This window comes from Plesiocystis pacifica SIR-1 (assembly GCF_000170895.1).
Taxonomy (GTDB): Bacteria; Myxococcota_A; Polyangia; order Nannocystales; family Nannocystaceae; genus Plesiocystis; species Plesiocystis pacifica.
In genome coordinates, this window is the sequence record NZ_ABCS01000010.1 from 56,422 (window position 1) to 114,092 (window position 57,671).

The following is a 57,671-nucleotide window of genomic DNA, read 5'->3' on the forward strand; positions in this document are numbered from 1 at the left end:
AGCCGCGCGCCTGGTCGCCCTCGCCCAGCGCCACGACTTCGTCATCCTCGCCGACGAGCCCTACGGCATGCTCTACCACGGCGAGGCCCCGCCGCCGTGCATGGTCAGCCACGAGCGGGGCGAGGGCCGGGTGCTCTCGCTCGGCTCCTTCTCGAAGATCCTCGGCCCGGGCCTGCGCCTGGGTTGGGCCCACGGCCACCCCGACCTCATCGCGCGCATGGCCAGCCACGGCAGCGTGCGCAGCGGGGGCGGGCTCAACCCGGTGATCTCGGCCCTGGTCCACGACACCATCGACGGCGGCTTCTTGGCCGAGCACGTCGCGGGCCTGCGCGCGACCTTTGCCAGCCGGGCCGCCGCCCTGACCCGGGCCCTGCGCGAGCACCTGCCGCGGGCCCGCTTCCTCGCGCCCACGGGCGGCTACTTCGTGTGGCTGGACCTCGAGCCCGAGCTGCGCGAGGTCGAGGCGAGCGTCGGCGTGGGCACGGCGGCCTGGGCCGCGGCCCTGAGCGCGGCGCGGGTCCAGTGCACCCAGGGCTCGCGCTGCGCGGTCACCCGCGCCCTCGACCGGCACGTGCGGCTGTGCTTCGCTTTTTACGAGGAAGACGAGCTCGAAGAGGGCGTGCGTCGGCTGGCGCGTGCCCTCGAGGATCTACGCTGAGCCGTGGACGTGGGCCGAGCTGGCCGCGGTCATCGAGCGCGGCGCGACCATCGACATTGCGATGGTGTCGGTGGGGAAGCTGCGGACCTCGGCCACCGGGGTGTCCTCGGAGCAGCTCGAGGGGGACTGCGCGGGCGCGACCCACATCGTCCGCTCGGCGCTCGCCGGGGCCTTCGCCATGGGCACCGGGACCCGAGGCTCGGTGAGCACGACCGCCGAGCTGTTCGAGCTGGCGGACGTGGGCGGATCGAGCACGGCCGAGCGCAGCGCCCTCGACTGGTCCGGCGACGTGCAGGCCTGCACGTCCTCGGACCCCCGGGCCCCGAACCCTCCCGCGGACTGCCTGGCCATCTTGCGGGTGGAGCTCCAGGCGCTGACGAGCGCGCCCATGAACCCCGCGCAGCTCGAGGCCTGCGGAAAGTTTCCGGCCCCCGACGCCGAGCGAGGCGAGCGGGCGCTCGCGCGTGCGTGCGCGACCGGCCGCGGGTTGACGTGCGGCTAGCGGGGCGCGGGGTGACGCGCGGCCTAGCCGTACTTTTGCTTCCCCGGGATGACCCCGCGGACGCCCCCGCGAGGGTCCTCCATGTCGCCGTGAAAGCGCGGGATGACGTGGATGTGCGCGTGCATGATCGTCTGGCCTGCGACGGCCCCGACGTTGAACCCGACGTTGAAGCCCCCCGGCAATAGGCGGCGGCTGAGCTCGCGCTGGACGGTGGCGACGGCGGCCCACATCTCGCGCTGCTCGGCCTCGTCGAGCTCGAAGTAGCTGGGGACGTGGCGCTTGCTGATCACCAGGGTGTGGCCGGGGGAGACCGGGAAGGCGTCGGCGATGGCGTAGACCCGGGCCGAGTCGAACACGCGCTCGCGGGTGTTGTGGCAGAACACGCAGCCGTCGACGGGGGAGTCGTCCACGGGGGGAGTCTAGCAGCAGGGAGGACGCGGCGGTCGTTGAGGGGGCCATCTTCGCGAACTGGCTGGCGAGCCGGCTGGCGATCTCGATCGCGTAGCGAAGGCGGCCTCAGCCCCCCAGGGCCAGGCCGCACTCGGCTAGATCCGCGTCGCACTCCCCGGCGAACACGTGGGGCGCGAGGCAGTCCCAGGCCGTCTCGAACTCCGCCGCGCACTGCAGCGGCAGGCAGGTGTCGGACTCGGTCGGGCACGCGTCCCCGGTCACGCACTCGACCAGCGGGACGATCGAGTCGAGGCAAAACTGAGGCGCGCAGGCGCTGATCTGCTGCAGCCCGCAGGCAAAGCAGGCCGTGCCCGAGGTCTTGATGCAGGTCAGGAAGCAGTCGATGTCGTCCTCGCTGCAGCCGTTGACGCACGCCGCCGCGGGGCCGCACAGGCCCTGCTCGCCGGGCGTCCACGGCATGGCCATCATCGCGTAGAACACACACATCTCGTCGAAGGTGCTGTCGCCGTAGCCCACGGGCGCGTCGACGGAGGTGGTGTCGTAGCTGCAGCGCGTGCGCAGGACGTCGCCGTAGTCGAGGTCGACCCACTCGGACTCGTCGAAGTAGTAGAGGTTTTGCCAGTTGAAGTCCCAGCGCGGGATGTCGACCACGCAGGCGTCGGGCTCGCTCTGGCCCGCGTCGAAGCCGGGCAGGTCGGCGCTCATGGAGGTCCCGAGGGTGTGCATGTGCGGCGCGACCCCGACCAGCGTCCCCGTCGCGGGCACGCCCATCTCGGTCTCGACTTGGTAGTCCGCCTCGCCCGGGGGGAGCTCGAAGCTCTTGTTCGAGAACAGCACGAAGTTGATGACCTCGTCGGGGACCTCGCCCGCCGGCAGGGTCCACAGGTCCACCGCGCTCGCGTCGGCGACCCCGGGCTCCGTGGCGTTGACGGTGTTGTAGTGCATCTGGAGGATCATCCGGGAGCCGGCGGGGATGCGGATCGCGGCGCCCTCGGGGGACCGGACCGCGCCAAAGCCCGGGGCCCACATGCTCACGATGTCGGGGATGCTGATGCCGGGGCCGCCGTAGCAGGCGTAGCCGGGGCCCTCCTCGGCGGCGTCGATCATCTCGAGCTCGTCGAGGGCGTTTTGCCCGGCGAGGTAGACGATGACGTGGTGGACGAGCTCGTCGCGGCCGGGGTCGACGTTGACGGCGGTCACGAACACGTCCTCCTCGAAGGGCGCGGTCACGGGGATGCAGCGGTAGTCGTCGACCAGGTCCTGGTTGACGGCGTAGGGCTCGGGCATCTCGATGTGCAGGTCGGGCTCGCCGAGGGCTGGCGGCGGCTCTTGCATGGGGGCGACGTAGTCGGCGGGGTCGCCCTCGAGCAGGCCGTCCTCCACCCACTGCTCGAAGGCGAGGAGCTGCTCGGGGCTCAGGGCGAAGGAGTCGCGCATGCTCCGGCAGGTGTTGTCGGGCAGCCACGGCGGCATGGTCCCGGCGGCGACGGACTCGGCCATGAGCTGGGCGAAGGGCTCGACCTCGGCCCAGCTGGTCAGCGCGAGGGGGCCGATGCCGCCCTCGCTGTGGCAGCCGAGGCAGTTGGTCTCGAGGATGGGGCGGATGTCGGCGTGGTAGGTGACGAGCGGCTGGGCGCTCGTGTCGGACGCCTCGTCGCCGACCTCATCGTCGCTGGCCTGGCCGTCGTCCTCGTCGTTGCCCGGGCGGCATGCGGGCAACAGGGCGAGGCTCAATACACTGACGCAGACCCATGAATTCGCCGAACCAGACCAGACCATGGGCCCATCCTAGTGGGCGCTCGGGCGTTGGGAAAGGCCGTTTCCAGGCTCAGGAGGGGTCGACGCAGGCGCCGACTTGTTCGAGGCCTGGGACCGTGGACTCGAGGGAGGAGCACGCGTTGCCGCCGGTGCAGGTGTCGACGTCGACCTCGCAGTAGGAGGTGCAGCAGCGCTCGAGGCCCTCGCAGCCGAGGACCTGCGCGGCCCCGATGCAGGTCAGCCCCGCCGCGCAGTCGCTGGGCGTGGCGCAGCTCTCGAGCTCGAGCGCGGGGCTGGGCCCGGTGGGGTGATGGCAGAAAAAGTTCGGCGCCGTGGGGCCCGATGGTTGGCAGACCCAGCCGGGGAAGCCGGCGGACTCGCAGTCTTGGGTCAGCGGGTTGCAGCGCGCCGCGCACAGCGGGACGTCGGGGGCGGCCTCGCGGGTGTCGAAGGCCACGCGGCACAGCTGCGACTCCCCGCAGGCCCCTGGATCGCTCGCGTCGCAAAAGGCCTGGCAAAAGCCCGACAGGGTCTCGGGGTCGTCGACCAGGCACATGCTCCCCGCGGGGCAGTCGTCGACGCAGCTGGTCGGGTAGTCCTGGACGGTGCAGCGCTCGCCCGCGCCCACGGGGGCGTCGCTCAGGGGGCAGCAGCGGGTCTCCGTGGGGGTCATGCCCTCGCCCCAGGGCATGCACTTGAGCGCCGGATCCATGCAGTCGTCGGCGACCTCGAGGGTGCACTCGCCCCCGCTGTAGGGCACGTCCTCGACGCCCTGGCTGCTGTCGGGGGACCACTCCTCCTGGCCCTCGTCGTTGTCGTCCGCGCCCTCGTCGAGGCCCTCGCCGTCTCGACACGCGAAGCCGGCGCAGAGCACCCACGCGATCACCCACACGGATCGGAAGCGACGGACCATGGTGGGCGATGGTAGCAGTCGGCGTATGCTCGGGGGGTGGCGAGCTCGGGCGCACGCGTCGGCCAGGTCGGGGTCGCGGGGCTGTGTCTCGCGGCGCTGGCTCTGGCGTGGGGAGCGAGCGCGAGCCGCTTCGCTCGCGTGGCGCGGGGGCGGGCTTCGGAGCGCGTCCAGGCTCGAGCGCTGCCGACGGACCGACCCGCGAGCGAGGGCTTCGTCGGCTCCAAGCGCTGCCAGGCCTGCCACCCCGACGCCTACGCGACCTGGCATCAGAGCTGGCACCGGACCATGACCCAGGCCGTCGGGGCGGGGACGGTGCTCGGAGACTTCGCGCGCGCGCCCTTGCCCCACGCCGACGGCCCGCACGCCCTCGAGCGCCGCGGCGAGGAGTTTTGGGTGCGCATGCCCGAGGCCAACTGGCTGCTCGAGCGCGGCGCCGGGGAGGTGGAGGGGGCGGCTCCTTTCGCGTGGCAGCGCGTGGTCATGAGCACCGGCGCCCACACCATGCAGCTGTACTGGGTCGCCGCCGAGCCGGGTCGTCGCCTGGTCGCCTTTCCCTTCGCGTGGTCCGTGGAAGGCCAGACCTGGGTGGCCAACGAGGCCACGCTGCTGCGGCCCCACGAGCCCGACGTGGTCTACGGCTGGAACGAGGTGTGTCTCAAGTGCCACGCCGTCGCCGGGGCCCCCGAGGTCGAGCTCGGGGCGGACCAGCGGCGCGCGGCGGTGGGCACCGAGGTCGCCGAGCTGGGCATCGCCTGCGAGGCCTGCCACGGGCCCGGGGCGGACCACGTCGAGGCGCAGACCAGCCCGCTGCGCCGCTACCTCGCGCACCTGGGCAGGGCGCCGGCCGAGGCCATCGTCCACCCCGGACGCCTCGACGCCCACCGCAGCTCGGAGATCTGCGGGCAGTGCCACTCGGCCAGCATCTTCCCCGATCACCAGGCCTGGCTCGGCCGCGGGAGCGCCTACCGGGCCGGCGACGAGCTGGCCGCGTCGACCCAGGTCGTGCGCCACCCCGTGCTCGCCGATCAGCCGTGGATCGACGGGCTCCTCGACGTCGATCCGGACTACCTCTCGGGCCGCTTTTGGGGCGACGGGACCGTGCGCATCTCGGGGCGGGACTACAACGGGCTGATCGAGTCGCCCTGCTACGCCGACGTCGAGTTTGGCTGCGCCAGCTGCCACGAGATGCACGGGGACTTTCCAGACGACCAGTTGAGCCCCTTCGCGCGGAACGACGACGATCGCCAGTGTACGCAATGCCACACGGCGCTCGGCGAGGACGAGGGCCTTGGCTCGGCGCTGGCCGAGCACACCCGCCACGCCGCGGACTCGGCCGGCTCGCGCTGCGTCAACTGCCACATGCCGCACACCGTCTACGGCCTGACCAAGGCGATCCGCTCCCACCGGATATCGACGCCGAGCGTCGAGGAGAGCGTGAGCTACGGCCGGCCCAACGCCTGCAACGCCTGCCACCTCGACCGCAGCCTGGCGTGGACGGCCCGGGCGCTCGAGCAGGGCTGGGGTCTGGGCTGGGAGGGCGAGCTCGGTGAGCTCGGGTTGGCAGAAGGGGAGCGGAGCGCGGCCGTCGACTGGCTGGTTCGCGGCGACGCGGGCCAGCGCGCCCTCGCGGCCTGGGCCTTCGGCTGGCCGTCGGCCCAGGCCACCGCAGGGACCGATTGGATGGCCCCGCTGCTCGTCGGGGCCCTCGACGACGAGTACGCGGCCGTGCGCTGGGTGGCCCTGCGGAGCCTGCGGACGCTGCCCGGCTACGGTGCGCTCGACTGGTCCCTGGCCCGGCCCCTCCACGTCGACGGCGCGCCCGAGCTCGCCGAGGAGCAGGCGCGGCTGTGGGCCGAGTGGGCGCATCCTGGCCGGGTCGAGCCGGCCCTCTACCTCGGCGCGGAGGGCTTCGAGCAGGCGCGCTGGCGCCACGACCACGAGCGCCGAGACAGGCGCCCCGTCGATCTGCGAGAGTGAGGCCCATGGCCGAGGGCAAACTCGACGGGCGGCACTACCGGTGGGGCTGGGCCAGCCTCGGCGTGTTCGCGCTCATCGGCCTGGCCCTCGAGACCCTGCACGGCTTCAAGATCGGGGCCTACCTCGACCACGAGACCCGCCGCACCATGTGGCGCCTGGCCCACGCCCACGGGGCCGTGCTGGGCTTGGTCCATCTGGCCCTCGCGGCGCAGCTGCGGGGGGCCGCCGAGCTGGGGGGCAAGACTCCACGGGCTTCGCTGGCGCTGTGCGTGGCGAGCGTGACCATGCCCCTGGGCTTTTTCCTGGGTGGCCTGTGGTTCTACGACGCGGATCCTGGGCTCGGCATCCTGCTCGTGCCCCTGGGCGCCGTGGCGTTGGTCTACGCCTGCTTGCAGATGTGGCTGGACGCACGTTGAGTGAGGGTGGTGTCGAGAGCCTCCAGGACTCGTTCGACGCACTCGTCGATGGAGTGAGTATCCGAGTCGATGACGACAAAGTTCCCGACGACGCTGAGCTCTCGTCGCTGAATGTGTAGCTCGCGCAGGCGAGCGTCTGCCTCCCGTGTCAGCGTCTCGGAGTCGGCCGGACTCGCTCCCCGTGTTTGTACTCGTTTGCGACGGATTGCGAGGGGGGCGTCGACGTAGACGGTGAGCGTCGCGGGGGTGAGGCGCCGCTCGAGAGTGTCGACGCGCAAGTTCGAGCCACGGAACTCGGCGTAGGCCTGCGTGGATAGGAAGTAGCGGTCGATGACGATGGACTCTCCGGAGGTCAAGGCGCGCTCGATCGCTCGGCTCGCCGCGAACACCGTAGATAGGTAGAACAGCTGCCGCGCTTCTTGAGAGTCCTTCAGGTCGTCGATGATGGCGGGACGGAGCTTGCGAAGCGTGGATGAGGGGGTCGTCATGTAGCGTGAGCCGCTGACTTCCGCGACGCGTCGAGAAATGGTGGTTTTGCCGGATCCGTCGAGCCCTTCAAAGGCGATGAATGTGGGGGCGGAGTGTGCTCGTCGCGTGGTGTTCATGCGGGGTGCCGATCTTGGGTGGGGTTCCAACGCGACTCGTCACATTCGAGGTCGCGGGCGAGGGCCCGGAGGCCCTCGATCGAGCGCGGGTGATTGCGCTCCGTCATTCGGAGGGCTTGAGAGAGTTGAGCCATGCGCAGCCAGTCACGCTCGTCGAAGGTCGAAGAGCCGCACACGATCGGCATTGGGGTCGTTGTCTCTCGGAGCGACCAGCGACTGCGGGTCCGCTCCAACTCGGTGCCGCGTAGCAGCATCAGAGGGAAGGCTTTGATGACTGGGACTTCCCGCTCGAGGCACCATGCTAGCGATCGCTCAAAAGATTCGACGGTCTGCTCTGGCAGACCAAAGATCAGCGAAACCTGGTGGTCGACTCCTTTGTCTCGGCAAGCCGAGAGGGTGGCGTCAACTGTCTCCAGCTTGTTGCCGCGCTGAATTGGCTTCCACTCTCGCCGCTCGGTGGTTTGCAGCCCAAATTCCAGGCAGGTGTCGAGGGCTGCGCAGGCGTCGATGAAGTCGTCATCGACGTGTTCGGGCCGGCACTGCAAGGACAGGCGGCCGCGGTACCCGACATCGGAAAAGCGACGGAGAAGGCGTGTGCTTCGTCGTGCGCCGGTAGGGCCGCCGCTGTTGAACACAGGGTCGAGAACAGCGATCTCTCGCACGCCGCGCTCTACGAAGAGCTCGATCTCTCGTCCGATGCGGCCGCTCTCGGACCGTTGCCGAGGGACGCTTTGCCCTGCCTCACGGTGTTGGCAGAAGCTGCAGCGGAATGGGCAGCCGCGCTGAGTCTCCCAGCGAACGAAGCTACCCGGCTCGATATGGAACGTCCCGTCTAGCCAGGGGGAGGGGGTCTCGTCGAAGTTGATGTTCGCTTGGCGGCCTCGGTCGAAGCCGCCACGGTACACAACTCCTTGGATGCGCTTGCGAGCGGTACTCGAGAGGACTTCGACGAGGGCGGCCTCGGCAAACCCACGCACGAACACATCGGCGTCGGGGTACAGACGCTCGACTCCCTCCGCCGCGTAGGAGATCTGTGGTCCGCCCAGGATGATACGGCCGCGAAAACCCCGCGCCCGAAGGCTCGGCAGTAGTGCGCCAACGAGCCCCTCGGACCATACGTAAACCCCAACGGCGAGGTCGATTTCGCCTCGCTCATCATCACACTGGGCTAGAATGTGGGTGGACAGGTCGTCGATGTTGATCGTGGGATCATTCGCAGCCATCACCAACGAGCGAGGCTCGATGTTTGGGGCCGCCTTGAGCGCGGAAAGAAGGCATGCGTGGCCCAGAGGAAGTCGCGGATCTTTGTCGCGAGCCCAAGGGAAATCGAGGAGTATGACGCGGCGGCTCATGGTGGGTCTCGATCGAGAAGTCCTGCGCGTCGACGGATCAGCTCACTCGACCTCAAAAAATTGAGAACTCGACTAAGGTTGTTATGAAACGCCGTTCAGGAGCGCTGGTAAGCCTCGAGTCGACCTTTGATGCGCGAATCGCTCAGGGTCGCTCGGGTTGTGGGGAGACGTTGTGGGTTGCAGATCGATTCCGAGTTGAGAAAGTGTTGGGGACCGGAGCGTTCGGCATCGTCGCTCGGGCTCGGGACACGCGACTCGGGCGGCTCGTCGCGCTCAAGTGCATCCCCGCCAGGGAGCCTCTCGCCATGCGTGACTACCTGGGGCGAGAGGCCCAGGCTCTGACTCGCGTGAGAGCGGACGAAGTCACCACGGTCTTTGATGTGCTTTGCGCGAGCGTTTCGTCGAGCCAAGGTGAACTTGGTTTTGTAGTGATCGTCATGGAATATGTGGAAGGCATGAACCTGCGCGAGTGGGGGCGACGACAGGTCTCCTCAGAGGTCAGGGTTGAGCTGTTGAGCTCCGCGGCGCGAGGCCTCGAAGCGGCTCATGCGGCGGGGATCGTGCACCGAGACTTCAAGCCCGAAAACGTTCTCGTCACCAAGGTCGGCAGCGCGCGTCTCGTCGACTTTGGGCTCGCGTACCAGGTTGGCAGCCGCGGAGGAGGGGCAGGGCTCGTTCCTCGTGGAGAGGTCGGCGTGGGAACGCCGGAGTACATGGCCCCGGAGTCGTTTGGGGGGCAAGCGAGCTTCGCCGCGGATCAGTACGCCTTTGCGCTGACCGCGTGGGAGTTGCTCACGGGTACTCGGCCATTTGAACACGCGAGAGTACAGCTCGCGCGTACGGGGCGAGCGCGGGACTACACGGGCGCTAGCAAGCTCTCCGCGCCCTTGATTCGAACACTCGGTCGCGCGCTCGACCCCAGGGCAGAGGCCCGGTTTGGGTCGATGTTGGAGCTGCGCCGAAACCTAGAACGATCGGGTCGCTGGTTCGGGCAGGTCGTAAATTTCGTAATTGGAGGCGCTGCGGTTGGAGCTCTCGCGGCGACCGCCTACCACGCGGGAAAGCAAAGTCGTGACAAGAAAAAGTGATAGGGAGTTCTTTGAGCGGAGCTGTGAGGACCTCCGTCGCTACGCGCGTAGGTGGATACCCGAGTCAGAGCTGGGGGACTTCGTGCAGGACTGCATGACGGTCTTGATCGAGAAGCGCTCGCAGGTCGAAAACGAACGCGCGTTCTTGTATGCGGTCGCGCGCAACAAGATAAAACAGTTCTACGAGAAGCGAGCGCGTGGCCTGAAACGCTTCTTCCCGAGCTTCGAGGGCTTCGAGGAGATGACGATGGAGTCGCTCAGCACCAGCTTGAGTATTCGTGTCGCACGCCACAACGACCTCGAAGTCGGGATGCAGGGGCTGAAAAGCCGCCAGTTCGCGGCGTTTCAGCTCCGCTATATCGAGGGGCTCACTGAGCCCGATGCGGCAAAAGTGCTGAGTATTTCAATGGCGACGCTCAAGCGTGACCTCGAGCGTGCGCGGAGACAGCTGCGGCGCGCGCTCGGTGACGCAGACGACGAGCAGCTGGACTCGATCTTGCGCAACTATGTGCGTGGACGTGGCTGAGCGCGGGGGCAGACTCAGGGACTGTGAAGTTTTCACAGTCCCTGTCTACTTTAGTCGTCGTGGACGACGCCACACCCTCCCTGCCCCACGTCCACGACTCAGTAGCAGCAGCGCGTGCCGGTGTTGCTCCCGCGGAAGCCCCGGGCGCGCTTGGAGTCCACGGCGCAGCGCAGCACGGTGTCCGTCGAGAAGCGCGAGCCCCCTCGACGCCGGCAGTCCTGCTCGCTCTCGTCGATGTTGGGCACGCCGGCGCAGGCCGAGGTCCACTCCCACACGTTGCCGCTCATGTCGTAGAGGTCCGGCACTCCACCTTCGCAGGTGCCCAGGCTCGCCACCGGGACGAGGCCGCCGAGCATCAGGTCGGCGCCGTTGCAGGCCATGGGGTCGTAGAGGTCGCCGTAGGGGTAGGTCAGGGCGCCGTCGTCGGAGCAGGCCCGGTACCACTCGTTGGTGACCGGGTCGTTGAGGTCGTTGAGGGCCGCGGCTCCGCCCCCGGCCTCGCCGCACAGGTGCCCGCCGGACCACTCGCAGTAGGCCCACGCGTCGCACCAGTCGATGCTCGAGACCGGCATGTCCGGGTCGTCCATCATCTGCTCGGTCCAGCTGCCTGGGATGAAGTCTTCCTTCCAGGAGCACTCGGCGGGGAGGTTGCTCAGGCTGTACTCGACGGCGGCGAACAGGGAGTACTGGACGACGGTGACCTCGGTGGCGGCGATGGAGAAGTCACCGAGGGGGATGAGCTCGGGGTCGGGGCAGGGGCCGCACTCGGCCGAGCCGCACTCGCCGTTGCACTCGCCGCCGCCCTCGGTGTCCGTGCCCTCGCCGAAGGTCTCGCCGAAGGTCTCGCCGAAGGTCTCCTCGCCGGTGTCGAAGCTGGTCTCGCCGGTGTCGAAGGTCTCCTCGCCGGTGTCGAAGGTCTCCTCGCCGGTGTCGACGCCAGTCTCACCCGTGTCGGTGCTCTCCCCAGTCTCCTCGGTCGACTCGGTGGTGCTCTCTTCTTCGTCGGTCTCGTCCTCGCCGAGGGTGTCCGTCTCGGAGGTCTGGGTCTCGCTGGACTCGGTGGTCTCGTCCGCGGACTCGGACCCGGAGTCGCTGCTCTCGGAGGACTCGCTGCCGACCTCGTCGTTGCTCTCGCCCGTGTCCGCCGTGCCGGACTCGTCGTCGCCGACGGTCGTGGTCAGGGACTCGCTCAGCCGCTCGTTGCACCCCACAGACAGCGCCACACAGCAGCTCAGGGCGGCGAGGGTGGAGATCGAGAGCGGGTTCCGAGGAGAGGGGGCAGTCGCACGCATGTTCAGGTTCCAAGGGTCCAGGGGCCTGCGCAAAGCGGGCCCGGAAGGGTTTGACAGTATGGCGCGATCCTTCGTGCTTGGCTCGTTTTGGGCGAAGTCGAGCGCGAAAATGAGAGCCGGGGATGACCGGGCTATGCTCGCCCCATGTCGGACTCCCCCCTCGATGAGCGCCTGCGCGCAGGCGAGCCCGCGGTCGTCAACCTGGTCAGCGCGGCCCCCCTTCGCCTGCGTCGGGACAACCTCGTGGAGCGGCCGTGGGCGGGGCGCCAAATGGCGCGCTACAAGGACCTGGAGCCCCGCTCGGGTGGGGACGGCCCGCGCTACGGAGAGGTCTTCGAGGTCGCGGCGGATCCCCTCGACCCGGAGGCGGCCCGCCACCCCTCGGTGGTCGAGCTCGCCGACGGGACGGCCGTGGACTTGCTCCATCTGCTCGAGTTCGCGGGCGAGTGGATCCTGGGCCCGGCGATGCTCGAGGCCTTTGGTCGGCGCATCCCCCTGCTGCCCAAGACCCTCGACGTCGGCGCGCTGCTCTCGGTCCAGACCCACCCGCCGGGGAACCCGGAGCTCTACGTGGTCATCGAGCGCGAGCCGGGGGCGACGCTGTGCCTGGGCTTCGCCGAGGGGGTCGAGGGGCAGGCCCTGGCTGAGGAGCTCGAGGCGGGTCGACGGGGGCAGGTGGCCCTGCGCGCGCTGCTGCGTCCGGAGGTGGACGAGCACGCCCTGCAGCGCGCGATCGCGGATCACCTGCGCAGCGAGGACGCTCGCGCGGGTCGACACGGAGCCCTGGTCGAGGCGTTGGCGCCTTGGGTGGCGGAGCCGAGCGAGGCAGGACGCGGGCAGCTGAGCACCCTCGTCGGGGAGCTCGTCGACCTGGTCCTGCGCACCCTGGGCCGGCTCAACGCCATCCCCGTCGAGCCCGGACAGATCCTCTACAACGCCGACCCGCCCACGCCGCGCAGCGCCGAGACCCCCTCGGCGCAGGTCCACGCCCTCGGCAACCTCGAGGGCCGCTCGCTCCTGGTCCTCGAGATCCGCCGCCCTGGGCCGACCTTCCGCGCCTGGGACCACCTGCGCTTCCCCATGCGGCCCATCGACGTTGGGGCCGCGATCGCAACCATGAACACCGAGGCCAGCGACCCGGCGAGCTTCGTGGTCGAGACCATCGTCGAGCGCCCGGGGGTGCACCGCTCCGTGGCCTGCCCGGCCTTCATCGTCGATCACCTCCGGCCCTGCGCCGAGCAGCCGGTGGTCGAGGCGGCCTTTCCGGGGCAGCTGACCACGCTGCACGCGATCCGTGGTCGAGTCGAGCTGAGCGGGCCCAACCAAGAGAGCTGGGGAGAGCTGCGCGCGGGCGAGTCGATGTTGGTGCCGGCGGGGGTGCAGGGGCTGAGCGTGCGCCAGAGCCAGGGGGACGAGGGCGGCGAGGCCTGCGAGGTGGTCCAGGTGATCCTGCCCGTGGATCCACGCGACGGGCTGCGCACCAACTTGGCCCAGCTGCGCAGCCTGGCCCCGCGCAACCTCGGCCCGCGGCAGGTCCTCGCGGTGGTCAACGGCGGCGACGGACCGGCGATGACCGAGCACTTCAGCGCGCAGGCCGAGGCGGTGTTCCGGGCCGACGGGAGCACGGAGATTTACGCCCACGAGGAGCCGCGGCGGCGCGGTCAATTCCTGGGTCTGCTCGACGCGCTGGCGAGCTTCGCGGCTCGACACCCGGGGGGCATCGACGCCGACGGGGTCGCCCTGGGCATCATGCTCCCGGGCAGGGGGACGCGCTCGAGCCCGCTGACCCAGCGCCTCCACGGCATCAAGCCGCTGCTGCCCGTGCCCGTGTCCGTGACGGGCGTGGGCGCGGGCGAGCGGCGCTGGCTCGACGCGGCGACGGCCTCGGTGTGGACCTGGACCCTCGTCGTCCGCACCCTCGAGCGCCTCGGCTTTCGGGGCATCGCGCTCAAGTGGGGGGACGAGCCGCAGATGAGCGCCAAGGCCCTCGCGGCCCTGAGCGCGGCGCGGCGCGACCTCAGCGAGGTCGACGCGGTCCGCTTTGGCTCACACACCCGCATCACCGAGGACCTGGCGCGCAACAAGGAGTGGCTGCGGGTCGACGAGCGCGGCGAGCTGGTCGTGCAGGTTCACCGTCGCCCGCGGGCCGAGCTGCTGAGCGCGCTCGGGCTGGAGGACGGCGCGGGCGAGGACGCGCTCGCGCGGGCCCACGTGCACACCGGCAGCCCGGCCTTCTCCCACGTCTTTTTGCGCCACGCCGCCGAGGCCTTCGCCGGGGTCGAAGCGTGGATCGACGTGGATGGCTACCTGTTCGAGGCCCTCACCCAAGACGCGGCGACCTGGGCCGCGGAGGTCGAGCGGGACCCGCGGCTCCAGGCCCTGGTCGCGCGCTGCCCAGACTTCTACGCCCGCGCCCGGGACCTGCGCGCGCGCGTCGAGGCCGAGCGCGGCCACCCCATGCGCGTGGCGGTCATCGACATGGGCGAGGCGCCCTACTGGGGCGACGTCGGGCAGGTGGCCAAGGCCCGCGACGCCTACCTGGCGCTGCGCGACGACCCCTTCGCCCAGGCCCTGGCGGCCCTCGATTTTGGCCAGCCCGATCGCTGGGGAAACCGCGCGGTCGGGGACTGTGAGCTGCCCCAGGACGGCAGCGTGCGCGACTGCCTCATCGTCGACAGCGCCCTGGGCTCGGGGCAGGCCGAGGGCGCGGTGATCGTCGGCTCGCGCCTCGACCACTTCGCCATCGCCGCGGGCAGCGTGGTCCTCGACGCCCGCGTTCGGGGCCTGCGGCTCGACGCCGGCGCGTTCGCGTTCCGCTCTCGGGGCGACTACTTGCGCGTCCCCGCCGAGCACGTCCACACCAGCATCCCCCGCGACCCGCTGGCCGTGGTCGACGCCGAGACCGTCGAGCTCGACAGCTGGTTCGCCGACATGCGCGTCAACCCGGGCGCGGCCGAGTTCTACGACGAGCCGCGCTGGGGCAACCCGGGGAGCTTCGCCGAGAAGTTCGCCCAGGTGCGCCAGCGGGAGGTCTCACCCGCGGCCATCGAGGCCCGGCTGCGCGCCGAGCCCTGAAGTCCAACTCAACTCGATTCAACTCAATCCAGGCCAGTTGCAGGCTTCGAACGCGGCGTAGCTGCGCGACGCGAGGGCGCAGTCGAGGGCGGCGTAGTCGAAGCCCTGCCCGAGGCACTCGAGCAGCAGGCGGTCGTGCTCGATGGTCGCCCGGTCGGCGAGGGCGCCCTCGTCGGCGGCGGCCTCGGTCTGCTCCCCGAGGCGCTGGAAGTAGAGCACGGCGACGCGGTCGGCCATGCGCTGGCAGGGGATCGTGCGCGGGTCTTCGGCGCAGCTCGCGAGGTCCTCGGCCGAGCTCGACAGCAGCGTGCAGTAGCTGTCGGCCAGGTAGGGCGCGGGGCTGTCGGCGCGCCGCTGGGTCGCGTTGGCGACGCAGGTCGAGCGCGTGGCGTCGCGCTCGCTGGCGGGGAGCCCCGGGCTCGCGGCGGTCAGCAGGCTGACGAGGTGCTCGCAGACCAGCTCGGGGGGCGGCGACTCGGGCTCGGCGTCAGCGTTGGCGGTGGCGCTCGGCTCGGGCTGGTCGGGCGCCTCGGCGGGGTCGGACGCGCGGCAAGCCAGCGTCCCCCCGACCGCAGCGACGACGAATGCGAGGGTCGAGGGCCTCAACACTCCTCCATCTCGGCCATGTTCCTCGCCGCCAGCGCGCACTCGACGGAGGCCGGGTCGAGGTCCGCGATCATGCACTGGTCGATGACCTCCTGCATGCCCGCCGCCGCGCCCTCGCGCAGGATCTCCTCGGGGTAGTCGGCGAACTCGGGCTCTTGCTTGGCCTCGATCAGGAAGAACTCGTAGAATTTGCGCCCGAGGGCCTCGCAGTCTGCCTGCTTGTCTCGGCCCGCGCTCACCGCCCCGCCGCCGCCCTTGGGCTGGGGCGCGCCCTCCTCGGCGCCGGTGCAGGTCAGCACCTGCGCGAGGGTCATGGACTCCATCACGCACTTCGAGCTCAGCGCGTAGGACTCGGGGGCGTAGGTCTGCTCGTTGGTGGCGTCGGCGATGCACTCTCCGCGGAAGCGATCGAGGTCTGCCTCGGGCAGGGCCGCGCCCTCGGCCGAGAGCTCCGACTGCATCATGACCAGCATGCGATCGCAGACCTGCGCCGGGGTCACGGAGCTGCGCTCGGGCGCGGGGGCCTCGGCCGGCGTCGGGGATTTGGAGCAGGCCGTGCTCGCCAGGGCGGCCGCAGCCAGGCCCGCGAGGGCGAGACGAGAGAGGGGTCGGGAAGTCACCCTCTCGATGCTAGCAGCCCCAGGACGCCGCTGCGCACACTCTGCGGACAGCGATGGGGTGGAGCGCCGATATGCTCGGTTCCGTGGCTCAGTTTTGGATGAAAGGTGGGGCGAGGGCTACTCGGCGTCCCAAGTCATGGCCTCGCGCGGGCGTTCAGCTCGGAGCCTTGCTGGGGCTCGGGCTGGTCCTGGGCCTGTGCGCGGCCCCGCCCAGCCCGGCGGAGGCCGAGCCCCCGAGCTGCCCGCCCGAGGCAGAGTGCAGCTCGAAGAAGCCCAACGTCATGCTCATCGTGGACTACTCGACGTCCATGAACGAGGTCTGGGATGCAGACAATCAGCTGACTCGGTGGGAGGTCACGGTCGCCGCCATGCAGGAGGCCACGGCGCCAGGGAGCTTCCTGAGCCAGCACACCCACCTGGCGCTGATGCGCTTCGCCCATGACCCCGCACCAGGGGCCTCGGGAACGATGATCGCCGTGGACGTCGATCAGACCATCGTCGACGGTCAGGCCATCGACGTCGAGTGGGACGACGCCGACGCCACCTACCTGCCCTGCAACGGCCAGGCGATCGGCGACGCCCTCGCTGCGATCTCCCCACCCGCAGGTGGAGCCGTGTTTGGCCACGGAACCTGGACCAAGGGCGCGCTCGAGCGGGCGGGCGCCGAGATTGCGGCGACCAAGGCCGACCACCCCGAGGACCTGGCCGACCCCGCCCGCGCTTACATCAACATTCTGGTCACCGACGGGGCGTGGACGGGCACCGACGGCACGACCGTGATGTCGCCCGCGAACCAAGACCCGGCGATCACGGCCAGCGAGCTGTTCGACAACCACGACGTCCCCACCTTCGTCATCGCTCTGGCTGGGAACCCCGACGCAGAGCTGGCCGCCGACGAGACGGCCGCCGCGGGCGGAACCACCGCGGCCACCGACGCCGACACGCCCGCGCTCTTCGACAAGGCCCTGAGCATGGTCGCCGACGACCTCACCGACGCCGTGCTCGGCCCCGCCTGCATCGGCGGCCAACCGCGGGTGATGGTCTTGCTCGACGCCTCGTCGTCGATGCTCAACGTCGACGGCGGCCAGACTTGGGGGCCGCAAGGGCAGACCCCCTGGGACCAGGCGCGCGCGGCCCTCACGGGGGTCGGAGGCCCCTTCGACCTCGACCTGGGGGTGGGCGCGCTCGAGGATCTGTCGCTGTTTGGGCTGGCAGTGTTCGGCGACGACGAGCCCGGCGAGGAGAAGATCATGGCTCAGTACGGGCCCTGCCTTCGGGACAATTTCGAGTGGGCCCTCGACCCCGAGAGCTCCTGCGCGGAGCCGACCTGCAGCGACCCCTGGGGCGGACCGCCCATCGGCTGGAGCTTCCAAGACGGCAGCCAGACCGAGCCCCCAGGCTTCGTCCACGCGACCCTCAGCCACATGCCCCGCTGCGAGGGCTCCGGCGCTTGCTCGGGCTCGGGCTCGGCCACCCACCTCGGCCTCGAGCTCATCGCCGCGAACCGGAGCCAGTACCACCTCGACGGCCAGGCGCCGGACGCCGAGTTCCCGACCCATGCGCAGACCCCCTACGTGAACATCTTGATCACCGACGGGGCCTACGCCGCCTACTCGACCGACGCGCAGGTTCAGGCCGCACTCGAGGCGATGTTCAACGAGGGCGTGACCACCCACGTGGTCGGCTTTGGCGAGGGCGCTGATACTCCGCAGGCCCTCATCGAGCTGTCCGCCATGGCGGCGTGGGGCTCGGGCGGGGAGGGCGCTCCCTACCACGTTGATACACAGCAGGAGCTGCAGAGCGCGCTGGCACAGATCGCGGCGTCGATCGCGTTCAACCCTTGCTGCGTACTCAACGACTGCTCCGAGGAGCCCGAGCCGTCGGGGGGCGACGAGTGGTTCGAGGAGGGCTGCGAGTGGCCATGGGAGGGCGATCTGGACAGCGACTGGGACACGGAGGAGAGCGGCTCTCCGGAGGAGGAGGCTGCGTCCGACGAGTCCTCGACGGAGGAGGAGTCTTCGTCCGACGAGGAGTCTTCGTCTGGCGAGGAGTCCTCCACGGACGAGGAGTCTTCGTCTGAGGGGTCGTCTTCGTCTGGCGAGGAGTCCTCCTCCGACGAGGCCGCAGACGAGGTGGGCACCGACAGCGAGGGCGAGACGGGGGCGGGAGGCCTCGCGGACGCTGGGGTCGATGCCGAGGCGAGCTGCGCTTGCGCCAGCTCGGGTCACGGCGGAGCCCGACCGCGAGGGGGAGGCTTCGCGCTGCTCGCTGTGTTCGCCTTTGTCCGTCGACGTCGTGGCGCGACCCCTTCCCGGCCAAGCCCTTGACCGGGGCGGCCGCGCTGGGGGCTGGCAGCGAGGCGCTGGAGCCCGCCGCCGGGCTAGCGGTGCTCGAGGGAGTCGCCGCCGTCGGGCGGGTGCAGACCCAGGACCTCACCGAGGGTGTCCACGCCCAGGCCGAGCACCGTACGGTTGGCGTAGGCGAAGTAGGCCACGACCTGGTTGAGCTCGAGGATCGTCGCGTCGTCGAGGCCCTGCTCGCGCAGCGGCCGGAGGTCGCCCTCGACCATGGCCTGGGGGGAGCGGGTCAGCTTGTCGGCGTAGCCGAGCATGGCCCGAGCGCGCGCGCTCAGGCCGGGGTGGGGCGCGCCCTCGAGGGCGGCGTCGAGGAGGGCGGCGGCTTCCTCGGGGCCCGACAGGCGGCGCGCGAGGGCGGCCCGGTGGTGCTCGACGCAGTAGCGGCAGCCGTTGAGCGCGGACACGTAGGCGCCGACGAGCTCGGTCTCGACCTTGCTCAGGCTCGTGGGCGCGCTGTGCAGGGCGGCCTTGTAGAGCGCGAGGTGGCCCTCGAGGGTCCGCGGGCGCAGGGAGTGCACGCGCAGGATGTTGTCGATCTGGCCCTGGTCGTCGTCGGCCTCGCTCGATCCTGCGATGGCGCGGTAGAGCTTGGCCAGGCGCCCCGTGGCCTCGGCGCGGGTTAGCGTGCGGATCCAGGCCACCGCTCAGTCCTTCCACCCGGCGATGAACACGTTGGTCTCGCCGTCCTTGTCGTGGTGGCGGTTGCTGGCGAACACCAGCTGCTCGCCGTCGCGGGTGAACATCGGGAAGCCGTCGAACTCCTTGGTGAAGGTCACGCGCTCGGGCTCGGCCCACTGCCCCTCGGGCTGGGGGGCGGTGTCGATGATGAACAGGTCGAAGTTGCGCTTCATCGGGTCGGCGAGGTTGCTCGAGAAGATCACGCGCTCGCCGTCGGGGTGCCAAAAGGGCCCAAAGTTGGCGGCGCCGTTGTTGGTGATGACCCGCTGCTCGCTGCCGTCGGCGTTCATGACCATGAGCTCGAGGGCCGTGGGCCGGACCAGGCCCTCCTCGCGCAGCTCGGTGTACTTGGCCTGCTCGTCCGCGGTGGTCGGCCGGTTGGCGCGCCAGATGATCTTCTTGCCGTCGAAGCTGAAGAAGGCCCCGCCGTCGTAGCCGGGGGCGTTGGTCAGCCGGCGCAGGTTCTGGCCGTCGATGTCCATGACGTAGAGCTCGGGGTCGCCGTCGCGGGTCGAGGTGAACACGATCGTGTCGCCGGCGGGCGAGACCGTGGCCTCGGCGTCGTAGCCCGGGGAGGCCGCGAGCACCTTGGGGTCGCTGCCGTCGGCGTTGGCCACGTAGATGTCGAACTCGTCGTAGAGCTTCCACACGTAGCCCTTGCTGCGGTCCGGGGGCGGCAGGCAGTCGTCGGCGGCGGCGTGGGTCGAGGCGTAGACGATGCGCTCGTCCTTGGGCAGGAAGTAGGCGCAGGTCGTCCGCCCCTTGCCGGTGCTGACCATGGTCGTCCCCCGGCCCTCGAGGTCCATGGTGAAGATCTGATCGCAGCCCATGTCGCCGCGGGTGCTCTGGAAGATCAGCCGGTCCTCGGCGAAGGACAGGTAGGCCTCGGCGTTCTCGCCTCCGAAGGTCAGCTGGCGGAGGCTGGTGAAGTGGGTCTCCTCGGGCAGGGGCTCGCGCTCGACGGGGCCCTCGGCCTTCGCGGGCGCGTCGGCTTGGGCCGGCGCCTTGGCGCCGTCCGTGTCCTTGGCGGCGGTCTGCTCGGGCGCCTTGGCCGAAGGGGCCGCGCCCTGGTCCTCGGCCTGGGGCGCGGCGCCCCCCGAGCAAGCCGAGAGCAGCAGTGTCAGGGCAGCGAGGCCAGTCAGGGCGGAGGTTCGAGGCTCGACCATGGACGCGACGCTACTCCATTGCGCGGGCGCGGGCGAGGCCCGCATGGTCGGCCCTACGCGAAGTGCGTCTTGAACTGGGCGTAGGCCTGAGCGGCCTGAGTGTCATCCGCGAAGGGGTAGCTCGCCCCGAGCGCCTCGGCGACGGCCAGGCCCGAGCACAGCGCGTGCTCGTGCACGGGCAAGCCCACCGCATGGCCGCCGCAGTACCAGACCCCGCCCTGGCCCTGGATCGGCGAGAGCCTCGCCTCGAAGGTGTGGTGGTCGATGATGCGGTGTCGCCAGCGGTGCTCGGAGACGACCTTGTCCGGATCGAGCTCGGTGGCCTCCGTGATGACGGTGACGAACACCGAGGGGTCCCCCGGTCGAGGCTGCCAGTAGGTCATCTCGCCGCTGAGGTCGGCCTGCGGGTCCGCGCTCGAGACCCGGAAGTTCCCGTAGCGCCACAGCTCGCGCCGCGCGGGCATGACCCGCTCGTCTCGGTGGACGACCAGGGTGGACGGCTCGAAGCGGATCGAGCCGAGCAGGGCGCGCTCTGGTTCGCTGGGCGCGGCGAGCAGCGAGAGCGCCGTCGCGGCGTCGACGGCCAGCACGGCCCGGTCAAAGCGCGCTCGGCCGCCGCCGGCGTCCTCGACCCAGACCCCGTCCGCGGCGCGCTCGATCCGGATCACGGGCGTGGCCAGGCGAAGGCGCGCCTGCCCCTCGAGGCGCGCGGCGAGTCGTTGGATGTAGGCCCGCGCGCCCCCAGACACGGCTCGGTACTCGGTCGCGCCCGAAAACGAGATCGCGCCTTGCAAGACCCCCGCGGCCACGGCGAAGGCGGGCAGCTCGAACAGGGCCGCGCGAGACACCCACCAAAACGAGAGGATGGGGCCGAGGCACCAGCGGCGAAAGTCCGCCGAGTAGCCGCGCTGATCAAAGAACGCGCGCAGGCTGACCTGGGGGGGCAGGTGGACCATCATGGGGGCGTCGGCGATGAAGCGCGCGATGTCGCCGTCGAGGGCGGCGCTGACTCGATCGCCGCCCCCGTCGTTGGTCCACACCCGGCCCTCGAAGCTCGACGAGAGCGAGAAGGCCACCGCCTCGGTCTGGACCTCGAGCAGGTCCAAGAGGGCGCGCACGTTGGGGTTGTGGGTCGCGTGGTAGAGCTGAAAGCCGACGTCCACGGGCACGGCCTCGGAGTGTGCATTTGCGGGCACATCGACCGTGCACACGTGACCGCCCAGCTCCGCGTTGGCCTCGTAGACCGCGACCTCGCCGATGGATGACAATCGCCACGCTGCCGCCATCCCGGCGACACCCGAGCCGACCACTGCGGTCTTCCGATTCGCGACGCTCAACGTGAACCCCTGGCCACCTCCCCTTCTAACGCGAACGCCGCGGGGGCGCACCTGCGCGATCTCGCCCAAGCTCGTCCGGCCCGAGAGCCTGATACCCGCTGAAATCGATCTCCAGCGTCACCGTGGTAGGGTTTCCACGTCGGAGCACCTGGATGCAATTTCGCGGCTACGAGATCCTCAGTCTGCTGTACGACGGCCCTGGCTCCCACGTCCACCGCGCGCGCCGAGAGTCTGACGACGCGGCGGTGATCCTCAAAGTATTGCGTCCGGCACTGCCCTCACCCGAGCGTTTGGCAGCATTCAAGCGCGAATATGAGACGCTCAATAGCCTCAGTGGTTCGGGTGTCATCAAAGCCTACGGCCTGGAGAGCGATCGGCGCAGCTGGGTCCTGGTCCAGGAAGACGTCGGCGGGCGCTCCCTCGACCAGTTCATCGGCGAGGCCGAGCTGAGCCTGACGACCCGCGTCGAGCTGGCGATCGCGATCGTCGAGGCCCTCGACCAGGTCCACGCCCGCCACGTCATCCACAAGGACATCAACCCCTCCAACATCATCTGGAACCCCGCCACCCGCGAGCTCAAGATCATCGACTTCGGGATCTCGACCACGCTGACCCGCGAGCACCCGACCGTTCGTCACCCCAACCAGCTCGTCGGCACCCTCGCGTACATCGCCCCGGAGCAGACCGGGCGCATGAACCGGGAGATCGACTACCGGACGGACTTCTACACCCTCGGCGTCACGCTCTACCAGCTGTTCTCGGGCGAGCTGCCCTTCGCGGCCAGCGACCCCATGGAGCTGGTCCACTGCCACATCGCCCAGCTGCCCAAGCCCCTGAGCGAGGTCGACGCGGCGATCCCCTCGATGCTCTCGGGGGTGGTCGCCAAGCTGATGGCGAAGATGGCCGAGGAGCGCTACCAGAGCAGCTACGGCATCAAGCGCGACCTCCAGGCATGCCTGGCGCTGCTGCGCGGCGAGGCCACCGAGAGCGAGCTGACGCTCAGCCGAGACGACGTCTCGGAGGTGTTCCAGCTGCCGCAGAAGCTCTACGGCCGCGACGAGGAGATCGCGACCTTGCTCGGTCTGTTCGAGCGCATCGACGATCGCCCCCAGCTCGCGCTGATCGAGGGCTACTCGGGCATCGGCAAGAGCCGCCTGGTCAACGAGCTGCAGATCAGCATCACCGGGCGCCGCGGGGCCTTCGCGGCGGGCAAGTTCGACCAGCTCCAGCGCGGCACGCCCTACGTGGCGATCGCGGCCGCGTTCCGGGGCCTGGTCCATCAGCTGCTCGGCGAGCGGGGGGAGAGCCTCGACGAGTGGAAGCGCGCGCTGGTCGAGGCCCTCGACGGCGACGGCCAGGTGATCATCGATCTGGTCCCCGAGGTCGAGCTGATCATCGGCCCCCAGCCGGCGGTCGCCGAGCTCAACCCCTCCGAGACCCAGGGGCGGCTCAACAAGGCCTTCCAGGCCTTCGTCGGCGTGTTCGCCCAGCCGGAGCACCCGCTGGTGCTCTTCCTCGACGACCTGCAGTGGGCGGGGCCCGAGAGCCTCAACCTCATCGAGCTGCTGTTCGCCCACGAGAGCGCCGCGCACCTGCTGTTGATCGGAGCCTACCGCGACAACGAGGTCGACGAGGCCCACCCGCTGATGCTCAGCATCACCAAGCTCGAGGGGCAGGGGGCCGCGATCGAGGCGATCAAGGTCGGTCCGCTGGGCGAGGCCGAGGTCCGCGAGCTCGTCGCCGACGCCCTCCACGCCAGCGCCGAGCAGGTCGCCCCCCTGGCCGAGCTCGTCTACGCCAAGACCGAGGGCAACCCCTTTTTCGTCACCCAGCTCCTGAGCGAGGTCCACGACGAGGGCCTGGTCGTGTTCGACCGCGAGGCGGGGCGCTGGACCTGGACCCTCGCGGACATCGAGGCCACGGCGGTGACCACCAACGTGGTCGAGCTGATGATCGCCAAGCTGCGGCGCCAGCCCGAGGGCACCCAGGGGATCCTGCGCGCGGCGAGCTGCCTGGGCAACCGCTTCGCCCTCGAGACCCTCGCCGTGATCGCGGACCTGAGCCCCGACGAGGCCTACGCCGAGCTGCTGCCGGCGGTGCGCGAGGGCCTGGTGCTGCCGGCGTCCGAGCCCGAGCTGGCGCTGGCGGTCGAGCCTGGGGCGCCCCTGGCCGCCCGCGAGTACCGCTTCCTCCACGACCGGGTCCAGCAGGCCGCGTACATGCTGATGGACGTCGAGACGCGCAAGCGCGTCCACCTCCGCGCGGGGCGGCTGCTGCTGCGCAATACCAGCGAGGACCAGCGCCGCGAGGCCGTGTTCGACATCGTCGACCAGCTCAACCACGGGCGCGAGCTGGTCGAGGCCCAAGAGCGTGTCGAGGTCGCGCGGCTCAACAGCTGGGCCGGGCAGCGGGCCAAGAGCGCCGCGGCTTACCCCGCGATGCGCGAGTACCTGGCCTGCGCCCACGAGCTCCTCGGCGCGGGCTCGGGCGAGCGCGAGTACGAGCTGACCTTCGAGGTCTACCGCGACCTGTCCGAGGCCGAGTCCCTGCTGGGCAACCCCGAGCGCGCCGACGCCCTCGCCCGGGAGCTGCTCGAGCTCGCCGCCACGCCGCGAGAGCGGGCGAGCGTCTACATGATGATCATCAACCAGCGGACGATGGTCGCCGCCTACAAAGAGGCGCTGACGGCCTGCCGCGAGGGCCTCGCCGAGCTCGACATCACCATGCCCATCGAGGCCCTCGACGCGGCCCTCGACGTCGAGTCGGCGGCGATCAACGAGCGCCTCGGGGAGCGCAGCATCCCCTCGCTCTACGACCTCCACGAGGTCGAGGACCCCGGCGCCCGCCAGGCGATGCGCCTGCTGGTCAACGCCATCCCGGCGGCCTTTTATGTCGACCACGCGGCGCACGGGTGGATCGTCTACAAGATGGTCAACCTGACCCTCGAGTTCGGGCTGTCGCCGGAGGCCTCCGACCTGTTCGCCTTCTACGGCCACCGCCTGGTCTGGCCGCGCTACCGGCAGTTCGAGGCGGCGCTGCAGTGGGCGACCCTGGCCGTGCGCCTGAGCGAGCGCTTCTCGAGCCCGGGGGACAAGTGCCGCTCGTGCTTCATCCTCGCCGACTGGGTCATGGTCTGGCGCCGGCCGATCCGCGAGACCCACCACTACATGGACGAGGGCTACAAGGCGGGCCTGGCCGCGGGCGAGGTGCTCTTCAACGGCTACATCCTGTTCTACAAGGTCTTTTACCCCTTCTACGAGGGGACCCCGCTCGCTCGCGTGCTGGCCGACGTGCCGGCCTTTTTGCAGTACAACGAGCGGTCCAAGAACCAGCTGGGCATCGACTTTTTCCTGGGCTTTCGGCGCGCCGTCGGCATGCTGACGGAGACCGAGGCGGAGCCGACGGACGAGGACGACTTCGTCGGTCAGATGCGCGAGAACCAGAGCTTCATGGCGCTGTGCTACTACCACATCGTCCGGGCTCAGGCGCACCTGATCCTCGGCGAGCCGGCGAAGGGCCTGGCCGAGGCGGACCTGGCCGAGGCGCTCATCCCCAACATCGCGGGCAACCTCGCCAACGCCGAGCACAACCTCTACTCCTCGCTGTGCATCGCCGCGCTCATGCGCGAGGCCGAGGGCGAGCGCCGGGCCGAGCTGAGCGAGCGCCTCGCCGGCTACGAGGCGATGATGCGCGACTGGGCCGCGAACTCGCCCGAGAACTTCGTGCACATGGAGCTGCTCGTCTCGGCCGAGCGGGCCCGCGCGGAGGGCCGGGAGCTCGAGGCCTTCGAGCGCTACGACCGGGCCATCGAAGACGCGACCGAGAACGGCTTCGTGCACGCCGCGGCCCTGGGCAACGAGCTCGCCGGGCGAGCCTGGCTGGCCCGCGGGCGGACGCGCGTGGGCATGAGCTACATGGTCGACGCCCTCTACGGCTACAGCGACTGGGGCGCGGAGAAGAAGGTCGAGCAGCTGCGGGCCGAGTTCCCCGAGTTTGGGGCCCTGGACGACGAGCGCGGGCACCCGCGCGCGCTCATCACCAGCACCTCGAGCAGCCAGAGCAAGGGCGTCCTCGACCTCAGCAGCGTGTTCAAGGCCTCGCGCGCCATCTCCGGTGAGATCGTCCTCGACCAGCTGATGGCGACCCTCGTCGAGACGGTCATCGAGAACGCCGGGGCGCGCCGGGGCGTGCTGATGCTCGACCGCGATGGCGACCTGTGGGTCAACGTCGACGCGGGCGTGCGCGACGACGGCAGCCAGGAGTCGGTCATGAGCACCGAGGCCCCGCTGCGCCTGCGCGGCCACGGCAAGCTCCCCGAGCAGGTCATCCACTACGCGCGCCGCACCCTCGAGCCGGTCATCATCCACGACGCGTCCACCGATCCGCGCTTTGCGAGCGATCCTTACATCGTCGGCAACGAGTGCAAGTCCATCCTGGCCATGCCCGTGCTCGGTCAGGGCAAGCTGCTGGGCGTCTTCTACCTCGAGAACGACCTGACCACCGGGGCCTTCACGCCCTCGCACATCGAGGTCCTCGAGCTGCTCGCCTCGCAGGCCGGCATCTCCCTCGAGAACGCCCAGCTGTTCCGCGAGATGGAGCAGCGCGTGGCGGCGCGGACCCTCGAGCTGCGCCAAAAGAACGCCGACCTCGAGCAGGTCCTGCTCGAGCTGCGGACCGCCCAGGCCCAGCTGATCCACGCCGAGAAGATGGCCTCGCTCGGGCGCCTGTCCACGGGCATCGCCCACGAGATCAAGAACCCGCTCAACTTCATCGTGAATTTCGCCGAGGTCAGCGTCGAGATCATCGACGAGCTGCGCGAGGACGGCGACTCGGCCGAGGGCGCCCAGCTGTCCGAGGCCCTGACCGAGCTGCGCGAGTACAACCAGCACATCCTCCACCACAGCAAGCGCGCCGACGGGATCGTCGGCGGGCTGACGGAGCACGCGGTCAGCCCCACGGACGAGCGCCGCGCCGTCGACTTCAACAAGCTGGTCGATCAGTACGTCACGCTGACCCACAAGGACATCCAGACGGTCTCGCGCACGACCATCGAGCTGGCGCGGGAGTATGACGCCGCGGTCGGCGAGGTCGCCCTGCACCCGCAGCAGATGGCCCGCGTCCTCGTCAACCTGCTGAACAACGCCTTCGACGCGATCTTGGAGCGGGCCAAGGCCGAGCCCGAGGGCACCTTCTCACCCCGGGTGACGGTCTCGACCCAGCTCGGCAGCGGGGTCGCCGAGGTCCACATCGCGGACAACGGCCCCGGCGTGTCCGAGGAGATCAGCGGCCGCATCTTCGAGCCCTTCTTCACGACCAAGCCTCCGGGCATGGGGACGGGGCTGGGCCTCGCGATTTGCCACGACGTCGTCGTCGTCGGGCACGCGGGATCCGTCGAGGTTCAGCGCGACGCCGCCCTCGGCGGGGCCAAATTCATCATTCGTCTACCGATTGATCATCGGTGACACGACCCACGTACAAATAGTACTCGAGGGACATGTGGAAAGGCAGAGCATGCATATGGGAGTGCGCAATGATGTCTCCCTTCTGGGGGAGATGGAGTGGTCCGTGGTGGACGGCGGGCGAGTCGTCGTGGCGAAGGGGTCGGACGCGTGGCTGCAGCCGCTGACCCCAGGCACTCCCTTCGCCCAGCCCATGCCCGGGGTCGGGGCGCCCGCCGTGACGGGCACGCTCCTCGACGCGGTGACCCGCGTCGGCTGGGCGGCGGTCCCCGACGGCCCGCGCCAGCGCTTCACGCTCGCGCGCTGGCTCGTGCGCTTGTGCGCGCTGTATCAGACCACCCACGCCACGCCGATCTACATGGCCGTCGCCGCGGAGCGCTTTCGGGCCGCGGGGCGTGAGCACCTCGCGCAGTGGGCACAGACCAAGATCCGAGAAGAGAGCGGCCACGACCGCCTGGCGCTGCGCGACCTCGAGTCCCTGGGCTACGCGGGCCAGGCCATGGTCGAGGCGGTCGTGCCTTCGGCCGCCGCGGGCCTGGTCGACTACTTCGCGCGGGCGGCCCAGAGCGAGGACCCCATCGCCTGCGTGGGCTATGCCTACGGCCTCGAGCGCCTCGCGCTGTGCATCGACGAGGCCTTCATCGCCCGCGTCGACGCCTGCTTGCCCGCCGGGGTCGACGGGACCCGCTGCCTCCGCGTGCACAGCAGCACGGGGAGCGACGCCAAGCACGTCGCGGAGCTCGTCGAGTTCGTCGCCTCGCTGACCGGCCCGGAGCGCTCGAGCGTCGCCAGGGCCTGCTACGAGACGGCCGTCCTGTGCCGCCAACCAGACCAATTCGAGGCGCTCTCAGACGAGGCGATCCTCGAGCAATTGCACGCGTTCAAACACAACTGACGCACCCAACGCACCACCAAGGAAACAACGACCATGTCCAATCCCGAGCCCCTGACGACCCTCCCCGAAGCCGTCGCCTACACCAACAACAGCACCGCGTGGACCATCATCTATACCCTGGCGTGGAGCCAGGACACGCTCTACGACTACCTGTTCCGCGCGGAGGCTCAGCGGGTCGGAAACCCGCCCGCGACGCCCGCGGTGCCCACGGCGTGCAACGACGCCCTCACGGTCGTCATCGGGATCCTGAACGGGAGCATCGCCGAGGGTGACGTGCCCAGCGAGCTGACGCAGTTCAACAAGGACTACAACGGGAAGTACGCCGGGCTCGAGGGCCCGAACATCCCGACCGTGGCCGCCACGGGCAAGCCCGTCGAGATGCGCTTCATCTTCGACAACAACAACCTCTCGTCGCTCCTGCTCCCGCCCTTCGGGCGCATCCCCAAGGGGGCCCTCCAGATGGTCCCCTACGCGCTCTGATTCCAAGTCCACCCCTACGAGGGCCAGCTCATGCACATCTCGATTCAGTCCATACCGTCGATGGCCGGCCTGGCCCTCATTTCGACACTCTCCACGGCTTGCGACAAGTCGGCTTCCGACGCGAGCTCCGGTGAATCACCAGGGGCCGAGGCGGCCAAGAAGGAGGCCGGGAACACGGCTGACGCATCCGGCGACCAAGAAGCGGGAGCGGGAGCCGAGGGAGTCAAGGCAGACACCGAAGAGACCGCCGCCGCCGAGAAGCCGGACTGCAGCGGGTACAGCTTCAGCCCGCTCCCGAACGCGGACAACACCGCGCCGAGCCCCTCCGGGACCTTGCCGGCGCAGCTCACCGCCTTCGCGTGGGACATGTTCATCGGCTTGAACACCGCCGGCGACTTCAACTGGCAGACCTCGTTCATGGCCATCGACGACGTGATGACGGGGGCCAAGCCGGACTGGAAGCCGACGGCGCCGCCGCGCCTTGGCTACGCGCAGGCCGACAACGGCACCTCCGACGGCAGCGGCGGCTACTGGCTCGCGGACGAGCGGGGAGAGCTCGTCTGGTACGAGATGCGCCTCAACCGGTTCGAGTTCGACTACATCGTGAAGCACGGGCTGTACAGCGGCGAGGGTCAGGAGACCTTCGCCGAGAGCACGGGGATCGCCACGCCCCACGGCTCGACGGAGGTCAAGGCCGCCTGGCTACCGATCGCCGAGGCGGACGCGGGCAAGTACGTCACGACGCGCGGGACGATCAAGGGCGCGAAGGGGGTGCCTCGTGAGGACGTCCTGCTCGGCTTGGTTGGCTTCCACATCCTGCTCAAGAGCACCAACGGCGGCGAGCGCTGGCTGTGGATGACCTTCGAGCACTCGGAGCTCACCGCGAGCTTTGCCAACGAGCCCCACGAGGTCGAGCGGGCCGCCAAGTGTCAGGGGAAGGAGGGCGAGGACCCGGTCAAATTCACGGCCAAGCCCAACGAGGCCTCACCCTATACCCTGCAGGACTACTTCTCGAACGGCGACTGCGCGCCCTATGCCACGGTGGTCCAGCGCATCAACGCCATCGCGCCGGACGTCGCCAAGACGAACGCGTGCGCCAAGGCTCACCTCGCAGGAGAGCAGCAAGAGGCGCTCGCGCATTACGACCTCATGGGGGTGCAGTGGTTCGATCCCCGGGCCACCTGTGGGACGCCGCAGCCGCCCTTGAAGACCGTGTGCACGCAGATGAGCACGCCGGGCTGCTTCTACCAGGGCACTGAGGACTTCAACTACACCTACAACTGCACGGCGCCGAACACCGACGCTCCGCTGTCCAAGACAGGGTTCTTGAACTCGGACTCCGGGCAGGGGAAGCCGCTGACGAACGTCATGCTCGAGACCTACGTGCAAACCATCGACTGCGCCAGCTGCCACGCCGACGCCTCGATCGGCGTGCGCGACAGCAAGCTCGCTTCGAACTACAGCTTCGTCTTCGATCACGTCGGCTTCTCGCTCGACTCGAACATCGAGCCGAAGTTGCGCCCCTTTTAGCGGCTCGCTAGCTCGCGTCGAGGACATCCCTGGCGTTGCCAGGGGTGTCGGCGGCACCGACCTCTGGGGGCGGCGAGATGCCGGTGTCGGCGGTCGGGTCGAGGGGGGCGTCGCGCCGCTGCGGCAGCGGCCTGGGATCGCCGATCGGGTCTCGGGTCTCCGTCGCCTCGCACCACGTCAGGTAGCGGACACCGGCGGCGGTGCTCTTGGTGCTCGCCGAGGTCGCTTCGACCTGCCAGGGTCCCTCGTCGAAGATCTCGCCCAGGCGACCCTCGGCGGCGATCTGCCAGTGCTCGGCCGAGCGCGCGAGGGCCTTGGCCTGGTCGACGACCTCGCCGAAGGTGAGGTAGGACAGGCGCCCGCAGACTTGAGAACCGACGCAGCCGCGCATGAAGGGGCCGGTGGCCACGCCCACGCACACGCCCTTGGCGTAGGGCGACTCCGGGCCGGCGGTGCTCGCCAAGCGGCGGCTCTGGCTGAACAGCGCCCGGCAGGCCTCGAGGGAGCGGTAGGTGTGCCCGTCGCCGGTGAACACGGCCAGGAGGTCGCTGCCGATCAGGCTGACGTCGCCCCCGCGAGCTTCGAGCTCGGGGATGACGACCTCGAAGATCGCGTTGAGGCGGCGGACGAGCTGGCCGGGCGGGGCGGGGGCGTCGTCGCCGTCGTCGAGCAGGGCGCGCCCGGCCTCGATGAACACCACCGTGCCCTCGGACTGGTCGTTGGCGAGGCCCAGGGCGGGGCCCGAGCCGAGCAGACGGTCGAGGACCGCCGGGGGGGTGAACTTGCGCAGCAGCTGGTTCTCCTCCCCCGAGCCGGCCATGTCGCGCAGCTCGAACACGTGCTGCACGGTCTTGTCGAGGGTGGCGGCGAGGTCCTTGAAGTCGATGGGCTTGATGACGAAGTCGAAGGCCCCCCGGTTCATGGCCCGGCGGATGTTCGGCATCTGGCCAAAGGCCGAGACGATCACGGTCTTGGCGAAGGGCGAGACCTCGGGGATGCGCTCGAGCAGCGCGAGGCCGTCCATGACCGGCATGTGGATGTCGGCCAGGACCACGTCGACGTCGGGGTTGGCCCGCAGGCGCTCGAGGGCGACCTCGCCGTTGTCCGCGAACAGGAACTCGTAGTCCCCCTTGGCGAGCTGTCTGCGGAACCGCGCCTTCATCATCACCTTGACGTCGGGCTCGTCGTCGACGATCAGCACCTTGGCGCGGCGGGTCGCCCGAGACGCGAGGGCGAAGGCGGCGATGAGCTCGGCCGCGGTCGGGAAGCGCTGCGCGCTGTCCTTGGTCAGGGCGCGCTCGAAGAAGGCGTCGAGGCCCGCCGGGAGGGAGGGGTCGTGCTCGCTGACCGGCGGGAAGGCGTCGGTGCAGATGCTGACCACGAGGTCCCCGAAGGAGCTCTCGGAGAAGGGGAGCTCGCCGGTGAGGGCCTTGTAGGCGATGACCGCGAGGGACCACAGGTCGCCGACGTGGTGGGGCTTGATCCCGCGGACCTGCTCCGGGCTCATGTAGGCCGGGGTCCCGACGATGCGCCCGGGCTCGGGGAGCTCTGGGCCCTCGAGCCCGGACCAGGCCACGCCGAAGTCGAGGATCTTGACGGTCTCTCCGGCGTCGCCGCGGGCGAGGAAGATGTTGGCGGGCTTGAGGTCCCGGTGCACGATGTCCACCGCCGCCGCCGCCGCGAGCCCGCTCCCGACCTGGCGCAGGATCTCGAGCATGACCATCGGCGAGAGCCGCTTTTCACGCATCAGTCGCGAACGCAAATCCTCACCCGCGAGCAGCTCCATCACCATGTATGGACAATCGTTGTCGATACCGTAGTCGTGGACGGCGACGATGTGCGGGTGGTGGAGCTGGGCGAGGGCCGTCGCCTCCCGGGAGAAGCGGCGGCGAAAGTCCTCGTGATGCGCGTGCCGGGCGGCCATGAGCTTGAGGGCCACGGGCCGCTGGAGAGCGCGATCGCGGGCTTTCCAGACCGTGCCCATCCCGCCCCGACCGACTTCGCGCTCGAGCTCGTAGCGGTCGGCGATCAGGTGGCCGCGCATGCGATGACTATATCGCAAGCAGGCTGGGGCCAGCGCCCGACTTCGAGTTTGTCGATACCGATGCGAATCTGCGTCCCACGCTCCATGAAGAGCGGCTTCAAATTGGCGACGCTTCGAGGTGAGCGCGCTCGGACTCCGCGACCGTCGCACGGGAGCGGCCGGCGACGGGGCAGGCGGGAGGGTCACCACCGTGCAGTCGAACACGCGCGCGTGGAGAGCACTTTCGCCCTCGCGTGCGGAGCGACGATCGACACCGTCGCTTTGTCCGCGCTCTACCTGAAGGCGCGGCGTGACCCCGTCGAGCGCGGCGAGCTCGTCTCCATCCCCGGGACGGGCCGGTCGAGAGGCGCCGTGGAGAGGGAGTAAATCGCATGAGGAAGCCCACGGGATGGGCACCCCGTCCACGGCTCGAGCGTCTCCCTCTGGCGACAGCCCGGGATCGGATGGAGGTTCTCGATGTTGGTAGAATCCTCCTCGATGGCCACTCGCGCCGCTCTGAGCCCCGCCTTGTTTCTCGCGTTGAGCCTCGGCCTGGGCACGGGGGCGCTGGTGAGCGCGTGCCAGGTGCAGCGCTCGACCGCGGCGCCTTGCTCGGATCCCCATACCTGCGCGAGCCAGTGTCAGGCGTCGAGCCCCGAGGCCTGCTTCGCCGGGGGGCGGATGTTCGCGGCCGGCATCGAGTGCGGCCGGGAGCCGGAGCGGGCGGCGAAGCTGTTCGAGCAGGCCTGTGACGCCAAGCACGTCGGGGGCTGCACCTACCTGGCGTCGAGCTACGAGTTCGGCGTCGGGGTCGAGGCCGATCCCAAGCGCGCGCAGTCCCTCTACGAGTGGGCTTGTGCCGAGCGCGACGGGCGGGCCTGCGTGGGCCTGGCGACCATGCTCCGGGGCAGCGACGCGGACGAGGGCGGGGTCGCCAAGCTCCTCCTCGATCGCGGCGTCGAGTACCTCGAGCGGGACTGCGCGCGGAACCCGGGGGAGTACTGCGGGAGCCTCGCGCTGCTCTACGCCCAGGGGCTGGGCGTGCGCGCGAGCCCGGCCCGAGCCCGGGATCGCTACGGCGACGCGTGCAGGGCGGGGGACAGCGAGTCCTGCGTCGCCCTGGCCGAGTTCGTGCGGGCCCAGGATCCCGAGCGCGCCGGGGCCCTCTACGACGAGGCCTGCCGGGAGGGCTACCTCTATGCCTGCGTCCAGCGAGGCGTGGGGCTGCTGCTCGCTCCGGGCGAGACCAGCGACGCCGATCAGGGCATCGCCTACCTGCGCAAGGCCTGCACCGCGGGCGAGCCCCGGGGCTGCGCGAGCTTGGCGACGGCCTACGTCTCGGGCATCGGCACGGAGGTCGACCTCGGCCAGGCCGTCGCGCTCTATGACCAGGCGTGCGCGGCCGGTGACGGCTACGCGTGCGGGAGCCTGGGGCTGCTCACCATGCTCGGCCGCGGGGTCGAGCGCGACCTCGAGCGCTCCGCGGAGCTGTTCGCTGGCGCCTGCGAGCAGGGCGAGGCCGTCGCCTGCGGCAACCTCGGCTGGTTGCACGTCCAGGGCGTGGGGCCGTCGGCAGAGCTCGCTGGCGGGGCGGAGCTGCTGGCCTACGCCTGCGAGGCCAACGACGCGAGCAGCTGCTACCGCATGGGGGTCGTGCTCGCCGAGACCGCGCCCGAGCAGGGCGAGGCCGCGGGGCTGCGCTACGCCGTGGCGGACGCCGTGGCTTTTTGGCGGCGGGGCTGCGAGCTGGGCAGCTCCGACGCTTGCACGGCGCTCTCGGTCTCGCTGATTGATGGCGGGGGCGAGGGCGGCGAGGCGAGCACGGAGCCGCTCGGGCAGGATCCGCGCGTGGCCGTCCAGCTCGCCCGCTACGGCTGCCAGGTGGGCAGCGCGGCGGGCTGCACCCTCGCCGGTGAGATCTTCGCGCTGGGCTGGAACGTCGAGCGCGACCGGGCCACGGCCGACGTCTACTTCCGCTACGCCTGCGAGCTCGGCGACGTCCACGGCTGCGAGGTGCTGGCGACCTGGAGCGGGGACGAGGCCGAGGTCCGCGACATGTGGGGCCGGGGTCGAGCCCTGCGCGAGGCGGCCTGCGAGGGCGGCCACGTCGGCGACTGCATGGTCCTCGGCGCCTACTACGTCCGCGGCCTCGGGATGGACAAGGACTTCGCCAAGGCCGTCGAACTCTACGCCCAGGCCTGCACCGCCGGGGCGACGCTGGCCTGCACCCAACAAGCGCAGATCCTCATGACCGGGACCGGCGTCGAGCCGGACTACGAGCAGGCCTTCGCCCTGTTCTCGGCGGCGTGCGAGGCTGGGGACGAGCTGGCCTGCACCTGGCTCGGGCTCGCCTACCAGCGCGGGCGCGGGGTCGAGGTCGACGCGGCCAAGGCCGCCGAGCGCTACGTCCGGGGCTGCGAGCTCGGCTACTCCTTCGGCTGCGTCGGCATGGCCAAGCTCCACGAAGAGGGCGCGGGCGTGGTCAAGAGCAAACGCAAGGCTCGGGAATTCTACGGTCAGGCCTGCGCTCTCGGGTCGACGAAGCACTGCAAGAAATAGGGTCTGGAAGCGGCTCAGGGGCCGATTGTGGAATTTCGCTACACGACCGCCCCGCGGGCGATCGGTATACTGATTGGGTCCTGCGCGGCGCGATTGGCCTCGTCGCGCGCGGACTCTCGCCATGGCTCATCGTGTCTATCGTTCCGACGACGGCTTGTTGTGCATGGCCATCGACGGGCCCGTCTCGTCGGCGGAGACCGCCGAGATCCGCGACCGCTTGCTCGTCGCGCTCGGCGACGGCGGCCCGCCCCTGCTGCTCATCGATCAGTCCAGAGCCGAGCTCGCCTTCAGCCGCGAGGCTCGCCGGGAGATGCAGACGGCCGCGGAGCTGCTGACCTGGGAGCGCGCCGCGATCTTTGGCATGAGCAACTTCAACCGGATGATCGGCCGCGTGGTCCTGGCCCTGGCGGGCAAGACCGAGTCGACCCAGTTCTTCGCCACCGAGGGCGAGGCGCGGGCGTGGCTGCTGTCTGCCCGGGACGCGAGCCGGCCCAGCTCGGGGGCGGGGTGAAGCACCAGGTCGCCCTCGACGACCAGGGCGTCGTCTGTGTGCGCGTCATCGGGCCGTCGACCCCCGCGGAGGTGACGGCCGTCGGCGATGCCATGCTCGTCGCCTTCGCGCAGAGTAGCCCCTGTCTGGTGCTCATCGACCTGGGCCAGGCCAAGCTCAACATCGACCGGGGGACACGCGAGGCGCTCCAGCCCTACGCCTCCAGGTTGGTCTGGGACCGCATGGCGGTGTTCGGCGTGAGCCACTTCAACCGCATGATGTTTCGAATCGTGCTGACGGTCCTCGGCATGGCCGGCAAGGCGCGCTTTTTCGACACCGAGCAGGGCGCGCGGGCGTGGCTGCAAGAGGCGCCCGCGCAGAGCGCTTGAGCGGATCGAGGAGTCAGGGACGACGCCTCGCCCTCCCTGCCCACGTCCACGACTCACTCGGCCTCGGGAGCTCCGCCGAGGCGCAGGCGATCGACGACCTGAGCCGCGAGCACCCCGACGACGATGCCGAGCTGGATCCCCTGGGTCAGGGTGACGAGGAAGCTGACGGCGAGCACGGCGAGCTGCCAGCGACCGGCGCGGCCGCTCTTCCACAAGCGCGCGGGCTCGCGCAGGTCGATGAGCCCGAACACGGCGACCATGATGATGGCCGCGAGCACGGCCTTGGGCAGGGGGCCGAACAGGGGCGTGAGCACCAGCAAGGTCGCGCCGACGACCGCGGCGGTGATCAGCCCGGCGAGCCGGGTCTGGGCCCCGGCCTGGGCGTTGACGGCCGTGCGCGAGAAGCCGCCGGTCACGGGGTAGCCGCTGAACAGGCCGGTGGCGACGTTGGCCGCGCCCAGGGCCACGAGCTCGCGGTTGGCGTCGACGCCGTAGTCCTGCTGGCGGGCGACGTTGTCGGCGACCGAGTAGGCCTCCATGAAGCCGATCAGGGCGATGGCGAGGGCCGTGGGCGCGAGCTTGGTGAGGGTCTCGAGCGCGCCGCCCATGCCCGCGGGGCGCGGCCAGGCGAAGCCCGGGAGCCCGGCCGGGACCTCGCCGACGGTGGCGACCGCGTGCTCGAGGCCGAGCCAGTCGAAGGCGAGCACGGCCAGCGATCCGACCACGACGACGATCAGCGCTCGCGGGGCGTCGGGGGTCGCGAGCTTGAGGGCGAGCAGGGCCGCGATCGCGCCGAGGCCGACGGCGAGGGTCAGGCCGTCGATGGCCTGGAGGTGGCCGAGGGCGTCGACGAGGATGACCTGGAGCTGCTGGCTGCGCTCGAGCTTCACGCCGAGCAAGGGGCCGAGCTGGGAGAAGCCGATGATCAGCGCCGCGGCCGAGGTGAAGCCGCTGATCACGGGGCGGGTCAGCAGCTCGACCACGAAGCCGGCGCGCATCAGGCCCAGGGCGAGCTGGATGCCGCCCGCGAGGATGGCCAAGAGCGCGGCGTAGGCGATGTAGGCCTCGCTCCCGCCCTCGGCGATGGCCCCGACGCCCGAGGCGACCAGGAGCGAGTCCATGGCCACGGGCCCGACCGCGAGCTGCCGCGAGGTGCCGAGGAAGGCGTAGACGATCAGCGGGAGCAAGGAGGCGTAGAGACCGACGATGGGGGGCAGGCCCGCGAGCATCGCGTAGGCCATGCCCTGGGGGACCAGCATCACGGCCGTGGTCAGGCCGGCGATGAGGTCGGCGCGGAGCTGCTGGCGCGAACAGCCCTCGGAGATCCCGAGGAGCTTGCACAGGGGGGCGAGCAGGTCGGTCATGCCCGCAGGCATTGCAGGCTCCGGGCCAGCTCGGGCCGGCCCTGGATGGGGCCTCCGAGGGCGCCTGGGCCTGCGCTCGCGGGGGCCGTTTCACCGCGCTGGAGCGGCGGTGCAACGGGGGCGAACGCCGTGCGCGGCGGGCATCGCTCGCGCCCCGAGTGTATGGTCGGGCCTGCCAGTGCCCGCCTCGACCCACAGTCCGGACCCCATCCCCGTCCCCGCCGCGCTCGAGGTCGAGGACTTCCACGGCATCGTCACGGTCTCGCCGCAGATGCGGGCCTTCTTCGAGCTCATGCGTCGGGCCGCGCGCAGCGACGCGAGCATCCTCATCCGCGGGGAGACCGGCACGGGCAAGGAGCTGGTCGCGGCGGCGATTCACCGCTTGTCGCGACGTCGCAACCAGGCCTTTCAGGCCATCAACTGCGCGACCTTGACCCCGGAGCTGGCGGCCTCGGAGCTGTTCGGGCACGTGCGCGGCGCGTTCACGGGGGCGATCCGCGATCGCCGCGGCGTGCTCGCCCTCGCCGACGGGGGGACGGTCTTCCTCGACGAGGTCGCCGAGCTGTCCCTGGACATCCAGGCCCGCATGCTCCGCGTGTTGCAGGAGCGGACCTTCGTGCCCGTCGGCGGCACGGACCCGGTGTCCGTCGACCTTCGCCTCCTCGCGGCGACCAACAAGTCCCTGCGCGAGGAGCTCGAGGCCGGGCGCTTTCGCGAGGACTTGATGTATCGCATCCGCATCGTCCCGCTCTTCCTCCCGCCCCTCGTCGAGCGCGACGGCGACATCGAGGCGCTGACCTGGCACTTCATCGGCGTGTTCAACGAGCAGGCCAGGGCCGGGGACGAGCCCGGTGAGTCCGGTGAGCCCGACGACCTGCCGCCGCGCCGGCGCGTCGAGGCCATCGCCCCCGACGCCCACGCGCGCATGCTCGCCTACCCCTGGCCCGGGAACGTCCGCGAGCTCCGCAACGTGCTCGAGTACGCCTTCGCCATCGGGGAGGGCCCGGTCCTGACCCTCGACGAGCTGCCTCCGGAGCTCCGGGGGGAGCCGCCGCCGCGCAGCTCTCGGGCGTCCCACGGGATGAGCCCGGAGGACGAGGAGAAGGCCCGGATTCTCGAGGCGCTGTCGATCGCGGGCGGGCTCAAGAGCCAGGCGGCGGAGCTGCTCGGGATCAGCCGCACGACGCTGTGGCGAAAGATGCGAGAGCTGGGTCTCTGAGCCGAGTGGCCCGGCTGCTGGCCGGCCAGCTCGGTGATTGGACGATTTCATCGCTTCGTGTCAGGGCTGGGAGTCCGTGACCTCCCGCCCCCACGACGCCCTGTTCCGGGCGACCTTCGAGCACCCTTCCCACGCGGGGAGCCTGCTGCGCAGCGCGTTGCCCCGAGAGCTCGCCGCGCTCATCGACTGGTCGAGGCTCCGCCCCGCGGCCAACGAGCTGGTGTCGTCGAGTCTGGGCGAGCGGCGGACGGACCTGCTCTTTTCGACCGCGCTCGAGGGGCCTGGGGCCGGCGATGGGGCGCGGGTGGTCTACCTCCACATCGAGCATCAGAGCCGGGTGGACACGACCATGCCCTTGAGGGTCCTGGGCTACCGCGTGCGCATCTGGGAGCGCCATCGCAAGCGCCACGGCGGAGCCTTGCCGCCGGTGTTCTGCGTCGTGCTGAGCCACGCGGCGAAGGGCTGGACGGGGCCGCGGAGCTTGGTGGAGCTGTTCCCCGAACCAGTCCGTACGCTCGCCCCCATCGCCGCCCACCTGCCTCGCTGCCCCCTCATCGTGGAGGACCTGGGCCGCCGGGCCGACGCCGAGCTGCGCGCTCGCCATGCGCACCCGCTGCCGGCCCTGACCCTGTGGCTGCTCCGGGATGCCCGCTCCCCCGAGCGCCTCGTTCATCGGCTGCTCGACTGGCGGGATCAAATCATCGCCCTGCTCGACTATGACCACGGCGAACGCGACCTCGCTCAACTCCTTCGCTACGTGGCCCTCGTGGGTAGCGAGATGGACTTCGAGGAGTTCCACCGCTTCGTCGCGCACCACATCCCGGAGGTCGAGGCCATGACGATGACGATTGCAGAACAGCTATGCCGTGAGGCCCTTCAGCGCGGGCGTGAGCAGGGGCAGCGAGAAGGGCAGCGAGAGGGTCGTTTGGAAGGGCAGCGAGAGGGCCGGGCTGTCGGTTTCGAGGAAGGTCGAAGCCAAGTCCTCGTCCAGATGCTCGACTTCAAGTTCGGACCCCCCACCGTCCCGTGGACGGAGCGCTTGCGCCGATGCGAATCCACCAGCGTCGAGGCGCTCATCCAACGCATTTTGACGGCCACCTCAGCCGAGGAGGTATTCGCCGACGGATGAGCCCGCGACGACCTCACCAGTTGAGCACGATCATCAAATAGAGCCGCTGGCGAAGGCGCTCTCCGCTTATCTTGCGACCCCCGGACAGGTTGGCGACCACGACGTAGCCCAGGTCCGAGGTCAGGGTCAGCTCGGAGGTCTTCCACACGTGCCGAACTCGCATGTCGACCTCGTTGGCGGCCTTGCGGTTGCGGTTGTCGGGGTCGGGGGTTCCGATGGGGCCTTCCCCGGTGTCTCGCCATTGGCCGGTGGGATCCGCGAAGGCGAAGAAATGGTTGGCCGCCAGGAACTCGAAGGACTGCTTGGCCGAGGGGAGGGCGAGCTCGAACTTGGGTCCGATGAAGGCGTCGATCACGTTGCTCGCCCAGAAGCGGTCGCCCCACCCAAAGTGGCCGTGCCGCGCCATCCAGGGCGAGTAGAAGTCTCGGTGGATGTCCGCGTTGCAAACGACCGAGTCGTTCTCCGTGCGAGAGCAGCCGCCGCCGCTGGCGTAGTCGACCCCCAACCATCCGCCCGCGCGCATCTGCGTCCGCCGAGGGGGACGCGCGGATGGATCTTCGGAGTTTTCAGACGACGCTCCGCGCCCTCCGAGTACGGGCGAGCGGTAGCTGAGCTTGCCCATGGCCTGACCCGCGCGGTGGACTTGGCGGGCGGTGTTGTCGTACCAGCCGAGCTGCAGGTGGCCCTCCACGTGGTAGCGCAGGCCCTCGTAGATCTCCCCGTTGAGGGTGAGGTTGGGCGTGTAGATGTCGCGCTGACTCTCGGACAGCCCCGCTCCCCCGTGGGAGTGGTTTCCGAACACCCCGAGCTCGACGGTCGCGGCCGGACCGAAGGTCCAGTAGCCTTGGCCGATCCAGGTCAGCTCGAGCGCATCACCGAGGTGGTCGCCGAGGGACTGGGGGGCGCTCAGGAAGGGGTGGGCGAGGGAGCCTGCGAACATCCGCAGCCCGCCGCGCTCGCCTTCGAGGTGGAGGTGCAGTCCGTCCCACGAGCGCATGCCGGCGGCCCAGGGCGCGGGTCCGTACACGTGGCTGGTGCCCACGTTGAGCTCTTGCCGGCCCACTCGAAGGTGGAGCGCGACGGTGTCTCCGCCCTTCGTGGCCAGCGGGCTCGAGTAGTCGAGGTAGGCCTGGTGCAGTCCATCGCGCGCGGGACCGATGCCGCGGCCGCTCTCGCCCTCGCTGGTGTTCGAGTGGCCCATGGTGCGCGCGACCTGCGGCTCGATGCGCAGGCCCACGGCCCCCGCGTCGAAGCCCAGCCGGGCCCGCAGCCGCACGTGGTAGGCGTAGTTGGTCCAGTAGTCGCCGGGGACGCTGGCGCTGGTGCCGTCGACGCTGGTGGCATGGTCGAGCTGCGGTCGGGTCATGAACATCCCGCCCGCGACGATCCGCAGCTGCCGCGCGCGGACCTGCTCGAGGTCCGAAGGAGCCGGACGATCGGCCCCCTCGGGTGTCGCCTCGACGTAGGTCGGGGCTTCGACCACGCTGGGGGGGGGAGCCTCCGGCGTCGTCGGGGGGTCGCCCATCAACAACCCGAGGGTCGCACCTGCGAGCACCATGGCCAGAGATGGCACACCATGGACATAACGCGGGGCCCGAGGCCGCGGCAAGCGAACCACGAGAAAGGGCCCCCAACGGGGCCCCTCCACGCGTTGGCGATGGCGGCTCAGCCACGGCTGGCCGCCTGCGCCCGATTCACATCTTCGAGTAGGTCACGGCCCCGACGTCGTAGGTCTGGCCTTCCTTCATCTTGGTGGCGAAGCTCGGGATGTAGTTCGAGCGCCACTTGCCGTCGATCTCGACGGCGACGTTGTAGTCGCCCAGGGGGACGTTCTCGAAGGTGAACTCGCCCTTGTCGGTGGTGGTGCCCTCGAACTTGATCTTCGAGGTCGAGCAGGGCGAGCCGCTGCCGAAGATCTGCGGCGAGGGGCACATCTCGATCTTGGCGCCGGCGATGGCGGTGCCGTCCTGGAGGACCTTGCCGGTCACGCCGCCCGTGTGCGCGGTTCCGGCCGCGGGCAGGGTCGGGCCGGAGCCGACCACGACGATGTGGCTGACGTTGCCGACGAGCTCCATGATGGTGCCGGTGCCGTACTCGGTGGGCTTTTTGTCCTCGCCGACGACGCTCAGGCCCTCGCGGGAGGAGATCCACACGCGGTTTTGGCCGTCGAGGGCCAGGCCCTGGAAGCTGAGGCAGTCGAGGTCGTCCTTGCTCATCAGCCAGACCTCGTCGGGGTTGTTGGGGTCGAGGCGGGCGAGGTCGCACAGGCTCGAGGACACGGCGACCTGGCCGTTGGGCCCGAACTCCATCGCGGCGCTGTAGCCCATGAAGTTCTTCGAGTTGATGGCGATCTTCTTGACCTCGGCGCCGAACTGCACGAGCTCGCGGCTGGTCTGACCGTAGACGGTGCCGTCGGGGGCGGTGCCCAGGCGGAAGATGTAGGGGTTGTCGCCGAGGCTCGACAGGTCGACGGCCTCCCAGGCCTCACCGTTGCGCTTGAGCACGGTCTTGGACCCGGAGATCCAGGGCGTGCCGTCGCCGGCCACGGCCACGTCGGTGAGCATGTCGACGCCGTCGATCTTCTCCTTCTCGGTCAGCGTCCAGGCGCCGCCGGTGTAGTTGCCGACGCCCTTGTAGTTGACGGCCCACAGGTCGCCGCCCTTGACCATGGCGAGGTGGCTGACGGAGCCGATGTCCTTGTAGCCGAACTCGAGCACCTTCTCGAGCTTGCCGTCGGCGATCTTGTGCAGGCCCTGGTAGTCGATCAGGTAGACTTGGCCGTCGGGGCCGATGAACATGTCCGAGATCAGCTGGTTGTTGTTCTCGGCGAGCATCGACCAGGTGCCGTCGACGTCGAGCTTGGCGATGCCCTTCATGTTGACGGCGAAGTAGGCCGGGCCAGCGCCGGCGGCGGGGGCAGCCGCGGCGGCGGGCTTGTCCCCCTCGGCGGGCTTGTCCCCCTCGGCGGCGGGCTTGTCCTCTCCGGCCTTGGCGTCTCCGGCCTTGGCGTCTCCGGCCTTGTCGGCGTCGGCCTTGTCCTCGCCGGCCTTGTCCTCGCCGGCCTTGTCCTCGGTCTTGTCCGAGGAGCCCGACGTCTCGTCGGAGCCGCCGCAGGCGGTGCAGATGAGGCCGAGGGCCAGGGTGATGCCGGTGAGGCGTTGCGTGGCGAGCGTGGTCATGGGCGCATTCATGCCAGCGAACGCGCCCGAGTAAAAGCCCCGCGTGCTCACGTTTGATCGCCCTACCAGTCGAGCGCGCGAAGCTGTGAATCGGCATACATGGCGAGCAGGTGACGATCGGCGGGTTCATGCGAATCACGAGGCTCATCGACGCGCGCAGTGGTCTTTCGGTCGAGGACGCTGTCGCTACCCATCCCAAGTGACGCCGGCTGCTGGTTTTTCGCCGAAGGTGCTGGAGAAGCCGAGCGATGTCGGGATCTTGGCCCACAGCCCATCAAAAAGATGGGTCTTTTGCCAAAAGCGCAATGGACAACGTGGGCGTTTCGAAGACGCGACGCATGATGCCTGCGCTCCGATGGACTCCAACCGAGAGCGCCCAGTCTCCTCCGAGGCGCCAGTCGGCTACTCGAGTCCATACCGCCGGTTCCGCTCGTCGAGGACTGCGGCGACCGCAGCGTCGAGGCGAGCGAGGCCCTCGGCGTCGCCGAGGTTGCGAAAATTCTGCTTGGCGATGTCCGAGGACAGCTCGGGGTCGGGCTGAATCGAGCGGGCGAACAGGGCCGCGAGGGCCGGATCCTTGGCCTCGAGCTCCCGGAGCATGCGCTCGCGCGCGCTCGCCTGGGCCTGGGCCCGCACGTCCTCGAGGATCGTCGCGTTGACGCACTGGATCACCGGGTCGGGGCTGCGGCGTAGCAGGGAGACCAGCGAGTCACGGTTGAGCGGGCGGTCGGCGGGCGGGCGCAGCTCGGGGTGGAAGGCGACCATGAAGAATTCGCTCGGCGCGAGCGCGTCCCAGATCGGGCGGAGGGCCTTGAGGAATTCTTCGAAGCGAGCCGGGTCCCGCCACGGGTGCGCGGGCGGGACGGGGAAGGTGAGCAGCACGATCTCCGTGTCCGCGCGGGCCCGGATCAGCGCGGCGAGATCCTCCGCGACCTCGCGTGGTTCGACGCAGTCCTGGTCGTCGACGGCGATGTAGGTCGGCCGGTGGACGCGGCCGAGCTCCCGGGACCGACGGGCGAAGGGGCACAGGCCGAGGCCCTCGACGACCTCGACCTGGTAGCGCTCGTGGACGGCCTGAACCGCGGCTTCGCTGGGGGCTTGTCCCGCGGGCCAGCTGGACGGGCTCGTCATCGCGCCAGTTTACCGTTCTGGGGAGCGTTGGGCGAGGTTGTCTTCCAAGCTCGGGGTATGCTCGGCGCGGTGGGGGAGCCGTCAGGGGAGGCCGCGTCGACGCCGGCCGCGGACGCTGGGGCCGGGACTGGGGCTGAGGCGCCGCGGGACGAGCTGGGCCGGCTGCTCTCCCTGCTCATGTTCATCGCGGTGGTCTACCGCGTGGCCTACCACGCGACCTACCTCGGCGAGGTCCCCTTCGCCCTCGGCACCTTCTCCGACGGGGCGGTCTACGAGCAGGCGGCCCTCGACATCCTCGAGCGCCCGCCCCTGGGCACGCGGCCCTTTTACCTGCAGGGCGCCTACGCCTACCTGCTGACCCTGGGCATGGCGATCCGCCCGTGGTCGAGCCTGGGCCTCATCGTCCAGCTGCTGCTCGGCGCGGGGGTCTTGGTCCTCGTGCACCGGCGCAGCAAGTTGCTGTGGGGTCCGCGGGCGGCGACCTACGGGACGCTGGCGCTGCTGTTGCACCCGGGCCTGTCCTTTTACGAGAACAAGTACCTCTCGGCCGAGCTGGGGATCTGCGCGAACCTGCTGATGTTCGTGGCCTTCACCGGGGTGCTCATCGGCCTGAGCCGGGAGCCCGAGCGCCGGCTCCGGCGGGTGCTCGGGGCGAGCCTCGCCCTCGGTGCGGCTGCGGGGCTCGCCGTCCTCGCCCGGCCCAACATGATCCTCGCGGTGCCCTTCGCCGTCATGGCCGTGGTCGCGTGCCTGCGCGAAGAGGGGACGAAGGCGCGGGCGCTCGGAGTCGGCGCGCTGCTCTTGGGCTCGAGCCTCGCCCTCGCGCCCATGGCCGCGCGCAACTACGCGGTCACGGGCTACCCCGACGTCCAGCCCGTGCACGGCGGCGGGACCTCTTTTTTCATCGGCAACAACCCGAAGTCGAAGGGCGTGTGGAACGACGGCGGCCTGCTCAGCGCGCGCTTGGGCACGGAGAGCAGCGAGCTGGCCGAGGCCCTCGAGATCTCGACGGAGCTCGACGAGCGCGCGCAGGCCCGGGCGATCGGCGACGCGCTCTACGCCCGGGCGTTCGCGTGGATCGCCGAGAACCCCGGAGACTTCGCCCGCCTCGAGGTCCACAAGCTGTGGCTGAGCGTGGGCAACGATCAGCTGAGCCAGGACTACGACTGGCTCGGGGAGCGCGAGCTGATCCCCTGGGCCCACCGCGTGGGCGTCCCCTTCGCGCTGCTCGTGGCGCTGGGTCTGATCGGCGCTGGGGTGGTCTTTCGCCCTGGCGAGGGGCCGCGCTGGCGCCCCGAGGACGAGGCCCCGCTGCACGAGGCCTTCGCAAGTGTGGCCGGTCGCCGCGGCCTCGCCTGGCTGCTCGCGGGTCTGCTGCTCGCGCCGCTCGCTGCCAACTTGTTGTTCTTCACCTCCTCGCAGCACCGCCTGCCGCTCATCGTCCCGGCTGCGTTGGTCGCGGGCCCTGGGGTCGCGGCCGTCGTCGCCCTGCTTCGACGCTGGCGCGGGGGCGAGTCGGAGGCGGGCGGATCGCCGCGCGCTTGGCTGCTGGTCGTCGCCGTGCTCGTCGCGGCTCAGGGTGCCTGGCCGCGGACGCATCGCAGCGAACCCTCGCCGGTGCACTACTACAACCTGGCGATGGTCCAGGACGAGATAGGAGACCCGCGCGAGGCCTTGAAAAGTTTCGATCGGGCCATCGAATTGCGGCCAGAGCAGCCCTTGTTTCACATGCGTCGCGCCCACATGCGGATGCGCCTCGAAGACCTCGAGGGCGCACAGGAGGATTTGAATTTCGTATTCGACGCGGCCGCCGAAGCCGAGGCGAAGGGGCACCCCTTGCCCGATTGGATCGTGCAGCGGGCCCTCCTCGATCAGGCGAGCGTGGACTTCGCTCGGGAGCACCCGGAGGCCCGCAGGCGCATCGGGCGGTGATACCCTCCCGGCGCATGGTGGACTCGAAACGCATGGGTCGTCGCGAGCGCGGCGGCTCACCATCGGAGGGCGAGGGCGCGGGCGAGGGCCTGACCCGGCGCGGCCTCTTTCGACGCCTGGGTGTCGCTGGTACGGCGGCCGCCCTGGTCAACTCCAGCTGCAAGGTCCAAGACGGCGAGCTCGAAGCGCCGGCCGTCGACCTGGGCCCCGACACGAGCGGCGCCTTTGGCCTCGACGCAGCGCCGCTGAACTTCACCCTCGACGGCAAGGCCGTCGACACGAAGGCCGAGGCGCGCACGACCTTGCTCGAGCTCCTGCGCCTGGACCTCGACGCGACCGGCACCAAGGTGGTCTGCGACCGCGGAGCCTGCGGGGCGTGCATGGTCCTCGTCGACGGCGTCGCCCGGAACAGCTGCATGCTCTTGGCCCACGACGTCGCCGGGGCCGAGGTGACCACGGTCGCCGGCCTGGGCGCGAGCGGGGAGCTCAGCGCGCTTCAGCAGGCCTTCGTCGACCACGACGCCCTCCAGTGTGGCTTTTGCACCTCCGGCATGCTGATCAGCGCGAGCGCGCTGCTGCGCAAGGGCGGGGGTCCGGGCAAGGCCGCGGGCATGACCGCGGCGCAGGTCGAGGACGGCCTGGCCGGGAACCTGTGCCGCTGCGGCACCTACCCCCACGTCGTCGCGGCCGTGCTCTCGGTCGCCAAGGGCGAGCGCGTCGATCGGGTCCCGACCGAGCGCATCGCCCTGGGTGAAGACGGCAGCAAGCCGGCGCGCGCCCAGAAGGGCGGTGCGGCGTGAGCACCAAGGTCACCCTCTCCCTCGGCTACGGCAAGCAGCTGTCGAAGCAAAAGATCGAGGTCCCCGACGGCGAGCCCAAGCCCTGGGACGCGACGGTCAAGACCAAGGTCGTCGGCCGGGCCGTGCCGCGCATCGACGGGCCGCTCAAGGTCAGCGGCGAGGCCCGCTACACCCACGACGTGCGCGTCGAGGGCATGCTCCACGGCGCCATCTTGCGCTCGCCCCATCCTTGCGCGGTGATCCAGTCCATCGATCTGAGCGGCGCCGAGAAGGCCCCCGGGGTCCGGGCGGTCCACGCCATGGCCAAGGCCGGCGACCGGATGATCTTCGCCGGCCAGGACATCGCCGCCGTCGCGGCCGAGCGCCCCGAGCAGGCCCGGGCGGCGCTCGAGGCCATCGCCGTCGAGTATGAGCTCCAGCCCTTCGTCGCCAGCACCCGCGGAGCCATGCGTGACGGCGCGCCGGTGGTCCACGCGGCCGCCGTCGAAGAAAAGCGCACCGGCGCCGACGAGCCCGGGGCCGAGAAGGCCGCGGGCAGGCTTCAGGGCAACATCCGCCCGGGCCGCAGCCAAAAGCGCGGCGACGCCAAGCGAGCCTTGAGGGCCGCCAAGGCCAGCTTCGAGGCCACCTACGAGACGCAGTGCCACACCCACAGCGCCCTCGAGACCCACGGCCTGATGATCCGCTGGGAGGCCAAGGACGCGGTCACGGTGTGGGCGTCGACCCAGGCCATCTTCGGGGTGCGCGACGAGGTCGCGGCCGTGTTTGGCCTCGAGCCCGCCAAGGTCCGGGTCATCACCGAGTTCCTCGGCGGCGGCTTCGGGGCCAAGTTCGGCGCCAACGCGCCGGGCTCGGCCATCGCCAAGGCGGCCGGCGAGCTCGCGCGCACGGCCAAGGCGCCGGTCAAGATCATGCTCGACCGCCAGGAAGAGCACCTGTGCACCGGCAACCGCCCGGACTCGATCCAGACCGTGCGCCTCGGGGCCAACCCCAAGACCGGCGCGATCACGGCGATCCACGTCACCGCCCACGGCTCCGCCGGCATCGGCACGGGCGCGGGCGTGGGCCGCAACGCCTCGGCGATCTACACCAAGGTCCCCGACGTGCTCGTCGAGAGCGCGGACGTGTTCACCCACGCCGGCCCGGCCGTAGCCTTCCGCGCCCCGGGCCATCCTCAAGGCGCCTTCGCCATGGAGTCGGCCATCGACGAGCTCGCGCGCCAGCTGGGCCGCGATCCCATCGACGTGCGCCTGGCCCACGACACCCACCCCGTGCGCCGCTGGCAGCTCGAGCTGGGCCGCGAGCGCTTCGCCTGGAACGAGCGCCGCCGCGAGGCCGCCGACCTGCGCAGCCGCAACACCCGGATCCGCCGAGGGGTCGGCTGCGCGGTGTCCATCTGGGGCGACTTCGGGGGCCCCGACGCCCGCGTGACCGTGTCCGTGGCCCGCGACGGCAAGGTGGCCGTCAAGTGCGGCGTCCAGGACATCGGCGGCGGCATCGGGACCGTCATGGCCCAGGTCGCCGCCGAGGTGCTCCAGCGTCCGCTCGCTGACGTCCGCGTCGACATCGGCGACAGCGCGTTCGGGCCCGGCGTGGGCTCGGGCGGCAGCAAGACCACCTCGTCCATCGCCCCGGCCGTGCGCAACGCCGCCGAGGCGGCCAAGGCCGAGCTGGCGATGATCGCCTCGCGGGCCCTCGAGGGCGCGTCGGTCAAGCGCCTCAAGTGGACCGAGAAGGGCGTCGGCGTCGGTCGCCAGACCCTGAGCTGGGCCGAGCTGTGCAAGGCCATCGAGGGCGAGGCCGTCGTCGCCACCGCCTCGCGCCCGCGCACCTACGGCGCCTTCCCCAAGTCCTTCCCGGGCTACCCGACCCCGCAGATCGCCGGGGCCCAGTTCGCCGCCGTCGAGGTCGACACCTGGACCGGCGTGGTCCGCTGCTCGGAGATCCTCGCCCTCCACGACTGCGGCCGGGTCATGAACGAGATGACCCTGCGCTCGCAGATCAACGGCGGCATCATCCTGGGCGTGGGCTACGCGCTCATGGAGCAGCGGGTCCTCGACCCGGGCCTGGGGGTTGTGCTCAACGCCAACCTCGAGGGCTACAAGGCCTGCGGCATCAAGGACTGCCCGGACATCTCGATCGTGCTCACCGAGGTCGCCAGCGGCAACAACTCGACGGGCAGCTACGGCATCGGCGAGCCCGCGACCATCCCGACGGCGGCGGCCATCGCCAACGCCGTCGGCGACGCCCTGGGGGCCCACGTCCGCTCCCTGCCCATCACCCCCGGCAAGGTGCTCGAGACCCTCGAGGCCGCGGCCAACTCCAGCTCCAACTCCGAGGCAAGCAAGTGATGCGACCCTTTGCGCTCATTCGTCCCGAGTCCCTGACCCAGGCCCGCGATCTGGTCGTCGCCAAGCCCGAAGGTCGAAGCTTCCGCGCCGGCGGCATCGACCTGATGGATCGCATGAAGGAGGGCCTCGACGACCCCGAGCTGCTCGTCGAGCTCCGCGGCGTCGGCGAGCTCGCGGGGGTGACCGAGTCCGCGGGCTTCTCCCCCGCGACGGCCGACGGCTCCGTGCCCGAGAACCTGCCCTCCGGCGCGCTGTGGCGCGTGGGCGCGGCGACGACCCTCGCCGAGATCGCCGCCAACGAGGCGCTGCTCGACGGCGCCGCGGCGCTGGTCGAGGCCGCGAGCCAGGCCGCGACCCCGGGCATCCGCAACACCGCGACCGTGGGCGGGAACCTGCTCCAGCGCCCGCGCTGCTGGTACTACCGCAACCGCGAGCTGGTCTGCCTCAAAAAGGGCGGGGACATGTGCCTGGCCATCGCCGGGGACAACCGCTACCACGCCATCCTCGGCGGCGGGCCGAGCTTCATCGTCCACCCCTCGAGCCTGGCGACGGCCCTGGTCGCGCTCGGGGCCACGGTCGGCACCTTCCGCGGCGCCTCGGCCGAGGACGCCATCACCCCCGGGCGCGTCCTGCCCATCGAGGAGCTGTTCGCCGGGCCCAAGACCGACCCGACCCGAGAGCACGTGCTCGAAGACGGCGAGGTGCTCGAGGCCGTGCTCGTGCCCAAGGCCGGCGCCGAGATGCGCTCGGCCTACGGGGCCGTGCGCGAGAAGCAGTCCCACGACTGGCCCCTGGTCGAAGCCGCGGTGCGCATGCGCGTCGACGCGGGCGTGATGAAGGACGTGCGCGTGGCCCTGGGTCACGTCGCGCCCGTCCCCTGGCTCAGCCCCGAGGCCGCCGAGGTGCTCGAGGGCCAGGCCCCCGACGCCGAGCTGTTCGCCCGCGCGGCCGAGGCCGCCGTCGCCAAGGCCCGCCCCCTCGACGGCAACGGCTACAAAGTCCCCATGTCCAAGGGCCTGCTCCGCGAGGTCCTCCATCGCGCCTCGGGCCTCGCCCTGCCCGAGTGAGCCCGCACCCCACCCTCGAGGAGCCCACCGCCATGCCCGACTTCATCCGCGTCGACAAGTCCCGCCCCGTCTGCAAGCACCTGCGCACCAAGGCCCTGCACGCCTACGGCCGGGAGACCCACGACGCCTTCCACACCAGCCGCTCGAGCGGCTACCAGTGCCTCAAGACCTGCTTCGTGACCGGCCCCGACCAGGGCCTGTGCGCGCCCGAGGAGTGCCAGCCCGGGCGCGGGTGCTTCGAGAAGCGCTAGGTAGGCGTACCGACGAGCAAGCTTCGCGGCGGCCCCTCGCCCGACCTCGCTCGGGTGGGGGCTCGTTGGTTTTTGCGCTTCGCTCGACCTTTATCATTTTTGATATAGGATGTGTGACATGTCGAGCATGACCTCCAAAACACAACTGGCGAGCACGACCGCGGGCTTGTTCGTCGAGGCAGCCGGTGACCCCCAGCGGCCCGCCCTCGTGTTCCTCCACGGGCTGGGCGTGAGCCGGTGGATGTGGGCGGAGCAGCTCGCCTCGCTCGCGTCGGACTACTACTGCCTCGCGGTCGACTTGCCCGGGAGCGGGGACAGCCACGGCTCGCCCTGGGTCAGCTTCGAGGACAGCGCCGCGCGGGTGGCCGAGCTCATCGCAGCGCGGGCCGAGGGCGGTCGCGCCCACGTGGTCGGGCTCTCGCTGGGGGCCTACGTCGCCCTGAGCGTGCTCGCCCGCCACCCCGAGGTCGTGCGCTCGACGGTGGCGAGCGGCCTATCGACGCGGCCCTTCGCCCACCGCTGGTGGTGGAGCATGGTCAGTAGCCTGGTCTCGGTGCTGATGCGCTCTCGAGTCCTCGCGCGTGCCTCGGCCAAGGCGATGGGCCTGCCGCCCGACGCCGTCGAGCTCTACGTTCGCGACGCGACCCGCCTGCGCCCGGCGGAGGTCCGGCGCATCTACAGCGAGGTGTTCGCCTTCGATCTCGGGGCCCTGGGCGAGCTGGGCGGCGCGGAGGCCCGGTCGCGCCTGCTGGTCGTCGCGGGCTCCCGGGAGGCGCCGAAGGTCCTGGACGGGCTCGCATACGTGCGCGCCCGCGCTCCAGAGGCCCGCACGGCCCTCGCTCCGGAGCTCCACCACACCTGGAGCGCCGAGGACCCCGAGCTGTTCACCGCGATGGTCCGGGCGTGGTGCGGGCGTGGTCAGCTCGTCGCCGGCCTCGAGCCAGGCGGCGCCGCCGCGGACTCGAGCGGTGGACCGCAGGTCGCACCCGCGGGGGGCCCGGGGCTCAGGGCTCGGAAGGGGTGAGGGCATCGGGGATGACCACGGAGGCGAGGGCGTAGGCCCGCCGCTCGGGCGTGGGCTCGTGGCTCAGCGCGCCCTCGACGAGCTCGACCATGGCCGCGTGCAGGCTCGCGCGTTCGGCCTCGGACAGCCACAGCGTCGCCAGGTTGTAGGCCGCGCCGTCGCGCCCGAGCTGCTCCTGGGGCGTCCGCTCGACGTAGGCGCCGAAGGACTCGACGAGCATGGCCACGAACACGTTGAAGGCGTCGAGGTGCTCGTCGGGCCCGAGGTGCTCGAGCTCCTCGGGGCTGAGGCGGCCCTGACCCGCCCGCACGGCGAAGCTACGCTCGATGGCGCCGTTGACCTCGCGCTCCTCGACGATCTCGAGCACGGCGCCCTCGTGGAGCGCGCGGAGGTGGCGGTAGAGGCTAGCCTGGGGGATCTGCGGCAGCATGCGGCGCAGCTCCTTGGCCGTGGCGTGGCGCCCACCGAGGGCGGACAGGATCCGCATGCGCGCCGGGTGGAGGACGAGCTCGGCCTTCGAGCGTTGCTTGCGAGCCACCCCGAGAGGCTAGTCTCGGGGCGGTTGAGGGTCAACGCCGCGCTAGCTGGCCTTCGAGCGTTCGACGCCCCCGTCGGCGAAGGCCGCCAGGGGGTTGGCGATGCGGCCCACGAACTGCAGCCGCCCGACCGGCTCGTCGAGATCGATCATCTGGCGATGGTTGCGGATCTGCAGCCGGTTGAGGCACGACAAGGTGAAGTCCGCGGCGAACAGGTCGTAGTGGGCGAACTTCTCGGCGAGCTCGGGGAACTGCGCCTGGTAGCGGCGCACGCACGCGGCCGCGGCGGCCCAAAAGTCCATCGCCGAGCAGTCGCCGTGCTCCTCGAGGATCTGGGCGACGAAGCGGAAGAAGTCGTCGAACACGTCGATGAAGATCGACAGCAGCTTGACGTCGTCGGGGACCTCCATGCGGACGCGCGACAGCGCCTCGGGGATCTCGATGGCCTCGGACAAGATCGCGACCTCCTCGGTGATGTCCTTCATCAGCGCGCGGACCGGGACGTGGTCCTCGAGCACGAGGATCAGGTTCTCGCCGTGGGGCATGAACACCAGATCGTAGCGGTAAAAGCAGTGCAGCAGCGGGGCGAGGTAGGCGTCGAGGTAGCGATCGAGCCACGCCCGCGTAGACAGCCCCGAGGCCTCGATGAGCGCGGGCAGCAGGGCCTGGCCGTGGTCGTCGACGTGGACCAGGGCGGCCATGGTCATCGGGGTCTGGCCGTCCTCTGCCACGGACATCGGGCTCTCGCGCCACAGCGAGGCCAGCATCTTGTTGTAGTCGTTGTGCGGCCCGAACTCCTCGAAGTAGGGGTTCACGTAGCTGACCGAGGCGAGCTCGCCGAGCATGCGAAAGCCGCTGGCCTCGATGTAGGGGTCGGTGTAGAGCAGCTGCTCGAGCCACACCGCCATGGTCGGCGCGGTGCCCAGGTAGTAGTGCGGGAGCCCGCGCATGAAGCCCATGTTGAGGATCGACAGGGCCGACTTCGTGTAGAACTTGTCGGGGTTGGACACATTGAACAGGGTCCGCACCGACTGCTGCGCGAGGTACTGGTCGGGGCCGTAGCCCAGGCAGATCAGGTCCCCCGAGGCGACCTCCGAGGCGAACACGCTGGCGAGCTTGTTGAACCACTGGAAGGGGTGGACGGGGATGAACAGGTAGTCCGCCGGGTCGGCCCCCTGGCTGCGGATCCGGTCCTCGAAGGCCGCGCGGGTGTGGGCGTCGAGCTCCTGGGCGATGAGGGTCTCGTAGGGCAGCTCGTCGGTCCCGGCGTAGACGGCCTTGCGTCGGTGGCCGGCGAGCCACAGCAGCGAGAAGGTGTTCCCGGCCTCGGGGGCGTAGGAGCGGTAGTCGGTGCTGTCGAAGCCGATGCGGCCGTTGTTGGCCACGAAGCAGGGGTGGCCCTCGGTCATCGACTGCTCGATGGTCTGGAAGTCGGCGCGGGCGAGCTGGGCGGCGCTGGGGTTGCCCTTGCCCAGCTTGAAGGCGCTGCCCTGGAGGGTGCTGAGGATCTCCTCGAGGTAGAGGGGCAGCAGCTGCTCGGAGATGCCGAGGGGCTCGCGGAAGGCCTTGATGAACTCGACGGCGTCGACCTCCGGGGCGCTCGGGCTGCGGCGCGCGTCGGCCTGGGGCCGGGTCACGGTGATGCTCTGCTCGCGGATCCACAGGTGGTCCAGGGGCAGGGGCTTGGCCTCGAAGCGGCAGGAAAACCCCGCGCCGTCGTCGACCTCGTAGACCGCGAAGCCCTCGGCTTCGCTGGCTTCGAGCTCGCGGGGCTCGAGCAGGCGCTCGTGGCTGAACTCGCACAGCGCCTTCTTGACCAGGGCGCGGTTGGCCCGGGCCCACGCGTCGCGGCGCAGGTGCCCGACGGCTCGCTGGGGACTGACGAAATTATCGGCGTGGTTCATCGTACTTCGCTCTCGAATGGTGCCCGCGCGGCGGATCGCCTCGTGGCGGGCGCGGGTGACAAAGGCCAGCTGCGCGGTCTTGTGGGGCAGCTCGACGACGCGCCCGGTCTCGAAGCCGACGCGCTCGCACAGGGTGAACATCTTCTTGTTGCGGATGTCGGGCTCGACGAGCACGCGCGCGACCCCGGGGTCCGAAAAGGCGAAGTCCAAGATCGCCTCGAACATGAACCAGGTGAAGTTGGGGACGCGCGGGCCGGCGTCGGGGGGCGCGACGATCACGTGGACGCCCCGGTCGCCGGGGGCGACGGGGTAGAACGCGCCGATCGGATCCTGGCGCGGGTCGTAGCGCTCGAGCACGAAGGCCGGGCGCCCCTGGTGCTCGCCGACGAAGACCTCGTAGTGCTCGGGGGCGAGCAGGCGGCGGTACTCCTCGACCACGCGCTCGAGGCTCGCGCCCTGCAGGCCCCAAAAGTAGGCGTAGTCGCGGTTGACCCACTCGTGGAGGAAGGCGGGGTCGCGCTCGAGCTCGAAGGGGCGCAGCGAGACCTCGCCGAAGCCCGGGAAGGCCACGCGGAACACGGCGCTCACGCTCGCGCTCCCGCGGGCGCCTCGGGCCTGCGCAGGCTGGCCTTGGCGCGGTCGAGGAGCCAGCACAGGCCGTAGCTCACCGCCGCGACCGCGGGGATCGCCGCGACCACGCCGAGGGGTTTTAGGGTCTGGTAGCCGACCACGGCCATGCCCCAGCAGATCACCGTCCACGAGAGCACGTAGAGGGCCGTGACCCGCTCGCTCGAGTAGATCAAGAACTCGCGCAGGGGCCCCGGCTCGCGCCCCCGGCTCGCGTAGTGGATGATCGGGCAGACGATGAGCACGGCGCCCGTGGCCTCGAGGATGCCGCCGAGGCCGAGGTGGAAGAAGTCGACGAAGTGGGTCTCGGGCCACAGCAGGACCAGGACCAGGCCGACCGCGAACATCGGGACGCCAAAGCGCAGCCAGTCGAGCATGAGCGCGTCGGGGTCCCCGTGCTCGCGGTAGCGGGCGCCCAGGAACATGCCGAGCAAGATCGGCGCGAACCACGGGAACACCGGGAAGTAGACGTTCCACTCGACCCCCCACAGCAGATCGAGGAGGTCGTCGATGCCCGCCACGCCGATCCGAGCGCCGCGCAGCAGGTGCGTCCCCGAGGCGAACAGCGCGGCCCACACGAGCAGGCCGTGGCGGTTGGGGGTGAGCTTGCGGATCAGCCCCATGAGGATCAGGCACAGCCCCGCGAGCTGCAGGATGTCGCCGGTCAGCAGCATGGTGACCAGCTGCCCGGCGGTCGGCGGCGGGGTCCAGCCGTAGGCCTCGATGAAGGCGTCGGGCAGCAGGCCGAGCAGGCCCGGGACCACGAACTTGAGCGCGTTCATCAGGTAGCCCGCGCCGAGGATGACCAGGCCGCGGCGCGCGGCCCTCGTGGCGCTCTGATCGCGGGCGACCATGAAGGAGAAGCCCATGATCACCAGGAAGCCCGCGGTGCCCTTGCCGACGACGTGCAGGGCGACGCCGAGGGCCGAGCCGGCCTGGGTCTCGACGTCGGCGTAGAGCCACATCGTGTGCACCATGATCATCAGGACCACGGCGACGCCGCGGCCGATGTCGATGATCTCGACGCGCTCGGGTCGCTGCTCGGGAGGATGGGCGCTCATGCTCGGGTTTCCCGGTGCGCGGGCGCGAAGGGGGCCAGGGGGTTGGCGAGGGTGCCCTCGAGCTGCAGGCCGGCGGCGGGGTCGGCCAGGTCGAGGAGCTGACGGGCGTCTCGCAGCTGCATGCGGTTGAGGCAGCCGCGCGGGAACTGGGCGACGAACAGGTCGTCCTCGGCGTAGCGCCAGGCGTGCTCGGGGTGCTCGCGCTGGTAGGCGAGCACGCAGCCGGCGACCTCGCGCCAGAACTCGGTCTCGGGCAGCCCGCACTGCTCGGCGAAGATCGGCGCGAGGAAGCGGAAGAAGCAGTCGAACACGTCCATGAGGATGTGCAGGGGCCGCAGCGCGGCGGGGTAGTCGACGGCGAGGCGGCGCACGGCCGGGGGCAGGCTCTCGGCCGGGCGGAACACCAGCACCTCCTCGGCGATGTCCTTCATGAACGCCCGCGCGGGCATGCCCTCGCGCAGGCCGAGGATCACGTTCTCGCCGTGGGGCATGAAGGCCAGGTCGTGGGCGAAGTAGCAGTGGAGGATCGGGCGCAGGTAGACGCGCAGGTAGGCCCGGAGCCACTCTGTCGGCGCCAGGCCGTGGGCGCGCAGCAGCTCGGCGAGCAGGGCTCGGCCCTCGCGGTCGCGGTGCAGCAGCGCGGCCATGGTCATCAGCTGCTCGCCCACGGGCGCCTTGGCGACGGGGCTCTCCCGCCACAGCGCCGCGAACAGCTTGTTGAGTGGGCTCTTGCGCGGGCCGGCGCGCTCGTAGCTGGGCGTGCGGTAGCCGATCGCCGCGCACTCGCGGAGCACCTCGAAGTTGCACGCGCGCAGGGTCGCGTCCCCCGACACGAGGGCGTCGACCCACTGGTTGATCGCCGGGGTGGCGCGCATGTAGTCGGGCGAGAGCCCGCGGACGAAGCCCATGTTGACGATGCTCAGGGCGGTCTTGACGTAGCAGCGCCGCGGGGAGCTGAGGTTGAAGGCGGTGCGGATGCTCTGCTGGGGCTGGTAGGCGTCGTCGCCCTCGCCGAGCTCCACGACGTGGTCGCGGGCGATCTCACCGGCCAAGCAGGCGCACAGGCGGTTGCGCCACTGCCAGGGGTGGGCGGGCATGTAGAGGTAGGCCGCCGGGTCGAGGCCGCGGGCGCGCAGCCGGGCGTCGAAGCGGGCGCAGGTGTCGACGCCGAGCTCCTGGACGATGAAGGTCGCGTAGTCGAGGCCGTCGACGGCGGTGAACTCGGCCCGGGTGCGGCGCACGGCCACCCAGGTCATGGCCATGGGCTGGGCGACCTCGGGGGCGTAGCGGGCGTAGTCGTCGGCGTCGAAGCCCAGGCGCCCGGCGTTGACGAGGAAGCAGGGGTGGCCCTCGGTCATCGCGGTCTCGATGGTCTGGAACTGCGCCCGGGCCAGGGCGCGGGCGTAGTGGCGCTGGTTGTCGTACTTGTAGGCCGCGGCGTAGAGCGAGGCGCTGAGCTCCTCGAGGTAGGCCGTCAGCGCGGCGCCCTCGAGCCCGAGGGTCTCGCGGAAGTCGAGCACGAACTCGAGGGCGTCGAGCTCGAGGGGCTCGGCCTCGCTCGGATCCGGGGCGGGGGCCGTCCGTACCCGGACGATCGAGCTGGGATCGACGACCCAGTGGTCGAGGGCGAAGCGCCGGGCGTGGAAGCTGTAGTGGACGTGCGGGGCGTCGGCGCGCAGCTCGAAGCGCCCGCCCGAGGGCGCGGCGTTGCGCGGGGCGAGGAGCTTTTCGTGGCTGAACTCGGCGATCATCTTGGCGACGGCGACCTGGCTGATGCGGGTCCAGACCTTCGGTCGCAGGTGGGCGACGCCGTCGGGCGTGGGAGGGCACAGGGGGGAGTTCACGGCAGGGTCTCCATGGCGCGGCGCAGGTCCTCGCGGGTGCACACGGACAACATCGCGGTCTTGGCCGGCCCCGCGGGGCTCGCCTCGATCTCGATGGGCCGCAGCTCGCAAAAGCCAAAGGCGCGGTTGATGGCGCGGATCTTGTGGTTACGGACGTCGGGCTCGACGACGATGCGCTCGGCGGCAGGGTCGGCGAACAGAAGCTCGAGCACGCTGGCGAAGGCGGCTCGGGTGAAGCCCGGGATGGGCTGGGCGGGGCGCGGGGCGACCAGGATGTGCAGGCCGCGATCGCTGTCGCGGGCGTCGTAGTGCCTGGCGAAGGCCTCGCAGATCGGCAGGTAGCACTCGGTCAAGAAGGCCGGCCGCGGCGCTTCGTCGGCAGCGCGGACCAGGCCGATCAGCGCGCGCAGGCTGGGCCGGGCGGTGAGCGCCTCGTAGGCCGCGCGCACGTCGGCGCAGGTCATGCCCTGCATGCCCCAGTAGCGCGCGTAGTCCCGCCGGACCCAGTCGTGGATCGTCGCGGCGTCCCGGGCCAGGGCGAGCTCGCGCAGCTCGATGCGCTCGATGGATCCGACGCGCTGGTCGCTGACGAAGCGCCACGGCCCGACGGGGCCAATGCGTGGCTCGCTCGGGGGCGTCTGTGGGCTCAGCACGGCGCGACCTCCTCGGGGGCCTTGCCCTCGCTCGGCGCGGCCGCGACGAAGCGCGAGCCGTAGGCCGCGAACACGCCCGCGCCGACGACGAAGCCGCCCAGGGCGATCCACAGCGGCTGGACGAGGCCGCCCGCGTTGACGGCCAGGCCCGCGATCCAAAACGCGATCAGCACGCCGCCTTGTTGGCACAGGTTCATGTGGCTGTAGTCCTCGGCGTAGCGCTCGGGGGGGCTGATCTCGAACAGCGCGAGGTCCAGGTCGACGAGGCCGCGGAAGGCCGCCCAGCCGTAGATGAAGCGGCCGACGACGATCGCCGCGGGCAGCGGGGTCGCCTGGATGGCCACCCCGAGGGCGATGAGCGCGAGCCACTTGTAGAGGCTGCCCGGCCGCGACCAGCCCATGTGCTGGACCCCGAGGGCGACCAGCGAGGCGAGGGC

Annotated in this window: 45 protein-coding genes (2 of these 45 only partly in view); 23 read left to right on the forward strand and 22 right to left on the reverse strand. The window is 70.5% G+C overall.

The window, feature by feature from the left end; translation table 11 throughout:
* On the forward strand, positions 1–658 hold the 3' portion of the coding sequence (locus PPSIR1_RS07155; RefSeq protein ID WP_006970341.1) for an aminotransferase-like domain-containing protein. 545 nt of this gene lie to the left of the window's left edge; the window shows 658 of its 1,203 coding nt (coding positions 546–1,203); its start codon lies off the left edge, out of view; it ends in the stop codon at positions 656–658.
* Entirely contained in the window at positions 636–1,160 is a 525-nt protein-coding gene (locus PPSIR1_RS07160; RefSeq protein WP_006970342.1) for a hypothetical protein, read from the forward strand. The genes PPSIR1_RS07155 and PPSIR1_RS07160 overlap by 23 nt, the downstream gene beginning before the upstream one ends.
* Before the next feature lie 23 nt (positions 1,161–1,183).
* On the opposite strand, the gene PPSIR1_RS07165 is transcribed toward PPSIR1_RS07160, so the two are convergent.
* The 3 genes from PPSIR1_RS07165 to PPSIR1_RS07175 all read right to left on the reverse strand — a co-directional run bounded on the left by PPSIR1_RS07165 (position 1,184) and on the right by PPSIR1_RS07175 (position 4,242).
* Positions 1,184–1,570, reverse strand: a complete 387-nt coding sequence (locus PPSIR1_RS07165; protein ID WP_006970343.1) for an HIT family protein — start codon at positions 1,568–1,570, stop codon at positions 1,184–1,186.
* A gap of 106 nt (positions 1,571–1,676) precedes the next feature.
* Entirely contained in the window at positions 1,677–3,290 is a 1,614-nt protein-coding gene (locus PPSIR1_RS07170; protein WP_157595276.1) for a monooxygenase, read from the reverse strand.
* Positions 3,291–3,399: 109 nt separating this feature from the next.
* The gene (locus tag PPSIR1_RS07175; RefSeq protein WP_006970345.1) at positions 3,400–4,242 is read right to left on the reverse strand and encodes a hypothetical protein; all 843 of its coding nucleotides are present in this window, start codon (positions 4,240–4,242) and stop codon (positions 3,400–3,402) included.
* A 36-nt stretch (positions 4,243–4,278) separates the two neighbouring features.
* On the opposite strand from PPSIR1_RS07175, the gene PPSIR1_RS07180 reads away from it, so the two are divergent.
* Positions 4,279–6,219 (forward strand): cytochrome c3 family protein, encoded by a 1,941-nt coding sequence (locus PPSIR1_RS07180; RefSeq protein WP_006970346.1) that lies wholly within the window; start codon positions 4,279–4,281, stop codon positions 6,217–6,219.
* Between the two features lie 5 nt (positions 6,220–6,224).
* Positions 6,225–6,635: a hypothetical protein gene (locus PPSIR1_RS07185; RefSeq protein WP_006970347.1), complete on the forward strand. Its 411-nt coding sequence runs from the start codon at positions 6,225–6,227 to the stop codon at positions 6,633–6,635.
* On the opposite strand, the gene PPSIR1_RS42050 is transcribed toward PPSIR1_RS07185, so the two are convergent.
* Entirely contained in the window at positions 6,599–7,240 is a 642-nt protein-coding gene (locus PPSIR1_RS42050) for a dTMP kinase (protein WP_086001089.1), read from the reverse strand. The two genes, PPSIR1_RS07185 and PPSIR1_RS42050, sit on opposite strands and share 37 nt — an antisense overlap.
* Positions 7,237–8,592: a B12-binding domain-containing radical SAM protein gene (locus PPSIR1_RS07195; RefSeq protein ID WP_045115540.1), complete on the reverse strand. Its 1,356-nt coding sequence runs from the start codon at positions 8,590–8,592 to the stop codon at positions 7,237–7,239. Before PPSIR1_RS07195 ends, PPSIR1_RS42050 begins: the two co-directional genes overlap by 4 nt.
* 83 nt (positions 8,593–8,675) lie before the next feature.
* On the opposite strand from PPSIR1_RS07195, the gene PPSIR1_RS07200 reads away from it, so the two are divergent.
* Entirely contained in the window at positions 8,676–9,680 is a 1,005-nt protein-coding gene (locus PPSIR1_RS07200) for a serine/threonine-protein kinase (RefSeq protein ID WP_086001090.1), read from the forward strand.
* Positions 9,664–10,206, forward strand: coding sequence for an RNA polymerase sigma factor (locus PPSIR1_RS42055; protein WP_157595277.1), 543 nt, complete (start codon positions 9,664–9,666; stop codon positions 10,204–10,206). The genes PPSIR1_RS07200 and PPSIR1_RS42055 overlap by 17 nt, the downstream gene beginning before the upstream one ends.
* Before the next feature lie 98 nt (positions 10,207–10,304).
* On the opposite strand, the gene PPSIR1_RS42060 is transcribed toward PPSIR1_RS42055, so the two are convergent.
* On the reverse strand, positions 10,305–11,429 hold the full coding sequence (locus PPSIR1_RS42060; protein ID WP_053335330.1) for a formylglycine-generating enzyme family protein: 1,125 nt from the start codon (positions 11,427–11,429) through the stop codon (positions 10,305–10,307).
* A gap of 213 nt (positions 11,430–11,642) precedes the next feature.
* Between PPSIR1_RS42060 and PPSIR1_RS07215 the strand changes: the two genes are divergently transcribed.
* Positions 11,643–14,573, forward strand: a complete 2,931-nt coding sequence (locus PPSIR1_RS07215) for a hypothetical protein (RefSeq protein WP_006970353.1) — start codon at positions 11,643–11,645, stop codon at positions 14,571–14,573.
* An 18-nt stretch (positions 14,574–14,591) separates the two neighbouring features.
* Here PPSIR1_RS07215 and PPSIR1_RS07220 read toward each other — a convergent pair whose 3' ends face one another.
* Together PPSIR1_RS07220 and PPSIR1_RS07225 are read right to left on the reverse strand one after the other, a co-directional pair.
* A complete protein-coding gene (locus PPSIR1_RS07220; protein ID WP_157595278.1) occupies positions 14,592–15,179 on the reverse strand; it encodes a hypothetical protein in 588 nt (195 codons plus the stop codon).
* Positions 15,176–15,799 carry a hypothetical protein gene (locus tag PPSIR1_RS07225; RefSeq protein ID WP_006970355.1) on the reverse strand — a complete coding sequence of 208 codons (624 nt, stop codon included), beginning with the start codon at positions 15,797–15,799 and terminating at the stop codon, positions 15,176–15,178. The genes PPSIR1_RS07220 and PPSIR1_RS07225 overlap by 4 nt, the downstream gene beginning before the upstream one ends.
* 167 nt (positions 15,800–15,966) lie before the next feature.
* On the opposite strand from PPSIR1_RS07225, the gene PPSIR1_RS07230 reads away from it, so the two are divergent.
* Entirely contained in the window at positions 15,967–18,126 is a 2,160-nt protein-coding gene (locus PPSIR1_RS07230; protein ID WP_006970356.1) for a hypothetical protein, read from the forward strand.
* Positions 18,127–18,179: 53 nt separating this feature from the next.
* On the opposite strand, the gene PPSIR1_RS07235 is transcribed toward PPSIR1_RS07230, so the two are convergent.
* Genes PPSIR1_RS07235 through PPSIR1_RS07245 form a run of 3 tightly spaced genes read right to left on the reverse strand, consistent with a single transcriptional unit; the run spans position 18,180 to position 21,388 of the window.
* Positions 18,180–18,797, reverse strand: coding sequence for a carboxymuconolactone decarboxylase family protein (locus PPSIR1_RS07235; protein ID WP_006970357.1), 618 nt, complete (start codon positions 18,795–18,797; stop codon positions 18,180–18,182).
* Between the two features lie 3 nt (positions 18,798–18,800).
* The gene (locus PPSIR1_RS07240; RefSeq protein ID WP_006970358.1) at positions 18,801–20,000 is read right to left on the reverse strand and encodes a TolB family protein; all 1,200 of its coding nucleotides are present in this window, start codon (positions 19,998–20,000) and stop codon (positions 18,801–18,803) included.
* Positions 20,001–20,053: 53 nt separating this feature from the next.
* Entirely contained in the window at positions 20,054–21,388 is a 1,335-nt protein-coding gene (locus PPSIR1_RS07245) for an FAD-dependent oxidoreductase (RefSeq protein ID WP_338047278.1), read from the reverse strand.
* 101 nt (positions 21,389–21,489) lie between these two features.
* On the opposite strand from PPSIR1_RS07245, the gene PPSIR1_RS07250 reads away from it, so the two are divergent.
* The 4 genes from PPSIR1_RS07250 to PPSIR1_RS07270 all read left to right on the forward strand — a co-directional run bounded on the left by PPSIR1_RS07250 (position 21,490) and on the right by PPSIR1_RS07270 (position 29,701).
* The gene (locus PPSIR1_RS07250) at positions 21,490–26,799 is read left to right on the forward strand and encodes a trifunctional serine/threonine-protein kinase/ATP-binding protein/sensor histidine kinase (protein ID WP_006970360.1); all 5,310 of its coding nucleotides are present in this window, start codon (positions 21,490–21,492) and stop codon (positions 26,797–26,799) included.
* 127 nt (positions 26,800–26,926) lie between these two features.
* Complete coding sequence (locus tag PPSIR1_RS07255) at positions 26,927–27,691, forward strand: hypothetical protein (RefSeq protein WP_157595279.1); 765 nt, start codon at positions 26,927–26,929, stop codon at positions 27,689–27,691.
* A 33-nt stretch (positions 27,692–27,724) separates the two neighbouring features.
* Positions 27,725–28,171, forward strand: coding sequence for a hypothetical protein (locus tag PPSIR1_RS07260; protein ID WP_006970362.1), 447 nt, complete (start codon positions 27,725–27,727; stop codon positions 28,169–28,171).
* 30 nt (positions 28,172–28,201) lie between these two features.
* Positions 28,202–29,701: a hypothetical protein gene (locus PPSIR1_RS07270; RefSeq protein ID WP_157595280.1), complete on the forward strand. Its 1,500-nt coding sequence runs from the start codon at positions 28,202–28,204 to the stop codon at positions 29,699–29,701.
* A gap of 7 nt (positions 29,702–29,708) precedes the next feature.
* Here PPSIR1_RS07270 and PPSIR1_RS07275 read toward each other — a convergent pair whose 3' ends face one another.
* Positions 29,709–31,745, reverse strand: coding sequence for a protein kinase domain-containing protein (locus tag PPSIR1_RS07275; protein ID WP_006970364.1), 2,037 nt, complete (start codon positions 31,743–31,745; stop codon positions 29,709–29,711).
* Between the two features lie 477 nt (positions 31,746–32,222).
* Between PPSIR1_RS07275 and PPSIR1_RS07280 the strand changes: the two genes are divergently transcribed.
* From PPSIR1_RS07280 to PPSIR1_RS07290, 3 genes are all read left to right on the forward strand, one after another.
* A complete protein-coding gene (locus PPSIR1_RS07280) occupies positions 32,223–34,283 on the forward strand; it encodes a tetratricopeptide repeat protein (RefSeq protein ID WP_006970366.1) in 2,061 nt (686 codons plus the stop codon).
* A 121-nt stretch (positions 34,284–34,404) separates the two neighbouring features.
* Positions 34,405–34,794, forward strand: coding sequence for a SpoIIAA family protein (locus PPSIR1_RS42065; RefSeq protein WP_157595282.1), 390 nt, complete (start codon positions 34,405–34,407; stop codon positions 34,792–34,794).
* The gene (locus tag PPSIR1_RS07290) at positions 34,743–35,162 is read left to right on the forward strand and encodes a SpoIIAA family protein (protein ID WP_157595283.1); all 420 of its coding nucleotides are present in this window, start codon (positions 34,743–34,745) and stop codon (positions 35,160–35,162) included. The genes PPSIR1_RS42065 and PPSIR1_RS07290 overlap by 52 nt, the downstream gene beginning before the upstream one ends.
* Positions 35,163–35,215: 53 nt before the next feature.
* On the opposite strand, the gene PPSIR1_RS07295 is transcribed toward PPSIR1_RS07290, so the two are convergent.
* Positions 35,216–36,526 carry a SulP family inorganic anion transporter gene (locus PPSIR1_RS07295; RefSeq protein WP_006970369.1) on the reverse strand — a complete coding sequence of 437 codons (1,311 nt, stop codon included), beginning with the start codon at positions 36,524–36,526 and terminating at the stop codon, positions 35,216–35,218.
* A gap of 178 nt (positions 36,527–36,704) precedes the next feature.
* Between PPSIR1_RS07295 and PPSIR1_RS07300 the strand changes: the two genes are divergently transcribed.
* Complete coding sequence (locus PPSIR1_RS07300; protein ID WP_006970370.1) at positions 36,705–37,745, forward strand: sigma-54 interaction domain-containing protein; 1,041 nt, start codon at positions 36,705–36,707, stop codon at positions 37,743–37,745.
* Positions 37,746–37,821: 76 nt separating this feature from the next.
* Positions 37,822–38,874, forward strand: a complete 1,053-nt coding sequence (locus PPSIR1_RS07305; protein WP_157595285.1) for an Rpn family recombination-promoting nuclease/putative transposase — start codon at positions 37,822–37,824, stop codon at positions 38,872–38,874.
* A gap of 13 nt (positions 38,875–38,887) precedes the next feature.
* On the opposite strand, the gene PPSIR1_RS07310 is transcribed toward PPSIR1_RS07305, so the two are convergent.
* The 3 genes from PPSIR1_RS07310 to PPSIR1_RS07320 all read right to left on the reverse strand — a co-directional run bounded on the left by PPSIR1_RS07310 (position 38,888) and on the right by PPSIR1_RS07320 (position 43,184).
* Positions 38,888–40,357: a hypothetical protein gene (locus PPSIR1_RS07310; RefSeq protein ID WP_157595286.1), complete on the reverse strand. Its 1,470-nt coding sequence runs from the start codon at positions 40,355–40,357 to the stop codon at positions 38,888–38,890.
* 211 nt (positions 40,358–40,568) lie between these two features.
* Positions 40,569–42,053: a carboxypeptidase-like regulatory domain-containing protein gene (locus PPSIR1_RS07315; protein ID WP_045115545.1), complete on the reverse strand. Its 1,485-nt coding sequence runs from the start codon at positions 42,051–42,053 to the stop codon at positions 40,569–40,571.
* A gap of 402 nt (positions 42,054–42,455) precedes the next feature.
* Entirely contained in the window at positions 42,456–43,184 is a 729-nt protein-coding gene (locus PPSIR1_RS07320) for a DUF1415 family protein (RefSeq protein ID WP_006970374.1), read from the reverse strand.
* Between the two features lie 69 nt (positions 43,185–43,253).
* Between PPSIR1_RS07320 and PPSIR1_RS07325 the strand changes: the two genes are divergently transcribed.
* From PPSIR1_RS07325 to PPSIR1_RS07350, 6 genes are all read left to right on the forward strand, one after another.
* On the forward strand, positions 43,254–45,116 hold the full coding sequence (locus tag PPSIR1_RS07325) for a tetratricopeptide repeat protein (RefSeq protein ID WP_157595287.1): 1,863 nt from the start codon (positions 43,254–43,256) through the stop codon (positions 45,114–45,116).
* Between the two features lie 14 nt (positions 45,117–45,130).
* Entirely contained in the window at positions 45,131–45,916 is a 786-nt protein-coding gene (locus PPSIR1_RS07330) for a (2Fe-2S)-binding protein (RefSeq protein WP_198154476.1), read from the forward strand.
* Positions 45,913–48,267, forward strand: a complete 2,355-nt coding sequence (locus PPSIR1_RS07335) for a xanthine dehydrogenase family protein molybdopterin-binding subunit (RefSeq protein ID WP_006970377.1) — start codon at positions 45,913–45,915, stop codon at positions 48,265–48,267. The genes PPSIR1_RS07330 and PPSIR1_RS07335 overlap by 4 nt, the downstream gene beginning before the upstream one ends.
* Positions 48,267–49,334 carry an FAD binding domain-containing protein gene (locus PPSIR1_RS07340; protein ID WP_006970378.1) on the forward strand — a complete coding sequence of 356 codons (1,068 nt, stop codon included), beginning with the start codon at positions 48,267–48,269 and terminating at the stop codon, positions 49,332–49,334. The genes PPSIR1_RS07335 and PPSIR1_RS07340 overlap by 1 nt, the downstream gene beginning before the upstream one ends.
* Entirely contained in the window at positions 49,331–49,585 is a 255-nt protein-coding gene (locus tag PPSIR1_RS07345) for a hypothetical protein (RefSeq protein ID WP_006970379.1), read from the forward strand. The genes PPSIR1_RS07340 and PPSIR1_RS07345 overlap by 4 nt, the downstream gene beginning before the upstream one ends.
* Before the next feature lie 118 nt (positions 49,586–49,703).
* The gene (locus PPSIR1_RS07350) at positions 49,704–50,609 is read left to right on the forward strand and encodes an alpha/beta fold hydrolase (RefSeq protein WP_006970380.1); all 906 of its coding nucleotides are present in this window, start codon (positions 49,704–49,706) and stop codon (positions 50,607–50,609) included.
* Here PPSIR1_RS07350 and PPSIR1_RS07355 read toward each other — a convergent pair.
* The 6 genes in view from PPSIR1_RS07355 to PPSIR1_RS07380 are tightly spaced (at most 42 nt apart) and all read right to left on the reverse strand, a layout consistent with a single transcriptional unit that may run on beyond the window.
* Entirely contained in the window at positions 50,590–51,147 is a 558-nt protein-coding gene (locus PPSIR1_RS07355; RefSeq protein ID WP_006970381.1) for a helix-turn-helix domain-containing protein, read from the reverse strand. The two genes, PPSIR1_RS07350 and PPSIR1_RS07355, sit on opposite strands and share 20 nt — an antisense overlap.
* Positions 51,148–51,189: 42 nt before the next feature.
* Complete coding sequence (locus tag PPSIR1_RS07360) at positions 51,190–53,637, reverse strand: GNAT family N-acetyltransferase (RefSeq protein WP_045115570.1); 2,448 nt, start codon at positions 53,635–53,637, stop codon at positions 51,190–51,192.
* Positions 53,634–54,737: a heparan-alpha-glucosaminide N-acetyltransferase gene (locus tag PPSIR1_RS07365; protein WP_006970383.1), complete on the reverse strand. Its 1,104-nt coding sequence runs from the start codon at positions 54,735–54,737 to the stop codon at positions 53,634–53,636. Before PPSIR1_RS07365 ends, PPSIR1_RS07360 begins: the two co-directional genes overlap by 4 nt.
* A complete protein-coding gene (locus PPSIR1_RS07370) occupies positions 54,734–56,581 on the reverse strand; it encodes an IucA/IucC family protein (RefSeq protein ID WP_006970384.1) in 1,848 nt (615 codons plus the stop codon). Before PPSIR1_RS07370 ends, PPSIR1_RS07365 begins: the two co-directional genes overlap by 4 nt.
* The gene (locus tag PPSIR1_RS47485) at positions 56,578–57,234 is read right to left on the reverse strand and encodes a GNAT family N-acetyltransferase (RefSeq protein WP_006970385.1); all 657 of its coding nucleotides are present in this window, start codon (positions 57,232–57,234) and stop codon (positions 56,578–56,580) included. Before PPSIR1_RS47485 ends, PPSIR1_RS07370 begins: the two co-directional genes overlap by 4 nt.
* Positions 57,228–57,671 carry the 3' end of an MFS transporter gene (locus tag PPSIR1_RS07380; protein WP_006970386.1) on the reverse strand. The gene runs 810 nt beyond the window's last position, so only the last 444 of its 1,254 coding nucleotides appear in the window; the start codon falls outside the window, past its right edge — the gene reads right to left on this strand; the stop codon is at positions 57,228–57,230. The genes PPSIR1_RS47485 and PPSIR1_RS07380 overlap by 7 nt, the downstream gene beginning before the upstream one ends.

Bases quoted from the DNA above. Each gene is read 5' to 3' on its own strand.
- PPSIR1_RS07175 (WP_006970345.1), bottom strand. From the start codon at position 4,242: ATGGTCCGTCGCTTCCGATCCGTGTGGGTGATCGCGTGGGTGCTCTGC.
- PPSIR1_RS07185 (WP_006970347.1), top strand. From the start codon at position 6,225: ATGGCCGAGGGCAAACTCGACGGGCGGCACTACCGGTGGGGCTGGGCC.
- PPSIR1_RS42050 (WP_086001089.1), bottom strand. From the start codon at position 7,240: ATGAACACCACGCGACGAGCACACTCCGCCCCCACATTCATCGCCTTT.
- PPSIR1_RS07195 (WP_045115540.1), bottom strand. From the start codon at position 8,592: ATGAGCCGCCGCGTCATACTCCTCGATTTCCCTTGGGCTCGCGACAAA.
- PPSIR1_RS07200 (WP_086001090.1), top strand. From the start codon at position 8,676: ATGAAACGCCGTTCAGGAGCGCTGGTAAGCCTCGAGTCGACCTTTGAT.
- PPSIR1_RS07215 (WP_006970353.1), top strand. From the start codon at position 11,643: ATGTCGGACTCCCCCCTCGATGAGCGCCTGCGCGCAGGCGAGCCCGCG.
- PPSIR1_RS07240 (WP_006970358.1), bottom strand. From the start codon at position 20,000: ATGGTCGAGCCTCGAACCTCCGCCCTGACTGGCCTCGCTGCCCTGACA.
- PPSIR1_RS07250 (WP_006970360.1), top strand. From the start codon at position 21,490: ATGCAATTTCGCGGCTACGAGATCCTCAGTCTGCTGTACGACGGCCCT.
- PPSIR1_RS07260 (WP_006970362.1), top strand. From the start codon at position 27,725: ATGTCCAATCCCGAGCCCCTGACGACCCTCCCCGAAGCCGTCGCCTAC.
- PPSIR1_RS07270 (WP_157595280.1), top strand. From the start codon at position 28,202: ATGCACATCTCGATTCAGTCCATACCGTCGATGGCCGGCCTGGCCCTC.
- PPSIR1_RS07275 (WP_006970364.1), bottom strand. From the start codon at position 31,745: ATGCGCGGCCACCTGATCGCCGACCGCTACGAGCTCGAGCGCGAAGTC.
- PPSIR1_RS07280 (WP_006970366.1), top strand. From the start codon at position 32,223: ATGGCCACTCGCGCCGCTCTGAGCCCCGCCTTGTTTCTCGCGTTGAGC.
- PPSIR1_RS42065 (WP_157595282.1), top strand. From the start codon at position 34,405: ATGGCTCATCGTGTCTATCGTTCCGACGACGGCTTGTTGTGCATGGCC.
- PPSIR1_RS07295 (WP_006970369.1), bottom strand. From the start codon at position 36,526: ATGACCGACCTGCTCGCCCCCCTGTGCAAGCTCCTCGGGATCTCCGAG.
- PPSIR1_RS07315 (WP_045115545.1), bottom strand. From the start codon at position 42,053: ATGACCACGCTCGCCACGCAACGCCTCACCGGCATCACCCTGGCCCTC.
- PPSIR1_RS07320 (WP_006970374.1), bottom strand. From the start codon at position 43,184: ATGACGAGCCCGTCCAGCTGGCCCGCGGGACAAGCCCCCAGCGAAGCC.
- PPSIR1_RS07330 (WP_198154476.1), top strand. From the start codon at position 45,131: ATGGTGGACTCGAAACGCATGGGTCGTCGCGAGCGCGGCGGCTCACCA.
- PPSIR1_RS07340 (WP_006970378.1), top strand. From the start codon at position 48,267: ATGCGACCCTTTGCGCTCATTCGTCCCGAGTCCCTGACCCAGGCCCGC.
- PPSIR1_RS07350 (WP_006970380.1), top strand. From the start codon at position 49,704: ATGTCGAGCATGACCTCCAAAACACAACTGGCGAGCACGACCGCGGGC.
- PPSIR1_RS07365 (WP_006970383.1), bottom strand. From the start codon at position 54,737: ATGAGCGCCCATCCTCCCGAGCAGCGACCCGAGCGCGTCGAGATCATC.